This window comes from Rickettsia endosymbiont of Urophora cardui (assembly GCF_964030725.1).
Classification (GTDB): domain Bacteria; phylum Pseudomonadota; class Alphaproteobacteria; order Rickettsiales; family Rickettsiaceae; genus Rickettsia.
The window spans coordinates 637,501-695,171 of record NZ_CAXIPY010000006.1 but is presented as its reverse complement, the minus strand read 5'-3'; the positions used below and the strand labels follow the sequence as shown (position 1 = coordinate 695,171).

Here is a 57,671-nt window from a genome sequence, read left to right as displayed (position 1 = left end):
AAATTAGGTTGATTTATCAGCTATAAGCCGGATACATGACTGCATTTGTTTGTTTTTATTATTGATGTTATTTTTTTCTTGCATTCTACAGGAGGTCCATACATGAAAAATCAAGACAAAAAAATGAGTAGAGTCTTTTGCAATGATTGTGTAAATTTTTGTTGAGCCTATATTAGAAGTAATTAAAAATATAGGTAACAGAAATGCAAATAGAGAAGAATAAAAAAATAAATGAAGCAATAGATTTGCTGATAGAAGGTGGAGTAGATTTAAAAACAGTACTAAGTCAGAATGGATTAATTAAGGAATTAACCAAGGGTATTTTAGAGCGAGCACTGCATGCTGAGATGTCAGAACATTTAGGTTATAGCAAGTATGATAGAGCTGAAACTGAGAATGCGAGGAATGGTAGTTTTAGTAAGAATCTGATTAGTGAGAATGGTACTATAGAGCTAAATGTTCCAAGAGACAGACAAGGTAAATTTGAACCTATAATAGTCTCAAAGAAACAAACAAGAATAGATGGCTTAGACCAAAAGATAATATCCTTATATGCGAAGGGTATGAGTGTGTCTGATATTAAAACACAATTGCAAGAATTATATGGAGCTGAGATCAGTGAGAGCCTAATCAGCAGGATTACAGATGAAGTAATAGATGAGGTCAAGATTTGGCAGAGTAGACCTCTTGAATCAGTATACCCTATAGTATATTTTGACTGTTTAGTAGTGAAAGTAAGACAAGATAAACTTATTATTAATAAATCAGTATATGTAGCTTTAGGAATAGATTTATCTGGCAGAAAGGATATTTTAGGCTTATGGATAAGTGAGAATGAAGGGAAGTTCTATAATTAAATGATGCTCCTCGCAGCAGAGCTACGAGGAGCATCATTTAAATATAGATATATCATGGCTCATTTAACGATAGATGAAAGATTTAAAATATACGAAATGAATAAGAGTGGTTATAGCTCGCGATATATAGGGACAAAGATTGGCCGTGATAAAAGCACTATATGTTATGAACTCAAGAGAATGAGGCATAATTATAGACCAGATAGGGCTAACACACTTGCTTGCAGTTTAAGGCAAGGTAAGAGAAAAAGAAAATTAGATATTGATAATAATTTACGAGCAGAAATAATAAAGCAGTTAACACAGGGTATTTCACCAGATATAATTTCAGGTAGACGTAAACTATCACGAGATACTGTCAATATTTCTACAGAGAGTATATACCAGTTTATTTATACATCTCCTATAGCACAAAGGCAAAAATTATATTTATCTTTAGCAAGAAAAAGGAAAAATAGGTTGCATCATGGTACAAGAATCAGAAACAAAAGAATTACAATACCAAATCGAGTTTCCATTACTGAAAGACCAGAGATAAATAGAAAGATAGCAGCAATAGGTCATGTATAAGGTGATTTAACTTTTAACAAAGGTAATCAAAGTCGTAATATAGGCGCTCTTGTGGATATCAGAACACAAAAAGTGTTTCTCACGTTAAACCGTTCAAAAAGAACACAAGATGTGATTGGTAACATGAATAAAAAACTTAAACAATTGTCGCATATAATCAAAAGCATAACGTTAGATAATGGCAAAGAATTTACCAATCATGAACAACTATTGCCAAAATCTGAACGAAAAGTATATTTTTGCAATCCTTATTCTCCATGGCAAAAACCATTGATAGAGAAGATTAACTCAATGGTGCACAGAGTATACTCTAAATCTTTAGATATAAAAAAAATGATGCTCCTCGCAGCAGAGCTACGAGGTATCTATCCAAAAAGCTTTAACTGTTTTTGTTGAAATGCTTTATAAGAAGGTTTGCCTGAACCTTGATTCTGTACATAATTACGTAATTTCTGCTCATCACCATGTTTACCTACTGTGCTCATAAAATATCCTTTACTCCAAAACTCACTTCCCCATAATTTTTCTTTAAGATTTGGATATTTCTCAAACATTTTCTTAGAAGTAATACTTTTTATGATTTGAGTTATTTTTGTTGGGCTATACATTGGTATTGACTGTAATAAAAAATGTACGTGATCTTTATCTACTCCTATTTCTAAAAATCTAATTTCATAACGATCTTCTATGTGCTCACAAATTTTACACAAATAATCATCTAGTTCTTGATTGAATATTACTCTTCTATACTTTGCCGGCGTTACTAAATGATATATTAGTACTGTGACATTATGACTCTTATGTATATAACTGCTTTCTTCCATTCAAGTAGTATATCACGAAGCAGAGCTTCGGGGAATTAAACCCTGAGAGATTAAACCCTGCGAGATTAAAAAAGTGGCGAGTGTATCAATCTATAATTTGTATTATATATCAAATAATTTACTTTAAATTGTAGAAATATCGCTTTTAAGCTGATAAAAGCACTAAATATTTAACTTTAAATATAAATTTTTACTTTAGTCAGAAAAATTAGAATTTTTGTCAAAACTTCAGGTACGTACAATTACTTTGTAATTTCCTTAGCTCAGACGGAAAAACCAAGCCACGCGGGCAATACCGCCACTGGATGACAGTATCACTTTTTATATCACAAATCCAAATTGTTCTTTCAGCTCGTTTACAGTTTCAGATGCTCTAATTCTTGCTTTCTCTGCACCTTGGTGAAGTATTTTGAGTAAATATTCCTGATCATTCATTAACTCTAAATATTTATCACGCATCGGTTGCAAATTTGTAATAATAATTTCTGCTAAATCTTCTTTAAATTTTGCAAAGCCTTGATTCTTATAATTCTGAATTATATTCTCAAGTTTTTCTTCTGATAAGGTCGTATAAATATCTAGTAAATTACTAATCTCTGGTCTTGCTTCTTTATCATAACTGACAAAACTTAAATGATCTGTTTTGGCTTTTTTAATTTTTTGATGAATAAGATCATTATCATCTCTTAAATTAATACGAGAAAAATCTGAAGGATCGGATTTGCTCATTTTTTTACTGCCATCTCTAAGACTCATAATTCTTGTTCCTGAGCCACCAATTAAAACATCCGGTACTTTTAAAATTTCCTTATTAAACTTCCTATTAATTACGCCGGCGATATCTCTAGTTAGCTCCAAATGTTGTTTTTGATCCTCACCAACAGGCACTATATCAGCTCTATATATCAGTATATCAGCAGCCATAAGTACCGGATAGGAAAAAAGCCCAAGGCATGCCTTTTCTTGATCCTTTCCAGCCTTATCCTTAAACTGCGTCATGCGTTTTAACCAGCCGAGCGGTGTCACACAATTGAGTAACCAAGCGAGTTCAGCATGCTCTTTTACCATACTCTGAGCAAAAATCGTGACTTTATTAGTATCAAGCCCAGCTGCTAAATAAATCGCTAAAGTTTCGATAACCAATCTTTTAAGTTCACTAGGTGCTATATCAACAGTGATAGAATGCAGATCAGCCAAAAAGAAAAAACAATTATATTCTTCCTGCATTTTAACCCAGTTTCGAATCGAGCCTAAATAGTTACCAAGATGCAAAGAACCGGTGGCTTGCACACCTGACAGAACAGTTTTTTTCATTTTATACCTTTATTATTGTATTCATTAACAAATATATGTTATATATATACCGTGAATACTTCAAAAGTTGGTAAGTCAAATAAGCGGTGAGTCTGCGGAACGTAGATAAACTACGTGAGCAAAGACGAGTCCCGAATTTTGACTTATACGAAGATCAACTTCAAAAAGAGCTATGAGTTCATAAGACGAGGAGCGGCAGCAGTTACTTAATACGTGGCTACCTGCGTACTTATAGAACATTGTCACCAATTTTTGAAGTTCTATCTGAGTATTTACCAAATCTTGAAGTATTAAAGGTATACCAAATTAATATTTAATTTTTACTATATGCTTTGGCGTTTAAGAATTTTATCATTTTACGGATTATTATCGTTATTTACTTTTATCTTTTTTCTTATATGTTACATACCCGTAACGTTTTTCAATGTCAACTATCAAATAAGATATAGGATCGCTGTTATCTTTTCTGATGCTTTTGTGTGGCTTGCAAAAATTTGTTGTGGTTTGAAATATGAGGTAGAGGGGCTTGAGAAATTGCCTAAAACCATGTCAATAGTTGTATCTAACCATCAATCCTTTTGGGATCAGATGTTTATGCAGCTTATTATCCCTAAACATTCGTGGGTATTAAAACGTGAGCTATTTAATATACCGCTACTTGGTTGGGGACTTCGTATGGTTAAGCCGATTGCAGTAAATCGCGGCACTAATAGTTCAGTTGCTCAAATTTTAAGAGAGGGTGAGGAAAAAATCAAGGAAGGTTTATGGTTAATAATATTTCCTGAATCAACAAAAGTTCCGCCTGATAGAACAGTAAAATTTAAGCCAAGTGCTGTAAAGCTTGCTTCTATTACTAAAGTGCCGATAGTAATGATGGCACATAATGCCGGCTTATTTTGGCCTAGAGGTTTTTGGTTTAAACAGCCTGGAACTATAAAGGTAAAAATTATTGGAGTAATAGAAAGGGAAGAAGTAGAACAGACCGAAGTACGTATTCTTAACGATAAGATTGAAGAGATAATTAATAGCGAAAAGCAAAAATTATTAAATTAGTCTTGGATTAAGAAATAATTAGTATTATCATACAATTACCAACTATTCTTATGGAGGTATAGCTTATTTCACTAAGGTCCTTACATGGTGGTAATGTTTAATATGTCATATAATAAGGCATCCCACAAATTTAGTGTCAGTATCTTAATGGATTAAGCTATATTATGAGTAATACAACAGCATTAACATTAATTGCAGTTATCGATAGCAAGCAAATGATGCTTTACGATGCTCAAGGAGTTAAAATTACTAATAATAAGCCTTTAAAGTTACCTTTAGATTTAGAAGAGCATCACCACCATAGAGAAAAAAGACAGAGTTTATACCAAAATAAATCTACACCTGCTTCATTGTTCGAGCCTCATACTTCTTTAAAAGATATAGAGCATAAAGAAGCAGCAAAAAGCGTTATAAAACATTTAGAAAAAGCAGTAGGTCATGACCAAGCTAAATATAAAGAGTTAATTATAGTCGCTGAACCACAAATGCTCGGTTGTGTTCGTCACGAGCTTAAAAATGGTCTAAAAAAGATGATTACTAAAGAAATAGCGAAAAATTTAGTGCAGCATAATGCTGAGGCAGTTGAGAGGGCAGTGTTCTCTTGATGAGTCGTTATTGCGAGGAAGTATTGCCTATGTGAATAAAAGAATGTTGTCATCCCGTGGCTTGACCACGGGATGACAGGGTGATAAAGTTTCCGTTCGTAATGACGCAAAGTTTATTAACAAAAACAAATTAAATATTACAAATAATTATGTCGCGAATTTATTTTAACGGTCCTGAGGGGCGAATCGAAGGAATATATGTAAAAGCAGAAGCATATAATGCTCCTGTGGCATTGGTTCTTCATCCCCATCCTTTGCATGGCGGTGATATGAATAATACAGTAGTGTATAACGCCTATAAAGTTTTATCTGAGCATGGCTATACGGTTTTACGTATCAACTTCAGAGGAGTAGGGCATTCAGAGGGTAACTTTAATAATGGGGTGGGTGAGGTTATAGATGCCGGAACAGCACTTGATTGGTTACAGCAGAATAATCCAAACGCTCAGTCTAATTTAGTATTAGGGTTTTCATTCGGTGCATGGATAGCTATGCAGCTTGTGATGAGACGCCCTGAAATAAATAACTTTATTGCTATTTCGCCTCCGGTAAATAAATATGATTTTTTATTCCTTTCGCCTTGTCCTATTCCAGGATTTGTATTACAAGGTGATAGTGATAGTATAGTCTCAGCTGAAGCGGTGAAAGATTTAGCAAGTAAATTATCTAAACAACAAGCTCATATTAAGGTTGGATGTAAAATTATTAGCGGTGCTGACCATTTCTTTCGTTATAAAATGGAAGAATTCTCTAAAGCAATAGGGGATTATTTAAGAACATTAGATCATGGTTATCCGCAAAATAATAATAATGTAAACGAAGAATCGAAGAGTCAGAAAAAGTTGTTTTTGTATTAAATGGATGTCATTGCGAGCCACTGAAAGTGGCGTGGCAATCTCATGAAGTAAAACTCCTAAGATTGCTTTGTATTACATAACCTCCTCGCAATGACAGAAAAATCAAGCCATGCAACAGCAAGAGAACCTAATCAACTGAAGTTTTGACAAAAATTCTAATTTTTCTGACTAAAGTAAAAATTTATATTTAAAGTTAAATATTTAGTGCTTTGATCAGCTTAAAAGCGATATTTCTACAATTGAAAGTAAATTATTTGATATATAATACAAATTATAGATTGATACACTCGCCACTTTTTTTAATCTCTCAGGGTTTAATTCCCCGAAGCTCTGCTTCGTGATATACTACTTGAATGGAAGAAAGCAGTTATATACATAAGAGTCATAATGTCACAGTACTAATATATCATTTAGTAACGCCGTCAAAGTATAGAAGAGTAATATTCAATCAAGAACTAGATGATTATTTGTGTAAAATTTGTGAGCACATAGAAGATCGTTATGACTGAAGTTTTGACAAAAAATTTTTAATGATGCTCCTCGCAGCAGAGCTACGAGGTATCTAAAAAAGTTTTAGTTGTTTCTTATGATATCACGAAGCAGAGCTTCGGGGAATTAAACCCTGAGAGATTAATTCTTTGGTGCCCTTATTATATGTAATAGTTGAGATTATATCTTACATTTAGTAAAATAAATTAATTATTAAATGGAGATAAAGAATGAACTTAAATCAAAAAATAATAAAACCAAAATTAGGTTTACTTGAATTAGCTAAGAGCCTTGGTAGTATATCATCAGCATGTAAAGCGATGGGATATAGTAGAGATAGTTATTACAGATTTAAAGAACTGTATGAAACTGGTGGCGAAGAAGCGTTGTATGAAATTAGTCGAAGAAAGCCAATAATAGCGAATAGAGTTGATCCTGCTGTAGAGAAAGCAGTACTAGATATGGCAATAGAATATCCAGCATATGGTCAGCTAAGAGTATCAAATGAGCTTAAAAAGACAGGTGTACTTGTATCACCTGGGGGAGTAAGATCAATTTGGTTACGTAATGATTTAAACAACATCAGTAAAAGACTTAAAGCATTAGAAGCAAAAATGGCTCAAGATGGTATTGTGCTTACTGAGGCACAATTACAAGTGCTAGAGAAGCGTCGTAATGAAAAAGAAGCTCATGGAGAAATTGAGACACAGCATCCAGGGTATCTAGGATGCCAAGATACATATTATGTAGGCAACTTTAAGGGTATAGGTAAGGTTTATTCTCAGGTATTTATTGATAGCTACAGCAGAGTAGCTGATGTTAAACTATATACTGATAAAACAGCTTTAACTGCTGCTGATATGCTTAATGACCGAGTGTTACCATGGTATGAGACTCAAGGGATACCAATACTTCGTATTCTGACAGATCGTGGGTCAGAATATAAGGGGAATATAGAGCATCATGCTTTTGAATTATTTCTAAGTATCGAAGGTATAGAGCATACTACTACTAAAGCATATTCTCCTCAAACAAACGGTATGTGTGAGCGTTTTAATAAAACCATGAAACAAGAATTCTTTGATACAGCTATGCGGAAAAAGATTTATACAGCTCTTGATGACCTACAATTAGATCTTGATATCTGGCTAGAGTATTTCAATAATGAAAGACCTCATTCTGGTAAATATTGTTATGGAAAAACTCCTATGCAAACTTTTAAGGATAGTAAGAAATTAGCTGTTGAAAAGAATAATGAAATCTTGTATCTTGAATATGTATCTGACAGTCAAAATTTAACTGACAATCAGGGGCAAAATTTATAGTGTCTGTAAGATCAAATATTAACTTCTACATATTATAACCAGCAACTATATTTACTCGCTCAGTAGCAAAACCTGCTTGCTCTGAGTAAGCTCTTGTTCCTCTTTCTGACCATCCGTACAACATGGTTATATTATTACTTACCCCCAATTTCGTCACAATACAGAAGTTTATCAGATGCTATTTGATCAATATATTCCACAAATTGTTTTCTAGCTTCTTCATCCCTGCCTTTGTATTTTGGCTCTTTTTTTATATGTAATTTTCATTCTATGCAGCGTGTCATAAAATGTGCTCATTGGCAGCTCGGGCGCTACTGCATCTCTTATATCTATAGCTCGGCTATCAGGATTATTTGCTAAAAATTCAATTATATTCTCCTTATTAACCTGAATTATGGATTAGCTAATTTTGAGATATAGCAGGTTTGTTAGGTTTCATACAGTATGCAATTAGGGCGGATAAGATATGTACAAAGGCATTCCAAATTGATCTATGTCTTGTATGTTCGATCTCGAAAGCACCCTTCAGCACACTAAATAGTCCGTCCGCCAAAACTCTACAAGCCTTATAGATAATATGGTTTTAAGACAAGAAGTAATACAACAATCCGTAAGAAAATGATAAAATATGGTCATAAACCTTATGGATTTCAGTCAATGCCAATAGACAACATTATCAAATCGCAAGAACAAGGGAAACTGTTTGGTTATAAATTAAAAGAGGAATTAAACCCAAATAATAAGCTATATAAATTAAGAGAATTAATAAATTGGTCTAGGCTCGAAGAGTGGTTATCAAAAAATGTTTGTATTAAGAAATTTGGTAGAAATAGAAAATGTCATAGAGTGATGCTTGGCATAACGATGCTACAAGCAATGTATAATTTTTCAGATTCATTATCAGAGGAAGAGCTAAAAGAGAATATGTATTGGCAGTATTTCTGCGGGTGGGAATATATAGAAAAAGACATAGCTATCTCGGAAACTAGTATACGACGGTTTCGTAGTGTATTAGGTGAAGCTGGATATAATGAGATATTATCGGAGTTGATCAGGGTTGGGATAAAAACTAACACAATTAAAAAAAAAGATTTGGAATTAATCATCGCTGATACGACTGTACAAATTAAGAATATCAAACACCCACACGATGTTTATTTAATGGATAAAGCTAGGCTTAGCATAGTAAAGCTTTGCAACAGTTTGGGTATACATTTGAATGAAACATACGCTAGAACCTATAAACGCGATATAGTAAAGCTATGGAAATATAAAGAACATAGTAAAGCCAAGAAGCGTTGGAAAATAATGAAGCATTTAAAAATATTACTGGGTCGTTTGATTAGAGTATGTGAGCGTGAGATCAAAAATAAGCAATTAAACTTGTCTCTCAAAAATCAAGAAGTATTGCAAAAAATAAAACAAATACATAACCAATCTGTTTTAAAAAGAGAAGCTAAAAAGCAATATAAAGAAGATAACAAAGTATTATATAGTTTTCATGCCCCTGAAGTAGAGTGTATAGGAAAGGGAAAACGCAACAAGCCATATGAGTTTGGCAATAAAGTAGCGGTAGTAGTAAGTGGTCGTAGAAATTTTGTTTTATCCGCAAAATCGTTTCATAATAATCCTTATGATGGTCATACATTGCATCAGAGCTTTGAAGCAGTAGAGAGTGTCACTGGAATCAAGATAAAGAAATCATTTGTTGATCTTGGGTATAGTGGTAGCAATGTAAAGGAGAAGAGTAAGGTATATACCCCAAAAACGCGGAAGAAGTTGTTACAAGAGGACAAGTCTATGATCAAGAGACGCAGTGCCATAGAACCAATAATAGGTCACTTAAAGCAATATGGTCGGATGGGTAGAAACTTCTTGAAAGGTATGATAGGAGATATTATCAATCCAATAATCTCTGCTATTGGTTTGAATTTACGATGCATTGCAAATCATTTACAAATCGTGTCTAACTCCACATAAATCAAAAATATCATCATGCAAAAACTAGATGAACGATAAAAAATCGTTAACAATAGCTCCATATCAAAATTAGACCAACACAGAAATGTATCAGTAAAAATTAACATAACTTATTAATTTTTATTGAAAATCTTAGCAATTTGTTGTCAAAACTCTATCCCATTACAAATGATCAGGATTTGAAGTGTTTTTGGCGGATAGACTAAATACTGTTTCGATAATTGAGCGTTTGCGTAATAATATTTTTTCAAATAATGGCATAAGTTTATTCTTCATTTTCTTCTTTATGCCAGTTACTAACTTGATTCCTTTGCTGTATAGATCATCAAAGAGCTCCTGTTTGATATAACCCTTATCGCCAAACAATAAATCCCGTGATATGTTTGGTGATTATCGAAACCGGCGCTCTATCATCTACATTACCAGGCGTTAGTTTTAGACCTTGAATCTCACCTTTTTCGTTAATCCCTGTTGGGTTAAATTCCCCGTGGCTTGCCACGATTATTTTCTTGGTGCATATTCTAGCTTGTGTTACTTCTTATGCTATCACTAAATCTCGTATAAAACTTGATGCTTTAGCTCCAGAACAACTTCTCTTATCCTAAATTGGCGTTTTGCCGGCGTTACTAAATGATATATTAACCTGAATTCTGGATTAATCTAGGTTTGGAAGTAAGTATTTACAAGGGATAGAAGATACTCTATATAATTTTTAGCAAAAAAACAAGAGTATCCCCATGAAGAAAGATATTACTGCATTATTTTGTTTTGTCGATGATTTTTGTAAAATTAGCGAGCAGTGGATTAATAAATCATTTCTACCATTAATTAATAAAAACCCTACAAGAAAGCCTGAAATAAGCTATTCTGAGCTGTTAACAATAGTGCTTTTATACCATCAATCACCTTGTAAAAACTTTAAATATTTTTATATGTCCTATCTACAATTATATAAATCAGACTTTGTAACTCTTCCATCATATACTCGTTTTATAGCTCTAAAACCAAGAGTTCTGAGTTATTTAGTTTTATTACTTGAATGGTATATGCAGGCAGCTCAATCTACGGGAGTTTCTTATATTGACGCCACATCTTTAGAGGTTTGTCATCGAAAAAGAATCTCTCGTAATAAAGTCTTTGCCGGTATTGCTGCTTTGGGTAAAACAACAAAAAGTTGTTTTTTTGGTCTAAAATTACATTTGGTTATTAACGAAAAAGGTGAGATTCAAGGTCTAAAACTAACGCCTGGTAATGTAGATGATAGAGCGCCGGTTTCGATAATCACCAAACATATCACGGGATTATTGTTTGGCGATAAGGGTTATATCAAACAGGAGCTCTTTGATGATCTATACAGCAAAGGAATCAAGTTAGTAACTGGCATAAAGAAGAAAATGAAGAATAAACTTATGCCATTATTTGAAAAAATATTATTACGCAAACGCTCAATTATCGAAACAGTATTTAGTGTGCTGAAGGGTGCTTTCGAGATCGAACATACAAGACATAGATCAATTTGGAATGCCTTTGTACATATCTTATCCGCCCTAATTGCATACTGTATGAAACCTAACAAACCTGCTATATCTCAAAATTAGCTAATCCAGAATTCAGGTTATTAGTACTGTGACATTATGACTCTTATGTATATAACTGCTTTCTTCCATTCAAGTCGTATATCACGAAGCAGAGCTTCGGGGAATTAAACCCTGAGAGATTAAACGAGCATAGTAAAGATTTTTTACGATTTTTCTTGAATTATGCTGTATTTTTTGCTATGAATCTTCTTGGATAGGTGGCCGAGCGGTTTAAGGCACTAGTCTTGAAAACTGGCGTACGGGCAACCGTACCGTGGGTTCAAATCCCACCCTATCCGCCAGCTCTAAAAAAGGCTCTGTCTCATCAATTGTGTAAATTTCGTGAACCATTAAATTCTACCATCAAATTTGATCATAAAATGAGCCATAGCTTCATTCCAATTGGGGATAGGCATAGACCATTTTTTGGTAATATAATCAATTGTCAGATATAAAACCTTAAATACTGCGTCATCATTTGGAAAGATGCGTTTATTCTTAGTAACTTTTCTCAATTGGCTATTCAGCGATTCTATCGCATTTGTAGTGTAAATAATCTTACGAATCTCCTTTGGATATTGCAAGAAAATTATCAAATTATCCCAATTATTATACCAAGATTTAGCTATATGCGGATATTGCTTACTCCATTTTTGATCAAATGACTCAAGAGCTAATTCTGCTTCTTTTTCAGTAGCAGAAGTATAGATTAGTTTCAAATCCGCTGCTAATTGCTTTCTATCTTTATATGATACATATTTGAGGCTATTCCTGATCTGATGGACAATACAAATTTGATGTTCAGTTTTCGGATATACTGATGCAATAGCATCAGACATACCAGTTAGATTATCACTACAAGCAATTAAGATATCTTTTACTCCTCGATTCTTCATTTCAGTAAAATTACCAAGCCAAAATTTAGCTCCTTCATTCTCACTTATCCATAAGCCTAAAATATCCTTTCTGCCAGATAAATCTATTCCTAAAGCTACATATACTGATTTATTAATAATAAGTTTATCTTGTCTTACTTTCACTACTAAACAGTCAAAATATACTATAGGGTATACTGATTCAAGAGGTCTACTCTGCCAAATCTTGACCTCATCTATTACTTCATCTGTAATCCTGCTGATTAGGCTCTCACTGATCTCAGCTCCATATAATTCTTGCAATTGTGTTTTAATATCAGACACACTCATACCCTTCGCATATAAGGATATTATCTTTTGGTCTAAGCCATCTATTCTTGTTTGTTTCTTTGAGACTATTATAGGTTCAAATTTACCTTGTCTGTCTCTTGGAACATTTAGCTCTATAGTACCATTCTCACTAATCAGATTCTTACTAAAACTACCATTCCTCGCATTCTCAGTTCAGCTCTATCATACTTGCTATAACCTAAATGTTCTGACATCTCAGCATGCAGTGCTCGCTCTAAAATACCCTTGGTTAATTCCTTAATTAATCCATTCTGACTTAGTACTGTTTTTAAATCTACTTCGCCTTCTATCAGCAAATCTATTGCTTCATTTATTTTTTTATTCTTCTCTATTTGCATTTCTGTTACCTATATTTTTAATTACTTCTAATATAGGCTCAACAAAAATTTACACAATCATTGCAAAAGACTCCTAAAAAAACCCTTTATTCCTCATAGTTTACCTGTTGAAAAAGCAAAAATATCATCAAATATTTTTCAAAAAATTCCCTACTTATAAAATAATATTTATATTTTTTGGTAAATATTTAGAATATCTTTCTAAAGAATTTTTTATTGCTTCAAAGGATATTGTAAAAAAATAATCTTTGTCTGTTTCGTCTACTTTAATTGCTCCAAATCTTTCATGAAATCTCCAAACAGATTCATTTTCTTTTCTTACATCAAAGTGAGCTTTAATAAAACCTAGGCTAAGTGCATAACTATATATGATTAAAGCTGACTCAATAGAGTAGCCACTTGGTGTATTAGCCTTTAAAATCCATGATCCCCAACAAAACGAATCTTCTTGAGCATCATAAAGTCGTACTGTTCCAACTTGCTCTAAATTTTGATCTTGGATTAAAAAATATAATTGGGAATTATCTTGCTTATATTTTTTAATCCATTCAATTTGTTGTAATAAATCGTTAGAGGTTGAAGAGAGATATTTAGATTTAGTAGTATCAGTTCTTAGATTTAAAATAAACGAACTATCTTCTACCTCTACATCGCGTAATATTAGGTGATTGCCAATAATTTGTTTGGGTTTTATAAAGCTTATTTGGGGCATAGGGATTTGCAAAAATAATTATTTTAATCTCTCAGGGTTTAATTCCCCGAAGCTCTGCTTCGTGATATCATAAGAAACAACTAAAACTTTTTTAGATACCTCGTAGCTCTGCTGCGAGGAGCATCATTTTCAAATAAAAATATTTTGATATTTACAATTATGCAAGAAAATAATATAATAAACGCTTTATTAGGAACTAATTAGTTGATATATATTTTGAACATGTAATTTGGTTGCTAAGCTAATTAGTTATAGGTATTACTCCTCTTGCCTAATCTCAAATTCATTTTGACTGTATACTCATTATTAATTTAAAGAATTAGTTCTACAAAACTTCAAGGAATTCATATTTTAGTTCCTTGCTTTACTTTGAACTCTCTAAGTGATTTGATATATACAAATTATTACTTTAAATCTTGTAATTTATGATTATCTTAAAAAAGATTCTAGCCAATTTAGACACAACAAAATATAAGCTAGCTAATATTTTAAATGGGTTAGGCATAAAAAGTGCTTCCTTAACTGTTAAAATTGAACCTAGAATATTATCTGCTGTTAATAAAATTTTATATTTGTTACGCTACGCTATATTTTGTGCTTCAAAATGTTTAATTTCAATTGCAATTTGGTTAAATCCTAAAAAACAAATATTTAGAGAAAATTTAGCTTCTTTGAGAACCATCCTTAAAATTAAATATGCAGGTCTAAGTATTCAAAAATCTCATGATTTAAATACAAACACTCAAGAAACTCAGGATGTAATTTTTAAAAGCCCTTTAAAAGACATTTTGAATTATTATTCTGTCTCTGAAGGATGTAAATTATTATCTCACAAAATAAAATTTTTTGATACTAACAAAACATTAAAATTAACTAAACCTAAAGTAATAAATAATGATTTTCATGTATCAGAAAAATATAATTGCACAATAAAATTACCAGATACTTATCTTGCAGAAATAAATAATGCAATTGTAATCGGGGGTACAGATCTAATATTAAGTAATAATACAGCTTTATATGATGGTCTTGATAATAATGATCAGTATATTATTTATGGCGAAGAAAGCGACTTCTATCTTAAAAAATATGTTTACCATATTAAATCTATAGATATTGTAAATAAGATTAATGAAAAAAACTTGTCATTTGAAATAATAAAAAATCCCCAAATCATTGATAGCGGTATTCATCTTATTAAAGATCATTCCAAAAACTACTATCATTGGATTGTAGAATGTTTACCAAGGCTTAGTTTAATTCAAGGATTAGACAAAAAAATACCATTATTAATTGACGAAGATCATTACCCCCAATCATTAGAACTCCTAAAAATGTTCAATTTGGATAATAGAGATTTAATAAAGCTTGAAAGAAAAAACGGATATTTAGTAAAAAATTTATATTACCCCTCCCCATTATCCTTAATTAAAGACAATGTTAATACCCCTAATTATTCAAATGCAGTAGTGATTGCTCCCAAAGCGATACAGTTTGTAAAAAAGGTAATATCTAAACAATTTAATAACCCTAAAAAGGCATTTCGTAAACTTTATATATCAAGAAAAAGAGCTACATATAGAAAATTACTCAATAGTGAAGAAATTGAAAATTTCTTGATTACTCAAGGATTTGAAATTGTTTACCCAGATTTTTTATCAGCCCAGGCACAAATTGAATTATTCTCAATGGCACAAGTTATTATCGGTCCTACGGGTGCGGGTATGGTTAATTTAATTTTCACTCCTAAAGATTGTAAAATATTAATTTTAAGTAGTAACGTACAAGAAGCGAATTTCCGAGTATTTCATTCTTTAGCTATGAGCCTAGAAATGGATTTAAAATTTTTGATAGGAGCTCATACCAATACTCAAATCACATCACCTATGCATTCAGATTATAGTATTGATATAGATTTATTAAGCAAATATGTAAATTCTCTACAAAACTAAGGCTTGTAGTTAGTACATGATTTAATGTATAAGATATAATAATTTTATCCACAACAACTTATTAAATAGTTTATGAAAGGTATAATTTTAGCAGGCGGTTCTGCTACTAGGCTTTACCCTGCTACAAAATCTTTATCAAAGCAGCTCTTAACGGTTTATGATAAACCGATGATTTATTATCCTATTTCAGTATTAATGCTTTCTGGAATCAAGGAAATCCTAATTATTACTAACAGTGTATTTCTTTCTTTATATCAAGATCTATTAAATGATGGTAGTCATTTAGGCATTAATATTCAGTATGCTATACAAGATACTCCTAAGGGTCTTGCGGATGCTTTGATAATAGGTGAAGATTTTATAGGAGATTCTAATGTGTGCTTAATTCTTGGGGATAACATTTTTTATGGTCAAGGACTAGTATCAATATTACAAAATGCTAGCTCTTTACAAGAAGGAGCGAAAATTTTTGGTTATTATGTTAAAGATCCAGAAAGATATGGGATTGCTGAGATTTCTTTTCCTAGCTGTAAAGTATCAAGTATTGAAGAAAAACCTCAAAACCCTAAATCAAATTATGCTATAACTGGTTTATACTTTTTTGATAATTCAGTAGTTAAAAAAGCAAAAGCAGTTAAACCTTCAAAGCGTGGGGAATTAGAAATTACATCAGTTCTTCAAGCTTATTTAGAGGAAAATAACTTAAACATAGAAGTATTTGGACGTGGCGTAGCTTGGTTAGATACAGGTACATATGACAGTTTACTCGAGGCATCGAATTTTATTGCTACCATCGAGAAAAGACAAGGATTAAAAATTGCCTGTTTAGAAGAGGTAGCATATAATTGTAAATATATAGATGCAGAAATGTTACTAAAACTAGCTGAACTTAGCCCTAATTCCGATTATTGTAAATATTTAAAAAATATTTATTCTCACCCTAGGTGTTCTATTTTAAATACACAAAGATAAAATTTTAAAAATGCAGAGAAACTAAAAATGGATAAAGTTATTTTAATTACAGGAGGTGCCGGATTTATTGGTAGCCATTTAGTAGAATATTTTTTAAATAAATATAATAATTACTATATTATTAATCTAGATGCCTTAACTTATGCTGCTGATATCAAACGCCTTAATCATATTAGCAATAAACAAAATTATAAATTTATTCATGGCAATATTTGCCAAATCGACTTAATAGAAAATTTATTTAAAGAATATAATATATCCGATGTAATTCATTTAGCAGCAGAATCGCATGTAGATAATTCACTAGCTAATCCAAGAATTTTTATAGAAACTAATATACAAGGTACTTTCAACTTACTAGAATCTGCAAGAAATCACTGGTCATCACAAGATAATATAAACTCCAAATTTTTACATATTTCTACTGATGAAGTATATGGTAGCTTAGGTGATACAGGTTATTTCTCTGAAAATTCTCCTTATGCTCCAAATTCCCCTTATAGTGCTTCTAAAGCTTCCAGTGACTTTTTAGTTAGAAGTTACTTTCACTCATATAATTTACCGACAATAATTAGCAATTGTTCAAACAATTATGGACCAAGGCAACATAATGAAAAATTAATTCCTACTATTATTAGAAAAGCCTTAAATGGTGAGCCAATCCCAATTTATGGTAATGGAAAAAATATTAGAGATTGGTTGTATGTAGAGGATCATTGCTCTGCTTTAGACCTTATTTTCCATAAAGGCGTGGTAGGTGAAAACTACAATATAGGTACACGTAACGAACAAACTAATTTAGAACTTGCTAATAAAATTTGTAATATTTTGGATGAATTAAGACCTCACACTGATTCTACACCTTATGCCAAACAAGTAACATACGTAACAGATAGAGCGGGTCACGATTTCAGGTATGCTATCGATAATACAAAACTATGCTCAGAATTAAATTGGTCTTCTAAATTTTCTTTTATGGATTCATTAAGATTAACTGTAGAATGGTATATTAATCTCTCAGGGTTTAATTCCCCGAAGCTCTGCTTCGTGATATCATAAGAAACAACTAAAACTTTTTTAGATACCTCGTAGCTCTGCTGCGAGGAGCATCATTTATTATGAATCACAGTTATAAATTAATTGAAATTCCACGTTTTGATGACGATAGGGGAAGCTTATCCTTTGTTGAGCTAGGACAAATTTTAGATTTTCCTATACATCGTGTTTACTGGCTTTATAATTTAAAAAAAGATCGCGGCGGACATGCACATAAAAATTTAAAACAATTTATTTTTTGTACTCATGGCTCGGTAGATTTCGTTTTAGATGATGGTGAACATAACACAACCATTACTCTTGATGCACCGAATAAAGGTTTATACATTATAAAACCTTTATGGCGGGAAGTAACAAATATAAAAAATAATCCTCAAGTAATTATCTGTGCTTCAGAAAACTACCAAGAAAGCGATTATATTAGATCATACGAAGAATTTAAATTATGGAAATCAAATTTTTAGACTTAAAAAGTGCTTACACTGAAATTAAACAAGAAGCAGATAAATTATGGCAAGATGTAAATAATGATGCTTCATATCTTTTGGGAAATCGTTTAGAAAAATTCGAACAAGAATTTGCAAGTTACTTAGGAGTAAAGCATGTAATTGGCGTAGCAAACGGTCTTGATGCATTAGTTCTAAGCCTTAAGGCCCTAGGCATAGGTGCTAGCGATGAGGTAATAGTGCCTGCCCATACTTTTATAGCTTCATGGCTTGCTGTTTCCGAAATTGGAGCAGTACCTGTTCCAGTTGAAGTTTGCAAAGATACTTATTTATTAGACCCTTCAAAAATTGAGCATGCTATAACAAGTAAAACACGTGCAATTATGCCGGTTCATTTATATGGGCGTGTATGTGATATGCAACTAATTTTAGCTATAGCAAAAAAATATAATCTGAAAATTATAGAAGATGCTGCTCAAGCACATGGAGCTATAGATTTAGTTAGCGGAAAAAAAGCTGGATCATTCGGAGATTGCAATGGTTTTAGTTTTTATCCAGGTAAAAATCTAGGTTGTTTTGGTGATGGTGGATGTATATCAACAAATGATGATAAAATTGCTGATACGCTAAAACTACTACGTAATTACGGAAGTAAAGTACGTTATAGTCATGAAATCATAGGGAAAAACAGTAGATTAGATGATTTGCAAGCAGGAATACTGTCTATTAAATTAAGATATCTTAATGAATGGAATAAAAAAAGACAAAGAATTGCTAAAATTTATTTACAAGAATTAAACATTAATGATATAGTTTTACCTCAATATGATGACGGTAATGTATGGCATATATTTCCTATAATGACTAAAAAACGAGATCAATTAAAAGATTATCTTGTTAGTCAGGGGGTACAAGTTATAATTCACTACCCTACCCCAATATACTTACAACCTGCTTATCAAAATGTGAATTTAAAAGTTGGTTCTTTTGAGTTAACTGAAAAAATTAGCTCAGAAATTCTTAGTTTACCAATAGGACCTCATTTGACTGAAGAAGAGGCTATATTATGTACAAAAAAAATTAAAGAGTTTTTTAATAGGATTAGTTAAAGTTTATTAATTAAATATAAATGGATATAAAATGAAGAAGTTAGCAATAATATTATTACTGACCATAGGATTTGGTATGGAGTCTTTCGGAGCAAAAAATACAATTTAAATTGCTAAGGTTGTGGCTCTGTTTCATCAATTGTGTAAATTTCGTGAGCCATTAAAGGCTCTGTCTCATCAATTGTGTAAATTTCGTGAACCATTAAATTCTACCATCAAATTTGATCATAAAATGAGCCATAGCTTCATTCCAATTGGGGATAGGCATAGACCATTTTTTGGTAATATAATCAATTGTCAGATATAAAACCTTAAATACTGCGTCATCATTTGGAAAGATGCGTTTATTCTTAGTAACTTTTCTCAATTGGCTATTCAGCGATTCTATCGCATTTGTAGTGTAAATAATCTTACGAATCTCCTTTGGATATTGCAAGAAAATTATCTGTAATAGTTGAGATTATATCTTACATTTAGTAAAATAAATTAATTATTAAATGGAGATAAAGAATGAACTTAAATCAAAAAATAATAAAACCAAAATTAGGTTTACTTGAATTAGCTAAGAGCCTTGGTAGTATATCATCAGCATGTAAAGCGATGGAATATAGTAGAGATAGTTATTACAGATTTAAAGAACTGTATGAAACTGGTGGCGAAGAAGCGTTGTATGAAATTAGTCGAAGAAAGCCAATAATAGCGAATAGAGTTGATCCTGCTGTAGAGAAAGCAGTACTAGATATGGCACAATAGAATATCCAGCATATGGTCAGCTAAGAGTATCAAATGAGCTTAAAAAGACAGGTGTACTTGTATCACCTGGGGGAGTAAGATCAATTTGGTTACGTAATGATTTAAACAACATCAGTAAAAGACTTAAAGCATTAGAAGCAAAAATGGCTCAAGATGGTATTGTGCTTACTGAGGCACAATTACAAGTGCTAGAGAAGCGTCGTAATGAAAAAGAAGCTCATGGAGAAATTGAGACACAGCATCCAGGGTATCTAGGATGCCAAGATACATATTATGTAGGCAACTTTAAGGGTATAGGTAAGGTTTATTCTCAGGTATTTATTGATAGCTACAGCAGAGTAGCTGATGTTAAACTATATACTGATAAAACAGCTTTAACTGCTGCTGATATGCTTAATGACCGAGTGTTACCATGGTATGAGACTCAAGGGATACCAATACTTCGTATTCTGACAGATCGTGGGTCAGAATATAAGGGGAATATAGAGCATCATGCTTTTGAATTATTTCTAAGTATCGAAGGTATAGAGCATACTACTACTAAAGCATATTCTCCTCAAACAAACGGTATGTGTGAGCGTTTTAATAAAACCATGAAACAAGAATTCTTTGATACAGCTATGCGGAAAAAGATTGATACAGATCTTGATGACCTACAATTAGATCTTGATATCTGGCTAGAGTATTTCAATAATGAAAGACCTCATTCTGGTAAATATTGTTATGGAAAAACTCCTATGCAAACTTTTAAGGATAGTAAGAAATTAGCTGTTGAAAAGAATAATGAAATCTTGTATCTTGAATATGTATCTGACAGTCAAAATTTAACTGACAATCAGGGGCAAAATTTATAGTGTCTGTAAGATCAAATCTTCACTTCTACATCCCAATTATTATACCAAGATTTAGCTATATGCGGATATTGCTTACTCCATTTTTGATCAAATGACTCAAGAGCTAATTCTGCTTCTTTTTCAGTAGCAGAAGGGAAAGTTCTATAATTAATTAAGCCAGATATAATCAATTTTTAATCTCTCAGGGTTTAATTCCCCGAAGCTCTGCTTCGTGATATCATAAGAAACAACTAAAACTTTTTTAGATACCTCGTAGCTCTGCTGCGAGGAGCATCATTTAAATATAGATATATCATGGCTCATTTAACGATAGATGAAAGATTTAAAATATACGAAATGAATAAGAGTGGTTATAGCTCGCGATATATAGGGACAAAGATTGGCCGTGATAAAAGCACTATATGTTATGAACTCAAGAGAATGAGGCATAATTATAGACCAGATAGGGCTAACACACTTGCTTGCAGTTTAAGGCAAGGTAAGAGAAAAAGAAAATTAGATATTGATAATAATTTACGAGCAGAAATAATAAAGCAGTTAACACAGGGTATTTCACCAGATATAATTTCAGGTAGACGTAAACTATCACGAGATACTGTCAATATTTCTACAGAGAGTATATACCAGTTTATTTATACATCTCCTATAGCACAAAGGCAAAAATTATATTTATCTTTAGCAAGAAAAAGGAAAAATAGGTTGCATCATGGTACAAGAATCAGAAACAAAAGAATTACAATACCAAATCGAGTTTCCATTACTGAAAGACCAGAGATAAATAGAAAGATAGCAGCAATAGGTCATTTAGAAGGTGATTTAACTTTTAACAAAGGTAATCAAAGTCGTAATATAGGCGCTCTTGTGGATATCAGAACACAAAAAGTGTTTCTCACTTTAAACCGTTCAAAAAGAACACAAGATGTGATTGGTAACATGAATAAAAAACTTAAACAATTGTCGCATATAATCAAAAGCATAACGTTAGATAGTCCGTCCGCCAAAACTCTACAAGCCTTATAGATAATATGGTTTTAAGACAAGAAGTAATACAACAATCCGTAAGAAAATGATAAAATATGGTCATAAACCTTATGGATTTCAGTCAATGCCAATAGACAACATTATCAAATCGCAAGAACAAGGGAAACTGTTTGGTTATAAATTAAAAGAAGAATTAAACCCAAATAATAAGCTATATAAATTAAGAGAATTAATAAATTGGTCTAGGCTCGAAGAGTGGTTATCAAAAAATGTTTGTATTAAGAAATTTGGTAGAAATAGAAAATGTCATAGAGTGATGCTTGGCATAACGATGCTACAAGCAATGTATAATTTTTCAGATTCATTATCAGAGGAAGAGCTAAAAGAGAATATGTATTGGCAGTATTTCTGCGGGTGGGAATATATAGAAAAAGACATAGCTATCTCGGAAACTAGTATACGACGGTTTCGTAGTGTATTAGGTGAAGCTGGATATAATGAGATATTATCGGAGTTGATCAGGGTTGGGATAAAAACTAACACAATTAAAAAAAAAGATTTGGAATTAATCATCGCTGATACGACTGTACAAATTAAGAATATCAAACACCCACACGATGTTTATTTAATGGATAAAGCTAGGCTTAGCATAGTAAAGCTTTGCAACAGTTTGGGTATACATTTGAATGAAACATACGCTAGAACCTATAAACGCGATATAGTAAAGCTATGGAAATATAAAGAACATAGTAAAGCCAAGAAGCGTTGGAAAATAATGAAGCATTTAAAAATATTACTGGGTCGTTTGATTAGAGTATGTGAGCGTGAGATCAAAAATAAGCAATTAAACTTGTCTCTCAAAAATCAAGAAGTATTGCAAAAAATAAAACAAATACATAACCAATCTGTTTTAAAAAGAGAAGCTAAAAAGCAATATAAAGAAGATAACAAAGTATTATATACAGGAGTTTCGCACTCAGCAAATAATATGCTAATCTAGAGAAAAATAGTTTTAGATAAAAATGACAAGATCAAAATGTAGCAAAGATTTATATAAATCATTCTTACAAGCAAGTAGTGTAAGATATACTAGCAAAGCATTATCTGAAGTAAGTCCATTAGATCTATCGCACGATAGTGCAAGTCGATGGTTAAAGAGTAAGGATTTTCGCCCTAGCGAAATCTATAGCAAAGTGTCAAAATATATTGATCTGGAAGATCCTTGTTTATTAGTGGGAGATGACACCTTATTGTCAAAGCAATACAGTAAGAGGATCGAGCTTGTAAATTATCAATATTCTGGGGCTGTACATGATGTTATACCTGGTATAGGAATGGTAAACTTACTGCATTACAATACTCAAATTGATCAATCTACTCCTGTAGATTATAGAATATATGATAAAGAAACTGATGGTAAAACAAAGAACGAGCATTTTTGTGATATGCTTACTTTAGCTAAAGAAAGAGGTATCAAGCCTGATGCTATAGTTATGGATGCTTGGTATAGTGGTTTGGATAATTTAAAACATATACGTAATTTAGGTTGGATATGGGTTACCAACCTAAGAAAAAATAGAAAAGTTAATCGTAATGTTAGCTTGGAAACTTTAGAGATTCCCGATGAAGGGCTAAAAATTCACCTACGTGGATACGGTTGGGTTACGGTATTTAAGTTTGTGGCAAAAAATGGTCGCATTGATTACATAACAACTAATTTAGAGAATCCTACACGTGAGCAAATAGAGAAAATTGTTAAGGCGCGTTGGTCTATAGAAGTTTATCATCGAGAATTGAAACAAACTTGTGGTATTGAATGCTGTCAGGCACGCACGGGTCGAGCTCAAAGAAATCATATTTGCCTTGCTGTATTGGCCTGGCTTGATATGAACAAAAGGAGGATAAATGAAAACATTACTTTATATCAACAAACTTGGGAAGTTATAAAAACATCAATTCAGAACAACATTAAATGGCTTCTATAGCTAACACGGAAATGTTTCTACCACAGATTAGGAAAAACTTAGGCATTGATCAATAATTTTATGTAAACAGTTTTTAAAGTTAGTCCAGCAATGTTTAATAGGATTTAGATCTGGTGAATATGTGAGTAAATACAAAAACTATGGTAAAAACCTTTTCGCGTTAGCTATAACTAATACACAATTTTGCTAAGTGCGAAACTCCTGATATAGTTTTCATGCCCCTGAAGTAGAGTGTATAGGAAAGGGAAAACGCAACAAGCCATATGAGTTTGGCAATAAAGTAGCGGTAGTAGTAAGTGGTCGTAGAAATTTTGTTTTATCCGCAAAATCGTTTCATAATAATCCTTATGATGGTCATACATTGCATCAGAGCTTTGAAGCAGTAGAGAGTGTCACTGGAATCAAGATAAAGAAATCATTTGTTGATCTTGGGTATAGTGGTAGCAATGTAAAGGAGAAGAGTAAGGTATATACCCCAAAAACGCGGAAGAAGTTGTTACAAGAGGACAAGTCTATGATCAAGAGACGCAGTGCCATAGAACCAATAATAGGTCACTTAAAGCAATATGGTCGGATGGGTAGAAACTTCTTGAAAGGTATGATAGGAGATATTATCAATCCAATAATCTCTGCTATTGGTTTGAATTTACGATGCATTGCAAATCATTTACAAATCGTGTCTAACTCCACATAAATCAAAAATATCATCATGCAAAAACTAGATGAACGTGACTAACGAATATTAGAATTACCCTCAACGAACATTAAAATTATCTATAAAAAAGAAGTAACTATGGACAGTAAAATCGAATAAAAATTTATTTTTAAATATTTAAATATTATTCGAGAATTACTGATGACATGTACAAATAACCAAGTAGGTATTTTAATGCAAAAGATCAAAAAATATAATCAGATAATTTCTGCTGCAAAAGCAGGTATGAGTGTAAAAACGGCACGTAAGTATTTACGTATTAATAAGTATCCAAGCGAATTACGCACAATACGTAAATATAGGACACGTAAGGATCCATTTGTGAAGCACTGGGATGAAATAGAATCAATGCTAGAATCAGCACCGGAGTTGCAAGCAACTACCATATTAGCATATTTGACAGAAAAGTATCATGGGAATTATAATGGGAAGCAATTACGCTGTTTGCAGAAAAGGTTGAAACAATGGAGAGCTGCACATGGTAAGGATAAGACAGTAATCTTTTTACAAAATATTCTTCCTGGCAAACAGAGTCAGTCTGATTGGACCAATATGAATCAATTGGGTATTTGTATTGGTGGGCAACCATATCCTCACTTACTATTTCATTTTATGTTGCCTTATTCATGTTGGGAAACTTTTAGCATATGCCATAGTGAAAGTTTTGATACATTAGCATCAGGGTTTGAAAAAGCTGTATGGGAGTTAGGTGGAGTTTTACCAGAGCATCGTACAGATAATTTAAGTGCAGCTACCAAGCAATGTGGTAATAGTAGACAATTTACAGAAAGATGGCAAGAATTGCTTGGTTATTACAATGTTGCACCATCGCGAAATAATCCAGGCGTCAGTCATGAAAATGGTTCTGTTGAAAAAAGTCATGATACATTTAAGCAAGCAGTGAATCAACATCTGCTATTACGTGGATCACGTAATTTTGTTGATTTAAAAGCTTATGAATTATTCGATAGTGGACTGAAAAATCAAGACAAAAAAATGAGTAGTATGTTTTCCTAATTTTTCGATTATCAGGCAGCAATTTGCTGATAATTTTGCATATAATTCAGATATACATTCATAGGCTTTTTATAACCAATACTTGAATGAAATCTGTGATAATTATATTTATTCAGATAATGATCAATCCCCTCTTTTAACTCTTTAACATTGTTAAAATCATTAATAAAGATACAATTATATTTTAAAGTTCTAAAAAACCTTTCTATTACTATATTATCAATACTTCTACCTTGGCCATTCATTGAAATTTGGATATCATGCTCCTTGAGAATATTTATGTGGTCATAACTGGTATATTGGCTACCTTGATCACTATTAAATATCTGTGGAGCGTTATACTTACTGAGAGCTTGTTTCAAGACATCAGTTACAAGAGATGCATCCATAGAATTTGACAGTTTATAGCTCAATATGGCCTTGCTATGCCAATCTATAATAGCTGCCATATACATAAAGCCACCATTAGTTCTAATGTAAGTAATGTCACCACTCCAAACCTCATTCACATTAGGCACATACACTTGCTTTGTTGAGCCAGATTTAGTCCAATATTGATCAAGTAAGTAGCTATAGATCTTATGCTCACTATCGTTTCGAGAAGTAGATTTTTTCTTATGTGGGTAAATAGCTTCTATACCCATCATCCTCATATATTTCAGTACTCGATCTTTACCGACAATAAAACCATCTTCTAGTAACTGTTGATGAATATAGCGATAACCAAATTCAGGATTATCTGTATATATTTCATCTATTCTATTTAAAATACTTAATTTATTTATACTCATCTCCTTGGATTTATAGTAGGCTGTAGATCGACTAATCTTTAATAGTTCACACTGTCTTGATTTTGAGAGTTGATTTAGCTTGGAGTGTACAAGACTCTTTTTATTTGATAAATCCAAGCTTTTGAGCTTTCCCACGGCCCAGTCCCTCTCAACTGTGATTCTACCAAGAGCTTTAGCAAGCTCATCATTTTGCTCTTGTAAATGATTTATTTGTTCTTGATATTCACTCAAAACTTTAGCTGGTTCAAAAGCTAATGCCGCATTACCTAAAAACTGTTTTTTCCAATTTTGAATTGTTTTAACACTTATTGCATATTTTGAAGCTAACTGACCAAGTGTCGACTCCTCTTTTATTAATTCTAATACTATCCCCGTTTTTTCTGAAGCACTGAAAATTTTTACTTTATTTTTCTTCATCTTTCCTCTTAAGTTTATTGCTATTTATTCTAACTTATTGCGGAAACACACTCCTTCATTTTTTTGTCCAATTTTTTTAGTCCATTATATTCCTTACACAAATTAAAGAAAAGCGAAATAGCTGTAGAAAAGAAAAATTAGCTGAAGAATTAGTTCATTTACAAGAGTTACCAATCAGGAAATGGAATGCACCTACAATATTATCAGTACGTGTTAATCCAAGCAGTACAGTTAGTATTTTATCTGTAGCTTATTCTGTGCCTAGTCGCTTAATAGGTTATACTTTAAAAGCTTATATTTATTCTGAAGAAATAGAGCTTTACTATGGTAACAAATGTTTACAAAAAATGTCTAGAATCAGCAATGGCTATGTTATTGATTATAGACATATTATTGATAGTTTAGTACGTAAACCTGGAGCATTTGTTCAATATCAATATTATGAAGCTTTATTCCCACGTGCTATATTTCGTCAGGTATATGACCAGCTTATCTCTATATATCCATATAAAGGGCATAAAATATATCTTAAAATATTACAATTAGCAAAAATGTATGGAGAATTGAATGTAGTTACTGCATTAGAAGTGCTATTAGAAAAGAAAATTGAGCCAATAATTGATCATATTACAGATTTACTAAATAGCCAGACTCAAACTGTTTGTTCAGTAAAAATTAATCAACCAATACTGTCTGAATATGATCAATTACATTGCTTTAAAACAATGGAGGTTGCATGAGTAAACAGATAATAACTCCGCAACCGCTAAATAATTTACTCAAGAACCTTTGCTTACCTACTTTTGCATCGTGCTATAAATCAGTTGCAGAAAGCTTTGAGCAAGAAAAGAAAACATATATAGATTATCTACAGGAGTTAGCCATACGTGAGTTAGAACATAGACAACAACAACGTATTGCCAGATTGCTGAAGCAAGCAAAACTCTCTCGAGATAAGTTATTAAGCAACTTTGATATTAAGCGTATCCCAGGATTATCGCCAACTAAGATCCAATATCTTGCACAAGGAGAATTTATGGATCGCTATGAAAATATACTTATTTTTGGTAATCCTGGCACTGGCAAAAGTCATCTTAGTATAGGTTTAGCACGTGAGTGGTGTCTTGCTGGTAGACGTGTATTATATACAACAGCAGCTAATTTGGTTCAACAATTACTAGAAGCAAAGCTTAGTTTAAAACTTAAGCAAATTATTAAAAAATTCGATTATTTTGAAATATTGATAATTGATGATATATCATATGTACCATATAATCGTGAAGAAACTGATGTTTTATTTACCTTATTAGCTGAACGTTATGAAATGCGTAGTGTATTAATTACTAGCAATTTAGTTTTTGCAAAATGGAATACTATTTTTAAAGATGAAATGACTACGTCAGCAGTTATTGACAGATTGGTTCACCATTCTTCAATTCTTGAACTCAATACTGAAAGTTATAGAATCGCTACAGCTAAAGGCAAAAAATTAACTATAAAATCGGAGGATAATAATGTAACACTTTAGACAATATTTTTTACTCAAAAATGGGTAATTTTAATATTCGTCATGGGTAATTCTAATGTTCGTTCATCACGATAAAAAATCGTTAACAATAGCTCCATATCAAAATTAGACCAACACAGAAATGTATCAGTAAAAATTAACATAACTTATTAATTTTTATTGAAAATCTTAGCAATTTGTTGTCAAAACTCTATCCCATTACAAATGATCAGGATTTGAAGTGTTTTTGGCGGATAGACTATTTAGTCCGTCCGCCAAAACTCTACAAGCCTTATAGATAATATGGTTTTAAGACAAGAAGTAATACAACAATCCGTAAGAAAATGATAAAATATGGTCATAAACCTTATGGATTTCAGTCAATGCCAATAGACAACATTATCAAATCGCAAGAACAAGGGAAACTGTTTGGTTATAAATTAAAAGAAGAATTAAACCCAAATAATAAGCTATATAAATTAAGAGAATTAATCTCTCAGGGTTTAATTCCCCGAAGCTCTGCTTCGTGATATCATAAGAAACAACTAAAACTTTTTTAGATACCTCGTAGCTCTGCTGCGAGGAGCATCATTAAATTGGTTTAGGCTCGAAGAGTGGTTATCAAAAAATGTTTGTATTAAGAAATTTGGTAGAAATAGAAAATGTCATAGAGTGATGCTTGGCATAACGATGCTACAAGCAATGTATAATTTTTCAGATTCATTATCAGAGGAAGAGCTAAAAGAGAATATGTATTGGCAGTATTTCTGCGGGTGGGAATATATAGAAAAAGACATAGCTATCTCGGAAACTAGTATACGACGGTTTCGTAGTGTATTAGGTGAAGCTGGATATAATGAGATATTATCGGAGTTGATCAGGGTTGGGATAAAAACTAACACAATTAAAAAAAAAGATTTGGAATTAATCATCGCTGATACGACTGTACAAATTAAGAATATCAAACACCCACACGATGTTTATTTAATGGATAAAGCTAGGCTTAGCATAGTAAAGCTTTGCAACAGTTTGGGTATACATTTGAATGAAACATACGCTAGAACCTATAAACGCGATATAGTAAAGCTATGGAAATATAAAGAACATAGTAAAGCCAAGAAGCGTTGGAAAATAATGAAGCATTTAAAAATATTACTGGGTCGTTTGATTAGAGTATGTGAGCGTGAGATCAAAAATAAGCAATTAAACTTGTCTCTCAAAAATCAAGAAGTATTGCAAAAAATAAAACAAATACATAACCAATCTGTTTTAAAAAGAGAAGCTAAAAAGCAATATAAAGAAGATAACAAAGTATTATATAGTTTTCATGCCCCTGAAGTAGAGTGTATAGGAAAGGGAAAACGCAACAAGCCATATGAGTTTGGCAATAAAGTAGCGGTAGTAGTAAGTGGTCGTAGAAATTTTGTTTTATCCGCAAAATCGTTTCATAATAATCCTTATGATGGTCATACATTGCATCAGAGCTTTGAAGCAGTAGAGAGTGTCACTGGAATCAAGATAAAGAAATCATTTGTTGATCTTGGGTATAGTGGTAGCAATGTAAAGGAGAAGAGTAAGGTATATACCCCAAAAACGCGGAAGAAGTTGTTACAAGAGGACAAGTCTATGATCAAGAGACGCAGTGCCATAGAACCAATAATAGGTCACTTAAAGCAATATGGTCGGATGGGTAGAAACTTCTTGAAAGGTATGATAGGAGATATTATCAATCCAATAATCTCTGCTATTGGTTTGAATTTACGATGCATTGCAAATCATTTACAAATCGTGTCTAACTCCACATAAATCAAAAATATCATCATGCAAAAACTAGATGAACGATAAAAAATCGTTAACAATAGCTCCATATCAAAATTAGACCAACACAGAAATGTATCAGTAAAAATTAACATAACTTATTAATTTTTATTGAAAATCTTAGCAATTTGTTGTCAAAACTCTATCCCATTACAAATGATCAGGATTTGAAGTGTTTTTGGCGGATAGACTATTTAGTCCGTCCGCCAAAACTCTACAAGCCTTATAGATAATATGGTTTTAAGACAAGAAGTAATACAACAATCCGTAAGAAAATGATAAAATATGGTCATAAACCTTATGGATTTCAGTCAATGCCAATAGACAACATTATCAAATCGCAAGAACAAGGGAAACTGTTTGGTTATAAATTAAAAGAAGAATTAAACCCAAATAATAAGCTATATAAATTAAGAGAATTAATAAATTGGTCTAGGCTCGAAGAGTGGTTATCAAAAAATGTTTGTATTAAGAAATTTGGTAGAAATAGAAAATGTCATAGAGTGATGCTTGGCATAACGATGCTACAAGCAATGTATAATTTTTCAGATTCATTATCAGAGGAAGAGCTAAAAGAGAATATGTATTGGCAGTATTTCTGCGGGTGGGAATATATAGAAAAAGACATAGCTATCTCGGAAACTAGTATACGACGGTTTCGTAGTGTATTAGGTGAAGCTGGATATAATGAGATATTATCGGAGTTGATCAGGGTTGGGATAAAAACTAACACAATTAAAAAAAAAGATTTGGAATTAATCATCGCTGATACGACTGTACAAATTAAGAATATCAAACACCCACACGATGTTTATTTAATGGATAAAGCTAGGCTTAGCATAGTAAAGCTTTGCAACAGTTTGGGTATACATTTGAATGAAACATACGCTAGAACCTATAAACGCGATATAGTAAAGCTATAGAAATATAAAGAACATAGTAAAGCCAAGAAGCGTTGGAAAATAATGAAGCATTTAAAAATATTACTGGGTCGTTTGATTAGAGTATGTGAGCGTGAGATCAAAAATAAGCAATTAAACTTGTCTCTCAAAAATCAAGAAGTATTGCAAAAAATAAAACAAATACATAACCAATCTGTTTTAAAAAGAGAAGCTAAAAAGCAATATAAAGAAGATAACAAAGTATTATATAGTTTTCATGCCCCTGAAGTAGAGTGTATAGGAAAGGGAAAACGCAACAAGCCATATGAGTTTGGCAATAAAGTAGCGGTAGTAGTAAGTGGTCGTAGAAATTTTCAGGAGTTTCGCACTTAGCAAATAATATGCTAATCTAGAGAAAAATAGTTTTAGATAAAAATGACAAGATCAAAATGTAGCAAAGATTTATATAAATCATTCTTACAAGCAAGTAGTGTAAGATATACTAGCAAAGCATTATCTGAAGTAAGTCCATTAGATCTATCGCACGATAGTGCAAGTCGATGGTTAAAGAGTAAGGATTTTCGCCCTAGCGAAATCTATAGCAAAGTGTCAAAATATATTGATCTGGAAGATCCTTGTTTATTAGTGGGAGATGACACCTTATTGTCAAAGCAATACAGTAAGAGGATCGAGCTTGTAAATTATCAATATTCTGGGGCTGTACATGATGTTATACCTGGTATAGGAATGGTAAACTTACTGCATTACAATACTCAAATTGATCAATCTACTCCTGTAGATTATAGAATATATGATAAAGAAACTGATGGTAAAACAAAGAACGAGCATTTTTGTGATATGCTTACTTTAGCTAAAGAAAGAGGTATCAAGCCTGATGCTATAGTTATGGATGCTTGGTATAGTGGTTTGGATAATTTAAAACATATACGTAATTTAGGTTGGATATGGGTTACCAACCTAAGAAAAAATAGAAAAGTTAATCGTAATGTTAGCTTGGAAACTTTAGAGATTCCCGATGAAGGGCTAAAAATTCACCTACGTGGATACGGTTGGGTTACGGTATTTAAGTTTGTGGCAAAAAATGGTCGCATTGATTACATAACAACTAATTTAGAGAATCCTACACGTGAGCAAATAGAGAAAATTGTTAAGGCGCGTTGGTCTATAGAAGTTTATCATCGAGAATTGAAACAAACTTGTGGTATTGAATGCTGTCAGGCACGCACGGGTCGAGCTCAAAGAAATCATATTTGCCTTGCTGTATTGGCCTGGCTTGATATGAACAAAAGGAGGATAAATGAAAACATTACTTTATATCAACAAACTTGGGAAGTTATAAAAACATCAATTCAGAACAACATTAAATGGCTTCTAACTAATACACAATTTTGCTAAGTGCGAAACTCCTGATTTTGTTTTATCCGCAAAATCGTTTCATAATAATCCTTATGATGGTCATACATTGCATCAGAGCTTTGAAGCAGTAGAGAGTGTCACTGGAATCAAGATAAAGAAATCATTTGTTGATCTTGGGTATAGTGGTAGCAATGTAAAGGAGAAGAGTAAGGTATATACCCCAAAAACGCGGAAGAAGTTGTTACAAGAGGACAAGTCTATGATCAAGAGACGCAGTGCCATAGAACCAATAATAGGTCACTTAAAGCAATATGGTCGGATGGGTAGAAACTTCTTGAAAGGTATGATAGGAGATATTATCAATCCAATAATCTCTGCTATTGGTTTGAATTTACGATGCATTGCAAATCATTTACAAATCGTGTCTAACTCCACATAAATCAAAAATATCATCATGCAAAAACTAGATGAACGATAAAAAATCGTTAACAATAGCTCCATATCAAAATTAGACCAACACAGAAATGTATCAGTAAAAATTAACATAACTTATTAATTTTTATTGAAAATCTTAGCAATTTGTTGTCAAAACTCTATCCCATTACAAATGATCAGGATTTGAAGTGTTTTTGGCGGATAGACTATTTAAGGTTTTATATCTGACAATTGATTATATTACCAAAAAATGGTCTATGCCTATCCCCAATTGGAATGAAGCTATGGCTCATTTTATGATCAAATTTGATGGTAGAATTTAATGGTTCACGAAATTTACACAATTGATGAGACAGAGCCATTTGCTGATAATTTTGCATATAATTCAGATATACATTCATAGGCTTTTTATAACCAATACTTGAATGAAATCTGTGATAATTATATTTATTCAGATAATGATCAATCCCCTCTTTTAACTCTTTAACATTGTTAAAATCATTAATAAAGATACAATTATATTTTAAAGTTCTAAAAAACCTTTCTATTACTATATTATCAATACTTCTACCTTTGCCATTCATTGAAATTTGGATATCATGCTCCTTGAGAATATTTATGTGGTCATAACTGGTATATTGGCTACCTTGATCACTATTAAATATCTGTGGAGCATTATACTTACTGAGAGCTTGTTTCAAGACATCAGTTACAAGAGATGCATCCATAGAATTTGACAGTTTATAGCTCAATATGGCCTTGCTATGCCAATCTATAATAGCTGCCATATACATAAAGCCACCATTAGTTCTAATGTAAGTAATGTCACCACTCCAAACCTCATTCACATTAGGCACATACACTTGCTTTGTTGAGCCAGATTTAGTCCAATATTGATCAAGTAAGTAGCTATAGATCTTATGCTCACTATCGTTTCGAGAAGTAGATTTTTTCTTATGTGGGTAAATAGCTTCTATACCCATCATCCTCATATATTTCAGTACTCGATCTTTACCGACAATAAAACCATCTTCTAGTAACTGTTGATGAATATAGCGATAACCAAATTCAGGATTATCTGTATATATTTCATCTATTCTATTTAAAATACTTAATTTATTTATACTCATCTCCTTGGATTTATAGTAGGCTGTAGATCGACTAATCTTTAATAGTTCACACTGTCTTGATTTTGAGAGTTGATTTAGCTTGGAGTGTACAAGACTCTTTTTATTTGATAAATCCAAGCTTTTGAGCTTTCCCACGGCCCAGTCCCTCTCAACTGTGATTCTACCAAGAGCTTTAGCAAGTTCATCATTTTGCTCTTGTAAATGATTTATTTGTTCTTGATATTCACTCAAAACTTTAGCTGGTTCAAAAGCTAATGCCGCATTACCTAAAAACTGTTTTTTCCAATTTTGAATTGTTTTAACACTTATTGCATATTTTGAAGCTAACTGACCAAGTGTCGACTCCTCTTTTAATGATGCTCCTCGCAGCAGAGCTACGAGGTATCTAAAAAAGTTTTAGTTGTTTCTTATGATATCACGAAGCAGAGCTTCGGGGAATTAAACCCTGAGAGATTAATTCTAATACTATCCCCGTTTTTTCTGAAGCACTGAAAATTTTTACTTTATTTTTCTTCATCTTTCCTCTTAAGTTTATTGCTATTTATTCTAACTTATTGCGGAAACACACTCCTTCATTTTTTTGTCCAATTTTTTCATGTATGGACCTCCTGTAGAATGCAAGAAAAAAATAACATCAATAATAAAAACAAACAAATGCAGTCATGTATCCGGCTTATAGCTGATAAATCAACCTAATTTATTCTACAGCCCTGATGGAATTCGCTGGCTTACAAACTATATACTTATCAGTCCATCGGCTTCTAAAAGAGCCACTGAAAAACGCAGTTTTTTTGTAAGCTAAGGTTTGTCTTATTTACCATCAATATTAATTATCTCAAGCATATTTCGGGTTGGAATCTCTTACATATTGTTTTGCTTTTACCTATTCATTATATAAATCACCATTTATTTTACTTATAAGTGCTATGCTACACACTCTTTAGCTACAAACTTTACTCTCTACATAATCATCTCCTGATCTTAGTACAGCAAACACCACTCTTGCCAACTTATTAGCTATGGCAACTGTCGTTTTATTATGGCTACTTCGCTCAGATAAATTAAACATCCATTTCGTAAATTGGCTAAAATCTTTTTTAGATTTCTGTTCTTCCGATGTAAATCTTATCTTGGCATTTAGTACAGCTCTAGCCCCTTGAATTAATAAAGTGCGTAAGTATACATCACCTCGCTTGCTAATTCCCAGCAGCTTATCCTTCCCACCACTTGAATGTTGTCTTGGCACTAATCCTAGCCATGCCGATAATTGCCTGCCATTCTCAAAACTTGTAGCATTACCTATTGATGCTATTAAAGCAGTAGCAGTAATTAAACCAAGACCAGGTATAGCTCTTAATCGTTGATATTGAGTTAGGTTACTTGCTATCATTGTTAATCGTTTTTCTATCTCTTTTATTTTTCTGTTATTATCTAAGAATTCTTCTTTTAGTTCACTAAATGTTTGATAACTTAACTGGCTTAATTTCCCTGCATCTAAAATCTTGTATCTTAGTATTGTCTTTAGTAAACAACTATAAGATACTTAAGGGCACTTAAGTAAGAAGACTAATATGCCGTATTAAATCTTAGGGCTATGTAACCCTGTAGTTGAGATCAAACAATTAGTCTTCACATACTCATTAAAGATCGGACGGTATTCTTAGGTCTTGAAATTAATCAATGAACCTGTATTTACAAGGTTGATCTTTGGGTATTCTACTTATTATTAACATAGAAGGTCAAATATGAGTAGCATTATTTTGGGTATAGATATTTCTAAAGCAACATTTGACGTAGCTTTATTAAATGATAATAAAATCAAAACCAAAAAGTTTAATAATACTGCAAAAGGCTTTGCTGCACTAAAACAATGGTTAGAAAAAAAGGGAATAGATACTGCTCACGCTTGTATGGAATCAACAGGTGGTTACGAAGTTAGGTTAGCTCAATATCTTTATGATAATACATTTAAAGTTAGTGTCGTAAATCCAGCTCGCATCAAGGGCTTTGCAATGAGCAAGCTTTCAAGAGTTAAAACTGACAAATCTGATTGTGAATTGATAGCTTCTTTTTGCAAGGCTATGCAACCTGATCTTTGGCAACCAACCCCTATACATATTAAAGAATTACAACAATGGGTAAGACGCTTGGATAGTTTGATTGCTAATAAAAATCAAGAAAATAATAGATTGAGCGGAGCAAGTAAAGCAGTTGCCATTAACATTATGATTCATATTGAATTTCTGGATAAGCAAATTAAGGAAGTAGAAGAACTTATCTCTAATCATATTAAAGGACACAAAGACTTACATGATAAAAGTAAACTTCTTGATTCAATCCCTGGTATAGGAGAAAAAACAATAGGAGTGATACTTGCTTTTCTTGTTGTAGAAAATTTTAATTCTGCAAAACAACTAGCTGCGTTTGTTGGTCTTAACCCAAAGCCAAAACAATCAGGCACTTCTGTCCATGGAATAGGAAAAATATCAAAAACAGGAGATGCTAATTTACGTAAAGCTTTTTATATGCCTGCCATAGTTGCTATAAAACATAATCCGATTATTAAGGATTTTAGTCAACGTTTGAGCAATGTTGGAAAATCTAAAATGGTTATAGTGATTGCTGCTATGCGTAAGTTGCTTCACATAATTTATGGTGTTCTTAATAACAAAACATCTTTTAGTGCAAATATAAAAACCCTGTAAAATAAAATTGAGGTAAAATAATGAAAAAGTTGTTGACACTCAAGACGGTATCTCAATTAATTTTGTGATAACCTTATTAATGCCTTGAGGAACAATAAAACCAAACTCATGTAGTAGCCCCCTAATTTCATTAGCAAGTGCTGTACGATTTTTTACCAATCTCTCTCTTACCCTATGTATTGATAAAATTTCTTGTTGCTCTATAGTTTTAATTGCAACAAATCTCATATTAGGTCTTGTCACGGCTTCACATATCGCTTCAGCATCTGCTTGATCATTTTTATTAGTTTTAACATATGGTTTGACAAATTGCGGTGCCATTAGTTTTACTTCATGCCCTAATTTAGTTATTTCTCTTGCCCAATAACTAGAACCACCACAAGCTTCCATCCCTACTAAACATTGTGGTAAATTAGCCATAAATGTCAAAACCTGATCTCTCATCAATTTTTTCTTTAATACTGTCTTGCCATTTTTATCTACACCATGAATTTGAAAAATTCTTTTTGCAATATCTATACCAATTGTAGTAACCTCCATATGGACCTCCTTAATTGGGTAAATTCCAGTATTAATTAAGCCAGATTTATATTTTCTTCCCATACCTCATTGGGTGTTTTATAACCGAGCACTTTTCTTGGTAAATTATTTAAAAAATCCTCAATTTCTTGTAATTGCTTTATTGTTAATTTTTTTATATCTAAAGATTTAGAGTATACTCTGTGCACCATTGAGTTAATCTTCTCTATCAATGGTTTTTGCCATGGAGAATAAGGATTGCAAAAATATACTTTTCGTTCAGATTTTGGCAATAGTTGTTCATGATTGGTAAATTCTTTGCCATTATCTAACGTTATGCTTTTGATTATATGCGACAATTGTTTAAGTTTTTTATTCATGTTACCAATCACATCTTGTGTTCTTTTTGAACGGTTTAAAGTGAGAAACACTTTTTGTGTTCTGATATCCACAAGAGCGCCTATATTACGACTTTGATTACCTTTGTTAAAAGTTAAATCACCTTCTAAATGACCTATTGCTGCTATCTTTCTATTTATCTCTGGTCTTTCAGTAATGGAAACTCGATTTGGTATTGTAATTCTTTTGTTTCTGATTCTTGTACCATGATGCAACCTATTTTTCCTTTTTCTTGCTAAAGATAAATATAATTTTTGCCTTTGTGCTATAGGAGATGTATAAATAAACTGGTATATACTCTCTGTAGAAATATTGACAGTATCTCGTGATAGTTTACGTCTACCTGAAATTATATCTGGTGAAATACCCTGTGTTAACTGCTTTATTATTTCTGCTCGTAAATTATTATCAATATCTAATTTTCTTTTTCTCTTACCTTGCCTTAAACTGCAAGCAAGTGTGTTAGCCCTATCTGGTCTATAATTATGCCTCATTCTCTTGAGTTCATAACATATAGTGCTTTTATCACGGCCAATCTTTGTCCCTATATATCGCGAGCTATAACCACTCTTATTCATTTCGTATATTTTAAATCTTTCATCTATCGTTAAATGAGCCATGATATATCTATATTTAATTAAAAATTGATTATATCTGGCTTAATTAATTATAGAACTTTCCATTGTTGTTTTAATATGTTAAATATTAACCCTAGAAGATTAGCAACTGCTTTTCATTCTCTATATCAGGAGGTCCATACCATTAGTCCATTATATTTTTTGGTAATATAATCAATTGTCAGATATAAAACCTTAAATACTGCGTCATCATTTGGAAAGATGCGTTTATTCTTAGTATAGCTAACACGGAAATGTTTCTACCACAGATTAGGAAAAACTTAGGCATTGATCAATAATTTTACGTAAACAGTTTTTAAAGTTAGTCCAGCAATGTTTAATAGGATTGAGATCTGGTGAATATGTGAGTAAATACAAAAACTATGGTAAAAACCTTTCCGCGTTAGCTATAACTTTTCTCAATTGGCTATTCAGCGATTCTATCGCATTTGTAGTGTAAATAATCTTACGAATCTCCTTTGGATATTGCAAGAAAATTATCAAATTATCCCAATTATTATACCAAGATTTAGCTATATGCGGATATTGCTTACTCCATTTTTGATCAAATGACTCAAGAGCTAATTCTGCTTCTTTTTCAGTAGCAGAAGTATAGATTAGTTTCAAATCCGCTGCTAATTGCTTTCTATCTTTATATGATACATATTTGAGGCTATTCCTGATCTGATGGACAATACAAATTTGATGTTCAGTTTTCGGATATACTGATGCAATAGCATCAGACATACCAGTTAGATTATCACTACAAGCAATTAAGATATCTTTTACTCCTCGATTCTTCATTTCAGTAAAATTACCAAGCCAAAATTTAGCTCCTTCATTCTCACTTATCCATAAGCCTAAAATATCCTTTCTGCCAGATAAATCTATTCCTAAAGCTACATATACTGATTTATTAATAATAAGTTTATCTTGTCTTACTTTCACTACTAAACAGTCAAAATATACTATAGGGTATACTGATTCAAGAGGTCTACTCTGCCAAATCTTGACCTCATCTATTACTTCATCTGTAATCCTGCTGATTAGGCTCTCACTGATCTCAGCTCCATATAATTCTTGCAATTGTGTTTTAATATCAGACACACTCATACCCTTCGCATATAAGGATATAGCTAACGCGAAAAGGTTTTTACCATAGTTTTTGTATTTACTCACATATTCACCAGATCTAAATCCTATTAAACATTGCTGGACTAACTTTAAAAACTGTTTACATAAAATTATTGATCAATGCCTAAGTTTTTCCTAATCTATGGTAGAAACATTTCCGTGTTAGCTATATTATCTTTTGGTCTAAGCCATCTATTCTTGTTTGTTTCTTTGAGACTATTATAGGTTCAAATTTACCTTGTCTGTCTCTTGGAACATTTAGCTCTATAGTACCATTCTCACTAATCAGATTCTTACTAAAACTACCATTCCTCGCATTCTCAGTTTCAGCTCTATCATACTTGCTATAACCTAAATGTTCTGACATCTCAGCATGCAGTGCTCGCTCTAAAATACCCTTGGTTAATTCCTTCAGGAGTTTCGCACTTAGCAAATAATATGCTAATCTAGAGAAAAATAGTTTTAGATAAAAATGACAAGATCAAAATGTAGCAAAGATTTATATAAATCATTCTTACAAGCAAGTAGTGTAAGATATACTAGCAAAGCATTATCTGAAGTAAGTCCATTAGATCTATCGCACGATAGTGCAAGTCGATGGTTAAAGAGTAAGGATTTTCGCCCTAGCGAAATCTATAGCAAAGTGTCAAAATATATTGATCTGGAAGATCCTTGTTTATTAGTGGGAGATGACACCTTATTGTCAAAGCAATACAGTAAGAGGATCGAGCTTGTAAATTATCAATATTCTGGGGCTGTACATGATGTTATACCTGGTATAGGAATGGTAAACTTACTGCATTACAATACTCAAATTGATCAATCTACTCCTGTAGATTATAGAATATATGATAAAGAAACTGATGGTAAAACAAAGAACGAGCATTTTTGTGATATGCTTACTTTAGCTAAAGAAAGAGGTATCAAGCCTGATGCTATAGTTATGGATGCTTGGTATAGTGGTTTGGATAATTTAAAACATATACGTAATTTAGGTTGGATATGGGTTACCAACCTAAGAAAAAATAGAAAAGTTAATCGTAATGTTAGCTTGGAAACTTTAGAGATTCCCGATGAAGGGCTAAAAATTCACCTACGTGGATACGGTTGGGTTACGGTATTTAAGTTTGTGGCAAAAAATGGTCGCATTGATTACATAACAACTAATTTAGAGAATCCTACACGTGAGCAAATAGAGAAAATTGTTAAGGCGCGTTGGTCTATAGAAGTTTATCATCGAGAATTGAAACAAACTTGTGGTATTGAATGCTGTCAGGCACGCACGGGTCGAGCTCAAAGAAATCATATTTGCCTTGCTGTATTGGCCTGGCTTGATATGAACAAAAGGAGGATAAATGAAAACATTACTTTATATCAACAAACTTGGGAAGTTATAAAAACATCAATTCAGAACAACATTAAATGGCTTCTAACTAATACACAATTTTGCTAAGTGCGAAACTCCTGTCCTTAATTAATCCATTCTGACTTAGTACTGTTTTTAAATCTACTCCACCTTCTATCAGCAAATCTATTGCTGCATTTATTTTTTTATTCTTCTCTATTTGCATTTCTGTTACCTATATTTTTAATCTCTCAGGGTTTAATTCCCCGAAGCTCTGCTTCGTGATATACTACTTGAATGGAAGAAAGCAGTTATATACATAAGAGTCATAATGTCACAGTACTAATATATCATTTAGTTAACGCCGGCAAAGTATAGAAGAGTAATATTCAATCAAGAACTAGATGATTATTTGTGTAAAATTTGTGAGCACATAGAAGATCGTTATGAAATTAGATTTTTAGAAATAGGAGTAGATAAAGATCACGTACATTTTTTATTACAGTCAATACCAATGTATAGCCCAACAAAAATAACTCAAATCATAAAAAGTATTACTTCTAAGAAAATGTTTGAGAAATATCCAAATCTTAAAGAAAAATTATGGGGAAGTGAGTTTTGGAGTAAAGGATATTTTATGAGCACAGTAGGTAAACATGGTGATGAGCAGAAATTACGTAATTATGTACAGCATCGAGGTTCAGGCAAACCTTCTTATAAAGCATTTCAACAAAAACAGTTAAAGCTTTTTGGATAGATACCTCGTAGCTCTGCTGCGAGGAGCATCATTTAAATATAGATATATCATGGCTCATTTAACGATAGATGAAAGATTTAAAATATACGAAATGAATAAGAGTGGTTATAGCTCGCGATATATAGGGACAAAGATTGGCCGTGATAAAAGCACTATATGTTATGAACTCAAGAGAATGAGGCATAATTATAGACCAGATAGGGCTAACACACTTGCTTGCAGTTTAAGGCAAGGTAAGAGAAAAAGAAAATTAGATATTGATAATAATTTACGAGCAGAAATAATAAAGCAGTTAACACAGGGTATTTCACCAGATATAATTTCAGGTAGACGTAAACTATCACGAGATACTGTCAATATTTCTACAGAGAGTATATACCAGTTTATTTATACATCTCCTATAGCACAAAGGCAAAAATTATATTTATCTTTAGCAAGAAAAAGGAAAAATAGGTTGCATCATGGTACAAGAATCAGAAACAAAAGAATTACAATACCAAATCGAGTTTCCATTACTGAAAGACCAGAGATAAATAGAAAGATAGCAGCAATAGGTCATTTAGAAGGTGATTTAACTTTTAACAAAGGTAATCAAAGTCGTAATATAGGCGCTCTTGTGGATATCAGAACACAAAAAGTGTTTCTCACTTTAAACCGTTCAAAAAGAACACAAGATGTGATTGGTAACATGAATAAAAAACTTAAACAATTGTCGCATATAATCAAAAGCATAACGTTAGATAATGGCAAAGAATTTACCAATCATGAACAACTATTGCCAAAATCTGAACGAAAAGTATATTTTTGCAATCCTTATTCTCCATGGCAAAAACCATTGATAGAGAAGATTAACTCAATGGTGCACAGAGTATACTCTAAATCTTTAGATATAAAAAAATTAACAATAAAGCAATTACAAGAAATTGAGGATTTTTTAAATAATTTACCAAGAAAAGTGCTCGGTTATAAAACACCCAATGAGGTATGGGAAGAAAATATAAATCTGGCTTAATTAATACTGGAATTTACCATGCATTGCAAATCATTTACAAATCGTGTCTAACTCCACATAAATCAAAAATATCATCATGCAAAAACTAGATGAACGATAAAAAATCGTTAACAATAGCTCCATATCAAAATTAGACCAACACAGAAATGTATCAGTAAAAATTAACATAACTTATTAATTTTTATTGAAAATCTTAGCAATTTGTTGTCAAAACTCTATCCCATTACAAATGATCAGGATTTGAAGTGTTTTTGGCGGATAGACGAGTTACCAATCAGGAAATGGAATGCACCTACAATATTATCAGTACGTGTTAATCCAAGCAGTACAGTTAGTATTTTATCTGTAGCTTATTCTGTGCCTAGTCGCTTAATAGGTTATACTTTAAAAGCTTATATTTATTCTGAAGAAATAGAGCTTTACTATGGTAACAAATGTTTACAAAAAATGTCTAGAATCAGCAATGGCTATGTTATTGATTATAGACATATTATTGATAGTTTAGTACGTAAACCTGGAGCATTTGTTCAATATCAATATTATGAAGCGGCTCTGTTTCATCAATTGTGTAAATTTCGTGAACCATTAAATTCTACCATCAAATTTGATCATAAAATGAGCCATAGCTTCATTCCAATTGGGGATAGGCATAGACCATTTTTGGCTCTGTCTCATCAATTGTGTAAATTTCGTGAACCATTAAATTCTACCATCAAATTTGATCATAAAATGAGCCATAGCTTCATTCCAATTGGGGATAGGCATAGACCATTTTTTGGTAATATAATCAATTGTCAGATATAAAACTTTAAATACTGCGTCATCATTTGGAAAGATGCGTTTATTCTTAGTAACTTTTCTCAATTGGCTATTCAGCGATTCTATCGCATTTGTAGTGTAAATAATCTTACGAATCTCCTTTGGATATTGCAAGAAAATTATCAAATTATCCCAATTATTATACCAAGATTTAGCTATATGCGGATATTGCTTACTCCATTTTTGATCAAATGACTCAAGAGCTAATTCTGCTTCTTTTTCAGTAGCAGAAGTATAGATTAGTTTCAAATCCGCTGCTAATTGCTTTCTATCTTTATATGATACATATTTGAGGCTATTCCTGATCTGATGGACAATACAAATTTGATGTTCAGTTTTCGGATATACTGATGCAATAGCATCAGACATACCAGTTAGATTATCACTACAAGCAATTAAGATATCTTTTACTCCTCGATTCTTCATTTCAGTAAAATTACCAAGCCAAAATTTAGCTCCTTCATTCTCACTTATCCATAAGCCTAAAATATCCTTTCTGCCAGATAAATCTATTCCTAAAGCTACATATACTGATTTATTAATAATAAGTTTATCTTGTCTTACTTTCACTACTAAACAGTCAAAATATACTATAGGGTATACTGATTCAAGAGGTCTACTCTGCCAAATCTTGACCTCATCTATTACTTCATCTGTAATCCTGCTGATTAGGCTCTCACTGATCTCAGCTCCATATAATTCTTGCAATTGTGTTTTAATATCAGACACACTCATACCCTTCGCATATAAGGATATTATCTTTTGGTCTAAGCCATCTATTCTTGTTTGTTTCTTTGAGACTATTATAGGTTCAAATTTACCTTGTCTGTCTCTTGGAACATTTAGCTCTATAGTACCATTCTCACTAATCAGATTCTTACTAAAACTACCATTCCTCGCATTCTCAGTTTCAGCTCTATCATACTTGCTATAACCTAAATGTTCTGACATCTCAGCATGCAGTGCTCGCTCTAAAATACCCTTGGTTAATTCCTTAATTAATCCATTCTGACTTAGTACTGTTTTTAAATCTACTCCGCCTTCTATCAGCAAATCTATTGCTTCATTTATTTTTTTATTCTTCTCTATTTGCATTTCTGTTACCTATATTTTTAATTACTTCTAATATAGGCTCAACAAAAATTTACACAATCATTGCAAAAGACTCGAAGCAAAGCTTAGTTTAAAACTTAAGCAAATTATTAAAAAATTCGATTATTTTGAAATATTGATAATTGATGATATATCATATGTACCATATAATCGTGAAGAAACTGATGTTTTATTTACCTTATTAGCTGAACGTTATGAAATGCGTAGTGTATTAATTACTAGCAATTTAGTTTTTGCAAAATGGAATACTATTTTTAAAGATGAAATGACTACGTCAGCAGTTATTGACAGATTGGTTCACCATTCTTCAATTCTTGAACTCAATACTGAAAGTTATAGAATCGCTACAGCTAAAGGCAAAAAATTAACTATAAAATCGGAGGATAATAATGTAACACTTTAGACAATATTTTTTACTCAAAAATGGGTAATTTTAATATTCGTCATGGGTAATTCTAATGTTCGTTCATCACTTAGTACTGTTTTTAACCGCATAGCGAAAATCTAGGGAGCTTGCTCCCTAGATGGATAGCGTTATAATATAAGCGTTGGCATATTATAATTTAGTAGAATGGAATTGAGGCGTAATAGTCATCATGTTTTTAGAATAATGTATCACTTTGTGTGGATACCAAAATCAACTAAACGCAATGGATAAAATTGAAAAAGAAACAAAGCAGTTTAACCTGTTTTGAAACTCGGTCGCTTGCGGCCGAGTTCTTCATATCTACTCCGCCTTTTATCAGCAAATCTATTGCTTCATTTATTTTTTTATTCTTCTCTATTTGCATTTCTGTTACCTATATTTTTAATTACTTCTAATATAGGCTCAACAAAAATTTACACAATCATTGCAAAAGACTCAAAAGTTACTAAGAATAAACGCATCTTTCCAAATGATGACGCAGTATTTAAGGTTTTATATCTGACAATTGATTATATTACCAAAAAATGGTCTATGCCTATCCCCAATTGGAATGACGCTATGGCTCATTTTATGATCAAATTTGATGGTAGAATTTAATGGTTCACGAAATTTACACAATTGATGAGACAGAGCCTTGATCCACGCAGGCAAGCCTTTAAGCGGGAATGACATAAGAGTCATGCAACAACCTATTTACAGTCACAGAAACACATCACTCACTTATTCAAAAATTTCTCTGCTTCAAGGGCAGCCATACAGCCAGTACCTGCTGCGGTTATAGCTTGTCTATAGATTTTATCTTGAACATCACCAGCAGCAAAAACACCCTCTATATTAGTTTTAGTGCTTCCAGGGGTAGTAATAATATAATTATCGCTGTCCATTGTAACTTGCCCTGCAAATAAAGCAGTATTTGGTTTATGCCCAATAGCTACAAATACGCCGTTACAATTTACTAAGCTCGTTTCTTTAGTATGAACATTTTGAATTTTAACACCAGTAACAGATTTTGGCTTATCATTTCCAACAAATTCCTCTACTACATGATCCCAAATCACAGATATTTTAGGATTTTTAAATAGCCGCTCTTGTAATATTTTCTCAGCTCTAAAATTATCTCTTCTATGTACTATAGTAACTTTGCTTGCGTGATTGGTCAGATATAAAGCCTCTTCAACAGCACTATTACCGCCACCAACTACCACTACTTCCTGATTCTTGAAAAAGAAACCATCGCAAGTAGCACAAGCTGACACCCCAAATCCCATAAATTCTTGCTCTGTAGGGATGCCGAGCCATCTTGCTTCCGCACCAGTACAAATAATTATACTTTCAGCTTCGTACTCTGTCCTAGATCCTATAAACACTTTAAAAGGTCTTTGTGACAAATCCACTTTCTCAACATAATCGTTAACAATTTTAGTGCCGACATTTTCAGCTTGCATACGCATCTGTTCCATTAGCCAAGGTCCTTGTACGCTTTCTGCAAATCCTGGATAATTCTCAACATCGGTAGTAATGGTAAGCTGACCGCCAGGCTGAATACCATTAATTAATATTGGATTTAAAGAAGCCCTTGCTGCATAAATAGCAGCACTTAAACCGGCAGGACCTGAGCCGATTATCAGTACTTTAGTAGTAATTTTCATAATTGAATTTATCTTTTTTTTATAATTTTTCTAACCAAGATTTTATATGTTCAATTTCATTAGAATTTGTTAAGGAGGGAGTATGACCTGCATATTTAATGTCGTAAAGATCAAAATCTTTTGTTTTTTGCATTTTTTCAACAGTAGATTTTGTTAGAACTTGAGATTTAATGCCGTGAATCAGTAATATTTTACATTTTATCTTATTCCATACAGACCATAAATCTACATCTTTTTGGCTTTTGACATTTCTTATGCCTTTTGTTATAGCAGGATTATAATTCATTTTATATTTCCCACCAAATGTAGAAATGACACTATACTTTGTTAAATAATCCCAATCTTCTTCATTTTTAATCCCTGATTGTCCATAAATAAGCTTTAAATGCTCTTTTGCACTCTCTAAATCTTCTAATATGACAGTTTTTTTAGCATAAGCTGCAATTTTGACTAAAGGAGCGGCATCGATAAACGCCCCTATATCATTTAATATTAAACCTTTAAAAATATTTTTAAATTTACTGGCAAGAACCATACCTATAATTCCGCCCATTGCAGTACCTAGCCAAATAGGTTTTTTTATCTTTAACTTATTTAAAAACAGCAACGTCTCTTTAATATAAGTAGTATAGTTATAATGACTGGTTTTTTTAAAATTTTCACTATCCCCGCGTCCGGGATAGCTTAAAGAGATTACTCTATAATCTTTACTTAATTCTTTAGCTATTTTATCAAAATCATGAGCATTTCTTGTTAAACCATGAGCACATATTATTACATTTTTATTTTGAGGATCACCAAATTCTACATAAGAAATTTTATGTTCTGGTATATATTGAAGAGGAAGAAAGTTAATATATGGACCAACTTTAATTGAGTTAATTTTCATATAAACCTACTAATTTAAATCACTTAAAAATATACTGACCATTGTCGGCATATATACTACTACAAAAAGTAGCGATAAAAACACGGTGGCAGCGACCTTTTCAGGATAAAATTTTTGTAAATTGGCTATAACTATGGTATTTGCAGCTAAGGGTGCTGTAGAAAGTAGCTTTAACGCATTATAATAATCATTATTATACCATTTTGTTACAAAATGATCAAACATGATAAATAGCCCTACCCCTAAAGGATAAAATAAGAATTTAGCAGCAAAAGTAGCTAGAGTAAATTTTATATCCACTTCGAATTTTTGAAGTGATGAAAGAGCAAGTCCTACCATAACCATACCTAATATAGAAAAAGAACCTTTCATATTATATATAAAATCATCTAAGAAATCAGGTAAAGTAAAACCGCAAAAACTAAATAAACAACCTAGGAAAAATGCATTTAAAATTGGCAATTTTACTACTTTCAATATACTATCAGTAGTGTTTGCAAAGCTTCGCATACAAATATAAAAGCCTACCGAACACTCATAAATATTAACGCCTATCACTGCCATCATGTAAATACTTAGCGTATAATCATCAAAAAGTGCAGCAGCTATAGGCAGCATGAAATATCCACCATTTGCCGTACCTGCAGACAAAGCTATAATATTACGTGTATGATCCTGCCAAAATTTACCGAAAAAATAGTAAGAAAATAATGACAACAATGTCGCAATTACAAAGGTTACAACCGTAACACTTAATGCTGAAAATGTCAAAGTTGTGCTAGCAGGAATAGTAAAGAATACTATAGGCGATATAAAATAGAATAATAAAGATGAGATGCTATCTCTTTCAACATTTGAGTATTTACCCGCTAAAAACCCGATTACTACACTTAATAACACTGAAACGGTTTTAAAAAAAACTATACTAAAAATTACCATGTAATGAGCTAAAGATATAATTATCTATAATATATTAGATTTTATCTTTTTTCACTAAATTTTGTAAAGATTTTTAATATTAACCTGAATTCTGGATTAATCTAGGTTTGGAAGTAAGTATTTACAAAGGATAGAACTGAAGTTTTGACAAAAATTCTAATTTTTCTGACTAAAGTAAAAATTTATATTTAAAGTTAAAGATTTAGTGCTTTTATCAGCTTAAAAGCGATATTTCTACAATTTAAAGTAAATTATTTGATATATAATACAAATTATAGATTGATACACTCGCCACTTTTTTTAATCTCTCAGGGTTTAATTCCCCGAAGCTCTGCTTCGTGATATACTACTTGAATGGAAGAAAGCAGTTATATACATAAGAGTCATAATGTCACAGTACTAATATATCATTTAGTAACGCCGGCAAAGTATAGAAGAGTAATATTCAATCAAGAACTAGATGATTATTTGTGTAAAATTTGTGAGCACATAGAAGATCGTTATGAAATTAGATTTTTAGAAATAGGAGTAGATAAAGATCACGTACATTTTTTATTACAGTCAATACCAATGTATAGCCCAACAAAAATAACTCAAATCATAAAAAGTATTACTTCTAAGAAAATGTTTGAGAAATATCCAAATCTTAAAGAAAAATTATGGGGAAGTGAGTTTTGGAGTAAAGGATATTTTATGAGCACAGTAGGTAAACATGGTGATGAGCAGAAATTACGTAATTATGTACAGAATCAAGGTTCAGGCAAACCTTCTTATAAAGCATTTCAACAAAAACAGTTAAAGCTTTTTGGATAGATACCTCGTAGCTCTGCTGCGAGGAGCATCATTTAAAAACCCTACAAGAAAGCCTGAAATAAGCTATTCTGAGCTGTTAACAATAGTGCTTTTATACCATCAATCACCTTGTAAAAACTTTAAATATTTTTATATGTCCTATCTACAATTATATAAATCAGACTTTGTAACTCTTCTCATATACTCGTTTTATAGCTCTAAAACCAAGAGTTCTGAGTTATTTAGTTTTATTACTTGAATGGTATATGCAGGCAGCTCAATCTACGGGAGTTTCTTATATTGACGCCACATCTTTAGAGGTTTGTCATCGAAAAAGAATCTCTCGTAATAAAGTCTTTGCCGGTATTGCTGCTTTGGGTAAAACAACAAAAAGTTGGTTTTTTGGTCTAAAATTACATTTGGTTATTAACGAAAAAGGTGAGATTCAAGGTCTAAAACTAACGCCTGGTAATGTAGATGATAGAGCGCCGGTTTCGATAATCACCAAACATATCACGGGATTATTGTTTGGCGATAAGGGTTATATCAAACAGGAGCTCTTTGATGATCTATACAGCAAAGGAATGAAGTTAGTAACTGGCATAAAGAAGAAAATGAAGAATAAACTTATGCCATTATTTGAAAAAATATTATTAACCTGAATTCTGGAATGATGCTCCTCGCAGCAGAGCTACGAGGTATCTAAAAAAGTTTTAGTTGTTTCTTATGATATCACGAAGCAGAGCTTCGGGGAATTAAACCCTGAGAGATTAAAAAAAGTGGCGAGTGTATCAATCTATAATTTGTATTATATATCAAATAATTTACTTTAAATTGTAGAAATATCGCTTTTAAGCTGATAAAAGCACTAAATCTTTAACTTTAAATATAAATTTTTATTTTAGTCAGAAAAATTAGAATTTTTGTCAAAACTTCAGGTATAAAACTTGATGCTTTAGCTCCAGAACAACTTCTCTTATCCTAAATTGGCGTTTATAGCTATTTATATTGTATTTGCAATGATATTAATATAATTTTTTCTACTTTTGGTTTACAGTTGAATAGAATATCAAAAATTATAAATTATCTTATAAATAGTGAGATAAAACAGGAAACTAAAAAAGACTTACAAATAAAGAATTTAGGGGGAAGTTTACAAGTTAAAAGTGGAGATCTTCTATGTACTTATAACATGTGGTACCCACGGCCGGACTTGAACCGGCAAGAGCTTACGCTCCACGGATTTTAAGTCCGTTATGTCTACCATTCCATCACGCGGGCAATTAAAAATACAATACTGTATTTTGCTAAGTGGACAGATTAGTAAAAAAAAGAAAAAAAAGCAAGAACTTTTATTTATTAACTTACATAATAATAAAGGTCTAATGTAGGCAAATCAAATTTTGCCTATAATATATTAACTACAACAGTGACAAAATAGTAATAATATGATATAATTAGACCCAGAAAGTAATACTTTCTTTTGCATGTTATTGACAAATGCCGCAAGGTAAGATAGTTTTGCATAGTGAGTTTTTTATTAATCTTAATATTAAATGTAAGTCTGATCTTTAATTTTTTATTAAGCATAATTTAAATTCCAATAAGCAATTTCTATCTAAAAAGGTTTTTATGACTACAAATATAGTAGGTAAAGTTAAATGGTTTAATCCGACGAAAAATTTTGGATTTATTGAACAGGAAAATGGCGGCAAAGATGTGTTTGTACACAGATCTGCCGTGGATGCAGCAGGTCTTGCAGGTCTTAACGAAGGACAAGATGTAATTTTTGATCTTGAAGACAAGAATGGTAAAATTTCTGCAGTTAACCTCAGGATTAAATAAATATATTTGTACCAAAAACAGCTATCCAAAGTTTTCAAATTTTGGATAGCCTCGTCACCTTTTACAACAAAATATTAGATATTTTGTTTTGTCTTATAATAACCTTATATATGTCTTAAGCATTGGAATGGTTTAATGCTTAAAAGTAAAAAAATATCATAATTATGGTATTATTAACAAATAATTTTAAAGCTAATTAAAATCTTTATTTGCTGTAAATTATAAGATTTTTTTGAAATGGGTTCGCTATTACTTCGAATCAATTAAAGCTATTTTGTTAATATCTGAAGTTTTGACAAAAATTCTAATTTTTCTGACTAAAGTAAAAATTTATATTTAAAGTTAAATATTTAGTGCTTTTATCAGCTTAAAAGCGATATTTTTACAATTTAAAGTAAATTATTTGATATATAATACAAAATTATAGATTGATACACTCGCCACTTTTTTTAATAAAAATTTTTTGTCAAAACTTCAGTAATATGCTATAGATAATTTAATGGCTGCTATTAGTGTATTCTTGTAATACAAAAATAGTAAAGTCATTAATTTTTTGCTATGAGTTATTTTTATACAATCAATAATGTGCATATTTTAACTTAAACTTTATTGGATTATATAATGAAAAATTTTAATTTACCTGAAGAATTAACTACTACGCTTGAAGCGATGAAGATAATAGAGCCAACCGAAATACAAAAACAATCGATTCCGGTTGCTATCGCAGGTTCTGATATACTGGCTTCTAGCCAAACTGGTTCAGGCAAGACTTTAGCTTACTTGTTACCAGTAATTAATGCATTTATTAAAGATAAAACTACTACTTTAATATTAGTGCCGACAAGAGAACTTGCAACACAAATCTGTTCTACCTTAAACAAAGTAACTACGTCTTGCAAAATAAATAATGCAGTTTTGATAGGTGGTGAACCTATGCCTAAGCAATTTACGCAATTAAAGAAAAATCCTAAAGTAATTATAGGAACTCCAGGGCGTATTATTGATCATTTAAATCGTGGAAGCCTAAAAATTGATCGTATAGGTATAACTGTGCTTGACGAAATGGATAGAATGCTAGACATGGGCATGAAAGAGCAGTTAGAAGAAATCAATAAATTCTTGCCGGAAAAAAGACAAGTTTTAATGTTTTCTGCTACTATGCCAAAACATATTATTTCTCTTTCACAAAAATATTTAAATAATCCTGTACGTATTACAGTAGGTGCTACTAATAAAGCAGCAGCAGAAATAAAACAAGAGTCAGTACATATTACAGATAAAGAAAAATTTACTGAATTAAATAAGCAGCTTGGTGATAGAGAAGGATCAGTAATTATTTTCGTAAAAACAAAACGTTCTGCTGATCAATTAGCTAAAATGCTAAGATATGAAAATCATAAAGCAGAAGCTATACATGGTGATTTAAGTCAGCGTCAACGTGATAGAGTAATTTTATCATTCCGCAAGTCAAACCATAGAATAATGGTGGCCACTGATGTGGCTGCTCGTGGGCTTGATATTCCGCATACTCAGCACGTAATTAATTATGATTTACCGATGTGTCCGGAAGATTATCTGCACCGAATAGGTAGAACAGGTAGAGCTGGTGCTAAAGGTAACGCATTATCATTTATTTCGCCTGATGATGTTGTTAGATGGCGTGCTATTGATCGTTTAATAAATCAAGGCGAGTCCACTGCTAGAGAGAGCTTTAGAAGTAACAAAAATAATCGTAAAAGATCATTTGGTAATAATAGAAGAGGCGATAATTCTAATAAAAGATTCGGTTCTGGCAATAAGAGAAGTTCTGAGAGTAATAGTAATAATTACGGTCAAAGAAGAAGTAAAGTATCTTAAGAGGAAAGTCTGTCATCCCGCAACTTGTTTGCGGGATCTTAGGATGCAGACCGTGAGATGCCGTGATCAAGGAATGAGCATGACGTTTCCAATCAACGCAATGGCACATAATTATAGGAGGATAAATTCATAATTTCTAATTTTTCACGATTACAAAATATATATAGTATTTTATTTATATTATTTATTTCGCTCCCTGGTGGTTTAATTTATCTACTTACCGGTTCGACGCTTTCTTTTTGGCTTCGAGAATCCGGTTTTGATAAAATTACCATCGGTCTTTTTAGTCTGGTTAACTTCATTCATATATTTAAATTTCTATGGGGACCGCTACTTGAAAAAATAAGCTTTATACCCTCAAATAGTCGTGGATATAAATATTGTTTAATCTTTTCACTGCTTAGCTGCATTTGTTGCGTATATATTTTAACTGGCTTTAATCCCACTACTAATTTTATATCATTCTCTTTGTGCTTGATAATTCTGGCATTTTTTTCCTCTATTTATGACATGCTTTTGCAATCTTCTCAAATGCTACTTATTAATAATAAAAATTGGGGAATAAGTGAGGCAGCTTGCACTAGTGGGTTTAGAATCGGCATACTCATATCAGGTTCTGGTGCATTATATTTATCAACTATAATATCTTGGCAAGAAGTTTATCGTGTAATGGCGATTTTATGTGTACCATCATTATTGTTAATTATTTTCTATCCGCTAAAATTTAAGGAAAAAATAGCCGTTAATGATTTTGATAGATTTTGGCACGCTTTTTATGATTTTATCAAAAAATCTAAATGGCTAATAATTGTTGGCTTTATGCTTCTATATCGCTTACAGGATAACTTTCTTTCGGTTATGCCAAATATGTTTTATCTTGATATCGGCTATACGAAAAAAGATTTAGCTCTTGGATATAAGGCTTTTGGCATGTGTGCTACTATAGCTGGAGGATTCATAGGCGGTTTTCTATGCCGAAAATATGAATATGCTTATATCTTTAGAAGAGTATTAGTTTATCATGCTTTATCTAGTATAACTTTTTTATTGCTCTATTCTTATAGTCAAACTATTACAACTCTTTATATAGCAGTGTTTCTTCAGGAATTTACCAAAGGGTTAACTATGTCGCCGTTTTTTTCTTACCAATTAAGATGTTGTAGCTCTAAATATTGCATAACGCAGATCGCCTTGATTACGTCTATTGCTTATATTAGTACTGTATTGTTTGGAAGCATTTCCGGTTACGCCGCTACATATTTAGGCTGGGGTTATTTTTTTGCTATTGCAGGTTTTTGTTTTATACCAGCATATATTCTAATCAGATATTTACCTAGAGTATAACTTTTGATACTTCAAGATTTGGTAAGCCAAATTTCGGGATTCGCCTTTGCTCAGACACTATTTATACGCCTAGCTTAGCTCACCGCTTATTGACTTACCAACTTTTCAACTGAAGTTTTGACAAAAAATTTTTATTAAAAAAAGTGGCGAGTGTATCAATCTATAATTTGTATTATATAGCAAATAATTTACTTTAAATTGTAGAAATATCGCTTTTAAGCTGATCAAAGCGCTAAATATTTAACTTTAAATATAAATTTTTACTTTAGTCAGAAAAATTAGAATTTTTGTCAAAACTTCAGTTTCAAGTATCTTCAGTATATAGACAGGAGTTTCGCACTTAGCAAAAAGTATGTTAATCTAGAGAAAAATAGTTTTAGATAAAAATGACAAGAACAAAATGTAGCAAGGACTTATATAAATCATTTTTACAAGCAAGTAGTGTCAGATATACTAGCAAGGCATTATCTGAAGTGAGTCCAGTAGATCTATCTCACGATAGTGCAAGTCGATGGTTAAAGAGTAAGGATTTTCGTCCTAGCGAAATCTATAAGGAAGTGTCAAAATATATAGATTGGGAAGCACCGTGTTTATTAGTGGGGGATGACACCTTATTATCAAAGCAATACAGTCAGAAGATTGAGCTTGTACGTTATCAATATTCTGGAGCTGTACATGATGTTATACCTGGTATAGGAATGGTAAACTTACTACATTACAATACTAAAATTGCTCAATCTACTCCCGTAGATTATAGAATATATGATAAAGACACTGATGGTAAAACAAAGAATGAGCATTTTTGTGATATGCTTACTTTAGCTAAAGAAAGAGGTCTCAATCCTGATGCCATAGTCATGGATGCTTGGTATAGCGGGTTGGAGAATTTAAAACATATACGTAATTTAGGCTGGCTATGGGTTACCACCCTAAGGAAAAATAGAAAAGTTAATCATAATGTTAGCTTGGAAAGTTTAGAGATACCCGATGAGGGGCTAAAAATTCACCTACGTGGATACGGTTGGGTTACGGTATTTAAGTTTGTGGCAAAGAATGGTCGCATTGATTACATAACAACGAACTTGGAAAATCCCACACGTGAGCAAATAGAGAAAATTGTTAAGGCACGTTGGTCTATAGAGGTTTATCATCGAGAATTAAAACAAACTTGTGGTATTGAACGCTGTCAGGCACGCACGGGCCGAGCTCAAAGAAATCATATTTGCCTTGCAGTATTTGCCTGGCTTGATATGAATAAAAGGAGGATAAATGAAAACATTACTTTATATCAACAAACTTGGGAAGTTATAAAAACATCAATTCAAAACAATATCAGATGGCTTTTAACTGATTCGCAACTTTGCTAAGTGCGAAACTCCTGTATAGATTTTTTTTATCAATATGTGCTTTTGCGGCTTTTTGAAGTAATGTAATCAGGGCTGGATCATCAATATCTTGTTCGTAAGAATCTAATTTAATCTCTCAGGGTTTAATTCCCCGAAGCTCTGCTTCGTGATATCATAAGAAACAACTAAAACTTTTTTAGATACCTCGTAGCTCTGCTGCGAGGAGCATCATTTTTGCTCACATATTATATTGTAAAAATAGCCCTAGTAAGTTATAATAACAAGCAAATTTATTAAAGTAATTTTACTATGTTTATTCAAACTGAAGATACCCCAAATCCTGATGCAATAAAGTTTTTTCCTGGACAGGAAATAAGTACTCAGCCTATATTTTTTAGTGAGCGTGCTGAAGTAAAAGGAAAAAGCAAACTTGCAGAATCGCTATTTAATATTAATAATGTTAAATCAATATTTTTTGGTAGTGATTTTATAACTGTTACTAAAAAAGCTGAAAGTGATTGGCAAGCGATAAAGCCGGAAGTTTTAATGGTTATTATGGATCATTTCGTTGCGGGCTTTTCAGTATTTGAAGAAAGTGCTAAAGTAGATGATGTAAACCTTGAGGGGTTTTCAGACATAGAGAAGCAAATTATCGAGATTATTGAGACAAGAGTTCGTCCCTCTGTTGCACAAGATGGGGGTGATATAATTTATAAAGGTTTTGAAAAGGGTGTAGTAAAGTTAGCATTACGTGGTGCATGTCTTGGCTGCCCAAGCTCTACTATTACCTTAAAAAACGGTATTGAATCGATGCTGAAACATTTCGTACCGGAAGTTATAGAAGTTGAAGCTGTTGAAGAGGATTTTAATCAATAATAATTTGGTTTAACCGCATAGCGAAAATCTAGGGAGCTTGCTCCCTAGATGGATAGCGTTATAATATAAGCGTTGGCATATTATAATTTAGTAGAATGGAATTGAGGCGTAATAGTCATCATGTTTTTAGAATAGGAAAGTTCTATAATTAATTAAGCCAGATATAATCAATTTTTAATCTCTCAGGGTTTAATTCCCCGAAGCTCTGCTTCGTGATATCATAAGAAACAACTAAAACTTTTTTAGATACCTCGTAGCTCTGCTGCGAGGAGCATCATTACTGGAATTTACCCTGTCTTATCCTTACCATGTGCAGCTCTCCATTGTTTCAACCTTTTCTGCAAACAGCGTAATTGCTTCCCATTATAATTCCCATGATACTTTTCTGTCAAATATGCTAATATGGTAGTTGCTTGCAACTCCGGTGCTGATTCTCGCATTGATTCTATTTCATCCCAGTGCTTCACAAATGGATCCTTACGTGTCCTATATTTACGTATTCAGGAGTTTCGCACTTAGCAAAATTGTGTATTAGTTAGAAGCCATTTAATGTTGTTCTGAATTGATGTTTTTATAACTTCCCAAGTTTGTTGATATAAAGTAATGTTTTCATTTATCCTCCTTTTGTTCATATCAAGCCAGGCCAATACAGCAAGGCAAATATGATTTCTTTGAGCTCGACCCGTGCGTGCCTGACAGCATTCAATACCACAAGTTTGTTTCAATTCTCGATGATAAACTTCTATAGACCAACGCGCCTTAACAATTTTCTCTATTTGCTCACGTGTAGGATTCTCTAAATTAGTTGTTATGTAATCAATGCGACCATTTTTTGCCACAAACTTAAATACCGTAACCCAACCGTATCCACGTAGGTGAATTTTTAGCCCTTCATCGGGAATCTCTAAAGTTTCCAAGCTAACATTACGATTAACTTTTCTATTTTTTCTTAGGTTGGTAACCCATATCCAACCTAAATTACGTATATGTTTTAAATTATCCAAACCACTATACCAAGCATCCATAACTATAGCATCAGGCTTGATACCTCTTTCTTTAGCTAAAGTAAGCATATCACAAAAATGCTCGTTCTTTGTTTTACCATCAGTTTCTTTATCATATATTCTATAATCTACAGGAGTAGATTGATCAATTTGAGTATTGTAATGCAGTAAGTTTACCATTCCTATACCAGGTATAACATCATGTACAGCCCCAGAATATTGATAATTTACAAGCTCGATCCTCTTACTGTATTGCTTTGACAATAAGGTGTCATCTCCCACTAATAAACAAGGATCTTCCAGATCAATATATTTTGACACTTTGCTATAGATTTCGCTAGGGCGAAAATCCTTACTCTT

47 protein-coding genes, 2 tRNA genes and 19 pseudogenes (1 of these 68 running past the window's edge) are annotated in these 57,671 nt (G+C 32.2%); 44 read left to right on the top strand and 24 right to left on the bottom strand.

All coding sequences use genetic code 11. The annotated features are described in order from the left end of the window. Positions 1–203 precede the first annotated feature (203 nt). A pseudogene (locus AAHI98_RS11705) lies at positions 204–851 on the top strand (IS256 family transposase); the annotation flags it as partial. A gap of 60 nt (positions 852–911) precedes the next feature. Next, positions 912–1,769, top strand: a pseudogene (locus AAHI98_RS18710) (IS30 family transposase); the annotation flags it as partial. 23 nt (positions 1,770–1,792) lie between these two features. On the opposite strand, the gene tnpA (AAHI98_RS11690) reads toward AAHI98_RS18710, so the two are convergent. After that, positions 1,793–2,251: an IS200/IS605 family transposase gene (tnpA, locus tag AAHI98_RS11690; RefSeq protein ID WP_342224823.1), complete on the bottom strand. Its 459-nt coding sequence runs from the start codon at positions 2,249–2,251 to the stop codon at positions 1,793–1,795. A gap of 321 nt (positions 2,252–2,572) precedes the next feature. Further along, positions 2,573–3,565, bottom strand: coding sequence for a tryptophan--tRNA ligase (gene trpS, locus AAHI98_RS11685; protein ID WP_342225937.1), 993 nt, complete (start codon positions 3,563–3,565; stop codon positions 2,573–2,575). Positions 3,566–3,892: 327 nt separating this feature from the next. Here trpS and AAHI98_RS11680 point away from each other — a divergent pair, with 327 nt between their 5' ends. From AAHI98_RS11680 to AAHI98_RS11660, 5 genes and pseudogenes are all read left to right on the top strand, one after another. Further along, entirely contained in the window at positions 3,893–4,618 is a 726-nt protein-coding gene (locus tag AAHI98_RS11680) for a lysophospholipid acyltransferase family protein (protein ID WP_342225936.1), read from the top strand. 164 nt (positions 4,619–4,782) lie between these two features. Further along, a complete protein-coding gene (locus AAHI98_RS11675) occupies positions 4,783–5,223 on the top strand; it encodes a host attachment protein (RefSeq protein ID WP_342225935.1) in 441 nt (146 codons plus the stop codon). Between the two features lie 149 nt (positions 5,224–5,372). Beyond that, positions 5,373–6,080: an alpha/beta hydrolase gene (locus tag AAHI98_RS11670; protein ID WP_342225934.1), complete on the top strand. Its 708-nt coding sequence runs from the start codon at positions 5,373–5,375 to the stop codon at positions 6,078–6,080. A 353-nt stretch (positions 6,081–6,433) separates the two neighbouring features. Further along, positions 6,434–6,536, top strand: a pseudogene (locus AAHI98_RS11665) (IS200/IS605 family transposase); the annotation flags it as partial. 263 nt (positions 6,537–6,799) lie between these two features. Beyond that, the gene (locus tag AAHI98_RS11660) at positions 6,800–7,894 is read left to right on the top strand and encodes an IS481 family transposase (RefSeq protein ID WP_342224693.1); all 1,095 of its coding nucleotides are present in this window, start codon (positions 6,800–6,802) and stop codon (positions 7,892–7,894) included. Positions 7,895–8,297: 403 nt separating this feature from the next. Here the strand turns inward: AAHI98_RS11660 and AAHI98_RS11655 are convergent. Beyond that, positions 8,298–8,432 (bottom strand): annotated as a pseudogene (locus AAHI98_RS11655) (IS982 family transposase); the annotation flags it as partial. 80 nt (positions 8,433–8,512) lie between these two features. Here AAHI98_RS11655 and AAHI98_RS11650 point away from each other — a divergent pair. Beyond that, positions 8,513–9,874 (top strand): IS5 family transposase, encoded by a 1,362-nt coding sequence (locus AAHI98_RS11650; protein ID WP_342224717.1) that lies wholly within the window; start codon positions 8,513–8,515, stop codon positions 9,872–9,874. 198 nt (positions 9,875–10,072) lie between these two features. Here the strand turns inward: AAHI98_RS11650 and AAHI98_RS11645 are convergent. Next, a pseudogene (locus AAHI98_RS11645) lies at positions 10,073–10,340 on the bottom strand (transposase); the annotation flags it as partial. Between the two features lie 271 nt (positions 10,341–10,611). Here AAHI98_RS11645 and AAHI98_RS11640 point away from each other — a divergent pair. Beyond that, the gene (locus AAHI98_RS11640; protein WP_342225933.1) at positions 10,612–11,472 is read left to right on the top strand and encodes an IS982 family transposase; all 861 of its coding nucleotides are present in this window, start codon (positions 10,612–10,614) and stop codon (positions 11,470–11,472) included. Between the two features lie 191 nt (positions 11,473–11,663). Beyond that, positions 11,664–11,753, top strand: a tRNA-Ser gene (locus tag AAHI98_RS11635). Positions 11,754–11,801: 48 nt separating this feature from the next. Here AAHI98_RS11635 and AAHI98_RS11630 read toward each other — a convergent pair. Continuing rightward, positions 11,802–13,015 (bottom strand): annotated as a pseudogene (locus AAHI98_RS11630) (IS256 family transposase). 154 nt (positions 13,016–13,169) lie between these two features. Then, positions 13,170–13,739 carry a GNAT family N-acetyltransferase gene (locus AAHI98_RS11625; protein ID WP_342225932.1) on the bottom strand — a complete coding sequence of 190 codons (570 nt, stop codon included), beginning with the start codon at positions 13,737–13,739 and terminating at the stop codon, positions 13,170–13,172. A 413-nt stretch (positions 13,740–14,152) separates the two neighbouring features. Between AAHI98_RS11625 and AAHI98_RS11620 the strand changes: the two genes are divergently transcribed. The 5 genes from AAHI98_RS11620 to AAHI98_RS11600 all read left to right on the top strand — a co-directional run bounded on the left by AAHI98_RS11620 (position 14,153) and on the right by AAHI98_RS11600 (position 19,262). Next, positions 14,153–15,679 (top strand): glycosyltransferase family 61 protein, encoded by a 1,527-nt coding sequence (locus AAHI98_RS11620; protein WP_342225931.1) that lies wholly within the window; start codon positions 14,153–14,155, stop codon positions 15,677–15,679. A 72-nt stretch (positions 15,680–15,751) separates the two neighbouring features. Further along, a complete protein-coding gene (gene rfbA, locus AAHI98_RS11615; RefSeq protein WP_342225930.1) occupies positions 15,752–16,651 on the top strand; it encodes a glucose-1-phosphate thymidylyltransferase RfbA in 900 nt (299 codons plus the stop codon). Positions 16,652–16,678: 27 nt separating this feature from the next. Next, positions 16,679–17,710 carry a dTDP-glucose 4,6-dehydratase gene (rfbB, locus tag AAHI98_RS11610; RefSeq protein WP_342225929.1) on the top strand — a complete coding sequence of 344 codons (1,032 nt, stop codon included), beginning with the start codon at positions 16,679–16,681 and terminating at the stop codon, positions 17,708–17,710. A gap of 59 nt (positions 17,711–17,769) precedes the next feature. Further along, positions 17,770–18,171 (top strand): sugar 3,4-ketoisomerase, encoded by a 402-nt coding sequence (locus tag AAHI98_RS11605; protein WP_342225928.1) that lies wholly within the window; start codon positions 17,770–17,772, stop codon positions 18,169–18,171. Beyond that, a complete protein-coding gene (locus AAHI98_RS11600) occupies positions 18,153–19,262 on the top strand; it encodes a DegT/DnrJ/EryC1/StrS family aminotransferase (protein ID WP_342225927.1) in 1,110 nt (369 codons plus the stop codon). Before AAHI98_RS11605 ends, AAHI98_RS11600 begins: the two co-directional genes overlap by 19 nt. A gap of 202 nt (positions 19,263–19,464) precedes the next feature. Here AAHI98_RS11600 and AAHI98_RS11595 read toward each other — a convergent pair. Next, positions 19,465–19,701, bottom strand: a pseudogene (locus AAHI98_RS11595) (transposase); the annotation flags it as partial. Between the two features lie 71 nt (positions 19,702–19,772). Here AAHI98_RS11595 and AAHI98_RS11590 point away from each other — a divergent pair. Then, positions 19,773–20,869, top strand: a pseudogene (locus tag AAHI98_RS11590) (IS481 family transposase). Between the two features lie 11 nt (positions 20,870–20,880). Here the strand turns inward: AAHI98_RS11590 and AAHI98_RS11585 are convergent. Then, positions 20,881–21,039 carry a hypothetical protein gene (locus tag AAHI98_RS11585; RefSeq protein WP_342225926.1) on the bottom strand — a complete coding sequence of 53 codons (159 nt, stop codon included), beginning with the start codon at positions 21,037–21,039 and terminating at the stop codon, positions 20,881–20,883. A gap of 124 nt (positions 21,040–21,163) precedes the next feature. Between AAHI98_RS11585 and AAHI98_RS11580 the strand changes: the two are divergent. The 5 genes and pseudogenes from AAHI98_RS11580 to istA form a co-directional block, all read left to right on the top strand. Next, a pseudogene (locus AAHI98_RS11580) lies at positions 21,164–21,859 on the top strand (IS30 family transposase); the annotation flags it as partial. Between the two features lie 76 nt (positions 21,860–21,935). After that, positions 21,936–22,850 carry a transposase gene (locus tag AAHI98_RS11575; RefSeq protein ID WP_342225925.1) on the top strand — a complete coding sequence of 305 codons (915 nt, stop codon included), beginning with the start codon at positions 21,936–21,938 and terminating at the stop codon, positions 22,848–22,850. A gap of 22 nt (positions 22,851–22,872) precedes the next feature. After that, the gene (locus AAHI98_RS11570; RefSeq protein ID WP_342225924.1) at positions 22,873–23,835 is read left to right on the top strand and encodes an IS701 family transposase; all 963 of its coding nucleotides are present in this window, start codon (positions 22,873–22,875) and stop codon (positions 23,833–23,835) included. Between the two features lie 235 nt (positions 23,836–24,070). Continuing rightward, positions 24,071–24,529 carry a transposase gene (locus AAHI98_RS11565; protein WP_342224960.1) on the top strand — a complete coding sequence of 153 codons (459 nt, stop codon included), beginning with the start codon at positions 24,071–24,073 and terminating at the stop codon, positions 24,527–24,529. Positions 24,530–24,691: 162 nt separating this feature from the next. After that, positions 24,692–25,567: an IS21 family transposase gene (gene istA / locus AAHI98_RS11560; RefSeq protein WP_342225923.1), complete on the top strand. Its 876-nt coding sequence runs from the start codon at positions 24,692–24,694 to the stop codon at positions 25,565–25,567. A gap of 11 nt (positions 25,568–25,578) precedes the next feature. Here the strand turns inward: istA and AAHI98_RS11555 are convergent, their stop codons facing one another. After that, positions 25,579–26,775, bottom strand: coding sequence for an IS3 family transposase (locus tag AAHI98_RS11555; RefSeq protein ID WP_342224752.1), 1,197 nt, complete (start codon positions 26,773–26,775; stop codon positions 25,579–25,581). Positions 26,776–26,858: 83 nt separating this feature from the next. Here AAHI98_RS11555 and AAHI98_RS18210 point away from each other — a divergent pair, with 83 nt between their 5' ends. From AAHI98_RS18210 to AAHI98_RS11510, 9 genes are all read left to right on the top strand, one after another. Beyond that, entirely contained in the window at positions 26,859–27,515 is a 657-nt protein-coding gene (locus tag AAHI98_RS18210; protein ID WP_410526252.1) for a Mu transposase domain-containing protein, read from the top strand. Next, the gene (gene istB, locus AAHI98_RS11545) at positions 27,512–28,303 is read left to right on the top strand and encodes an IS21-like element helper ATPase IstB (protein ID WP_342225796.1); all 792 of its coding nucleotides are present in this window, start codon (positions 27,512–27,514) and stop codon (positions 28,301–28,303) included. Before AAHI98_RS18210 ends, istB begins: the two co-directional genes overlap by 4 nt. 323 nt (positions 28,304–28,626) lie before the next feature. After that, complete coding sequence (locus AAHI98_RS11540; protein WP_342225922.1) at positions 28,627–28,812, top strand: hypothetical protein; 186 nt, start codon at positions 28,627–28,629, stop codon at positions 28,810–28,812. A 43-nt stretch (positions 28,813–28,855) separates the two neighbouring features. After that, positions 28,856–30,088 carry an IS5 family transposase gene (locus AAHI98_RS11535; RefSeq protein ID WP_342226201.1) on the top strand — a complete coding sequence of 411 codons (1,233 nt, stop codon included), beginning with the start codon at positions 28,856–28,858 and terminating at the stop codon, positions 30,086–30,088. Positions 30,089–30,375: 287 nt separating this feature from the next. Continuing rightward, entirely contained in the window at positions 30,376–31,023 is a 648-nt protein-coding gene (locus AAHI98_RS11530) for a transposase (protein WP_342225921.1), read from the top strand. A gap of 42 nt (positions 31,024–31,065) precedes the next feature. Then, the gene (locus tag AAHI98_RS11525; protein WP_342225920.1) at positions 31,066–31,374 is read left to right on the top strand and encodes a hypothetical protein; all 309 of its coding nucleotides are present in this window, start codon (positions 31,066–31,068) and stop codon (positions 31,372–31,374) included. A gap of 42 nt (positions 31,375–31,416) precedes the next feature. Then, positions 31,417–32,397, top strand: coding sequence for an IS701 family transposase (locus AAHI98_RS11520; RefSeq protein WP_342224656.1), 981 nt, complete (start codon positions 31,417–31,419; stop codon positions 32,395–32,397). Positions 32,398–32,464: 67 nt separating this feature from the next. Continuing rightward, positions 32,465–32,797, top strand: coding sequence for a hypothetical protein (locus AAHI98_RS11515; protein WP_342225919.1), 333 nt, complete (start codon positions 32,465–32,467; stop codon positions 32,795–32,797). A gap of 190 nt (positions 32,798–32,987) precedes the next feature. Further along, positions 32,988–33,116 carry a hypothetical protein gene (locus AAHI98_RS11510; RefSeq protein WP_342225304.1) on the top strand — a complete coding sequence of 43 codons (129 nt, stop codon included), beginning with the start codon at positions 32,988–32,990 and terminating at the stop codon, positions 33,114–33,116. Between the two features lie 81 nt (positions 33,117–33,197). On the opposite strand, the pseudogene AAHI98_RS11505 reads toward AAHI98_RS11510, so the two are convergent. Together AAHI98_RS11505 and AAHI98_RS11500 are read right to left on the bottom strand one after the other, a co-directional pair. Beyond that, a pseudogene (locus AAHI98_RS11505) lies at positions 33,198–34,292 on the bottom strand (IS3 family transposase); the annotation flags it as partial. A gap of 571 nt (positions 34,293–34,863) precedes the next feature. Next, a complete protein-coding gene (locus AAHI98_RS11500) occupies positions 34,864–35,424 on the bottom strand; it encodes an IS110 family RNA-guided transposase (protein WP_410526251.1) in 561 nt (186 codons plus the stop codon). Between the two features lie 244 nt (positions 35,425–35,668). Between AAHI98_RS11500 and AAHI98_RS11495 the strand changes: the two genes are divergently transcribed. After that, a complete protein-coding gene (locus tag AAHI98_RS11495) occupies positions 35,669–36,628 on the top strand; it encodes a transposase (protein ID WP_342224639.1) in 960 nt (319 codons plus the stop codon). Positions 36,629–36,685: 57 nt separating this feature from the next. Here AAHI98_RS11495 and AAHI98_RS11490 read toward each other — a convergent pair. The 4 genes and pseudogenes from AAHI98_RS11490 to AAHI98_RS11475 all read right to left on the bottom strand — a co-directional run. Next, positions 36,686–37,168: pseudogene (locus AAHI98_RS11490) on the bottom strand (IS110 family RNA-guided transposase); the annotation flags it as partial. A gap of 35 nt (positions 37,169–37,203) precedes the next feature. Further along, a complete protein-coding gene (locus AAHI98_RS11485; RefSeq protein ID WP_342224646.1) occupies positions 37,204–38,166 on the bottom strand; it encodes an IS30 family transposase in 963 nt (320 codons plus the stop codon). Positions 38,167–38,553: 387 nt separating this feature from the next. Then, positions 38,554–39,342, bottom strand: a pseudogene (locus AAHI98_RS11480) (IS256 family transposase); the annotation flags it as partial. 127 nt (positions 39,343–39,469) lie between these two features. Continuing rightward, positions 39,470–39,715 (bottom strand): annotated as a pseudogene (locus tag AAHI98_RS11475) (transposase); the annotation flags it as partial. 54 nt (positions 39,716–39,769) lie between these two features. On the opposite strand from AAHI98_RS11475, the gene AAHI98_RS11470 reads away from it, so the two are divergent. Further along, a complete protein-coding gene (locus tag AAHI98_RS11470; RefSeq protein WP_342224656.1) occupies positions 39,770–40,750 on the top strand; it encodes an IS701 family transposase in 981 nt (326 codons plus the stop codon). Here the strand turns inward: AAHI98_RS11470 and AAHI98_RS11465 are convergent. Further along, on the bottom strand, positions 40,731–40,868 hold the full coding sequence (locus AAHI98_RS11465; RefSeq protein WP_342225917.1) for a hypothetical protein: 138 nt from the start codon (positions 40,866–40,868) through the stop codon (positions 40,731–40,733). The two genes, AAHI98_RS11470 and AAHI98_RS11465, sit on opposite strands and share 20 nt — an antisense overlap. 71 nt (positions 40,869–40,939) lie before the next feature. Between AAHI98_RS11465 and tnpA (AAHI98_RS11460) the strand changes: the two are divergent. From tnpA (AAHI98_RS11460) to AAHI98_RS18205, 3 genes and pseudogenes are all read left to right on the top strand, one after another. After that, positions 40,940–41,399: pseudogene (tnpA, locus tag AAHI98_RS11460) on the top strand (IS200/IS605 family transposase). Positions 41,400–41,448: 49 nt separating this feature from the next. After that, positions 41,449–42,411, top strand: a complete 963-nt coding sequence (locus AAHI98_RS11455) for an IS30 family transposase (RefSeq protein ID WP_342224646.1) — start codon at positions 41,449–41,451, stop codon at positions 42,409–42,411. A 201-nt stretch (positions 42,412–42,612) separates the two neighbouring features. After that, a pseudogene (locus AAHI98_RS18205) lies at positions 42,613–42,843 on the top strand (Mu transposase domain-containing protein); the annotation flags it as partial. A gap of 267 nt (positions 42,844–43,110) precedes the next feature. Here AAHI98_RS18205 and AAHI98_RS11450 read toward each other — a convergent pair. Continuing rightward, positions 43,111–44,325, bottom strand: a complete 1,215-nt coding sequence (locus tag AAHI98_RS11450; protein ID WP_342224662.1) for an IS256 family transposase — start codon at positions 44,323–44,325, stop codon at positions 43,111–43,113. A 94-nt stretch (positions 44,326–44,419) separates the two neighbouring features. On the opposite strand from AAHI98_RS11450, the pseudogene AAHI98_RS11445 reads away from it, so the two are divergent. Together AAHI98_RS11445 and AAHI98_RS18705 are read left to right on the top strand one after the other, a co-directional pair. Next, positions 44,420–44,746, top strand: a pseudogene (locus AAHI98_RS11445) (ATP-binding protein); the annotation flags it as partial. A 462-nt stretch (positions 44,747–45,208) separates the two neighbouring features. Then, positions 45,209–45,367, top strand: a pseudogene (locus AAHI98_RS18705) (IS256 family transposase); the annotation flags it as partial. Between the two features lie 119 nt (positions 45,368–45,486). Here the strand turns inward: AAHI98_RS18705 and trxB are convergent. The 3 genes from trxB to AAHI98_RS11425 are packed head-to-tail and all read right to left on the bottom strand — an operon-like array spanning position 45,487 to position 48,247. Continuing rightward, positions 45,487–46,419 (bottom strand): thioredoxin-disulfide reductase, encoded by a 933-nt coding sequence (gene trxB, locus AAHI98_RS11435; RefSeq protein ID WP_342225915.1) that lies wholly within the window; start codon positions 46,417–46,419, stop codon positions 45,487–45,489. Positions 46,420–46,438: 19 nt separating this feature from the next. Further along, positions 46,439–47,308, bottom strand: a complete 870-nt coding sequence (locus tag AAHI98_RS11430) for an alpha/beta fold hydrolase (RefSeq protein WP_342225914.1) — start codon at positions 47,306–47,308, stop codon at positions 46,439–46,441. A gap of 9 nt (positions 47,309–47,317) precedes the next feature. Beyond that, entirely contained in the window at positions 47,318–48,247 is a 930-nt protein-coding gene (locus AAHI98_RS11425) for an AEC family transporter (RefSeq protein ID WP_011477117.1), read from the bottom strand. A 354-nt stretch (positions 48,248–48,601) separates the two neighbouring features. On the opposite strand from AAHI98_RS11425, the gene tnpA (AAHI98_RS11420) reads away from it, so the two are divergent. Together tnpA (AAHI98_RS11420) and AAHI98_RS11415 are read left to right on the top strand one after the other, a co-directional pair. Beyond that, a complete protein-coding gene (gene tnpA / locus AAHI98_RS11420) occupies positions 48,602–49,060 on the top strand; it encodes an IS200/IS605 family transposase (RefSeq protein ID WP_342224823.1) in 459 nt (152 codons plus the stop codon). Further along, positions 49,053–49,695: pseudogene (locus AAHI98_RS11415) on the top strand (IS982 family transposase); the annotation flags it as partial. The gene tnpA (AAHI98_RS11420) and the pseudogene AAHI98_RS11415, both read left to right, overlap by 8 nt. Before the next feature lie 539 nt (positions 49,696–50,234). On the opposite strand, the gene AAHI98_RS11410 reads toward AAHI98_RS11415, so the two are convergent. Further along, positions 50,235–50,320: transfer RNA gene (locus tag AAHI98_RS11410), tRNA-Leu, on the bottom strand. Between the two features lie 351 nt (positions 50,321–50,671). Here AAHI98_RS11410 and AAHI98_RS11405 point away from each other — a divergent pair. From AAHI98_RS11405 to AAHI98_RS11395, 3 genes are all read left to right on the top strand, one after another. After that, positions 50,672–50,884 carry a cold-shock protein gene (locus AAHI98_RS11405; RefSeq protein WP_016948370.1) on the top strand — a complete coding sequence of 71 codons (213 nt, stop codon included), beginning with the start codon at positions 50,672–50,674 and terminating at the stop codon, positions 50,882–50,884. Positions 50,885–51,505: 621 nt separating this feature from the next. Continuing rightward, positions 51,506–52,741 (top strand): DEAD/DEAH box helicase, encoded by a 1,236-nt coding sequence (locus AAHI98_RS11400; protein WP_342225913.1) that lies wholly within the window; start codon positions 51,506–51,508, stop codon positions 52,739–52,741. Positions 52,742–52,870: 129 nt separating this feature from the next. Continuing rightward, complete coding sequence (locus AAHI98_RS11395; protein ID WP_342226200.1) at positions 52,871–54,085, top strand: MFS transporter; 1,215 nt, start codon at positions 52,871–52,873, stop codon at positions 54,083–54,085. Here AAHI98_RS11395 and AAHI98_RS18200 read toward each other — a convergent pair. Then, positions 54,084–54,190, bottom strand: a pseudogene (locus tag AAHI98_RS18200) (palindromic element RPE5 domain-containing protein); the annotation flags it as partial. The gene AAHI98_RS11395 and the pseudogene AAHI98_RS18200 sit on opposite strands and share 2 nt — an antisense overlap. 281 nt (positions 54,191–54,471) lie before the next feature. Between AAHI98_RS18200 and AAHI98_RS11390 the strand changes: the two are divergent. Both AAHI98_RS11390 and AAHI98_RS11385 read left to right on the top strand, forming a co-directional pair. Next, positions 54,472–55,452: an IS701 family transposase gene (locus AAHI98_RS11390; protein WP_342224659.1), complete on the top strand. Its 981-nt coding sequence runs from the start codon at positions 54,472–54,474 to the stop codon at positions 55,450–55,452. 288 nt (positions 55,453–55,740) lie between these two features. Next, entirely contained in the window at positions 55,741–56,307 is a 567-nt protein-coding gene (locus AAHI98_RS11385; RefSeq protein WP_342225912.1) for a NifU family protein, read from the top strand. 287 nt (positions 56,308–56,594) lie between these two features. Here the strand turns inward: AAHI98_RS11385 and AAHI98_RS11380 are convergent, their stop codons facing one another. Together AAHI98_RS11380 and AAHI98_RS11375 are read right to left on the bottom strand one after the other, a co-directional pair. Continuing rightward, positions 56,595–56,747, bottom strand: coding sequence for a hypothetical protein (locus AAHI98_RS11380; RefSeq protein WP_342225911.1), 153 nt, complete (start codon positions 56,745–56,747; stop codon positions 56,595–56,597). A gap of 75 nt (positions 56,748–56,822) precedes the next feature. Beyond that, on the bottom strand, positions 56,823–57,671 hold the 3' portion of the coding sequence (locus AAHI98_RS11375) for an IS701 family transposase (RefSeq protein WP_342224656.1). It continues 132 nt past the right edge of the window; the window shows 849 of its 981 coding nt (coding positions 133–981); its start codon lies beyond the right edge, outside the window — the gene reads right to left on this strand; the stop codon is at positions 56,823–56,825.

Bases quoted from the DNA above. Each gene is read 5' to 3' on its own strand.
- tnpA (WP_342224823.1), bottom strand. From the start codon at position 2,251: ATGGAAGAAAGCAGTTATATACATAAGAGTCATAATGTCACAGTACTA.
- trpS (WP_342225937.1), bottom strand. From the start codon at position 3,565: ATGAAAAAAACTGTTCTGTCAGGTGTGCAAGCCACCGGTTCTTTGCAT.
- AAHI98_RS11680 (WP_342225936.1), top strand. From the start codon at position 3,893: ATGCTTTGGCGTTTAAGAATTTTATCATTTTACGGATTATTATCGTTA.
- AAHI98_RS11675 (WP_342225935.1), top strand. From the start codon at position 4,783: ATGAGTAATACAACAGCATTAACATTAATTGCAGTTATCGATAGCAAG.
- AAHI98_RS11670 (WP_342225934.1), top strand. From the start codon at position 5,373: ATGTCGCGAATTTATTTTAACGGTCCTGAGGGGCGAATCGAAGGAATA.
- AAHI98_RS11660 (WP_342224693.1), top strand. From the start codon at position 6,800: ATGAACTTAAATCAAAAAATAATAAAACCAAAATTAGGTTTACTTGAA.
- AAHI98_RS11650 (WP_342224717.1), top strand. From the start codon at position 8,513: ATGATAAAATATGGTCATAAACCTTATGGATTTCAGTCAATGCCAATA.
- AAHI98_RS11640 (WP_342225933.1), top strand. From the start codon at position 10,612: ATGAAGAAAGATATTACTGCATTATTTTGTTTTGTCGATGATTTTTGT.
- AAHI98_RS11620 (WP_342225931.1), top strand. From the start codon at position 14,153: ATGATTATCTTAAAAAAGATTCTAGCCAATTTAGACACAACAAAATAT.
- rfbA (WP_342225930.1), top strand. From the start codon at position 15,752: ATGAAAGGTATAATTTTAGCAGGCGGTTCTGCTACTAGGCTTTACCCT.
- rfbB (WP_342225929.1), top strand. From the start codon at position 16,679: ATGGATAAAGTTATTTTAATTACAGGAGGTGCCGGATTTATTGGTAGC.
- AAHI98_RS11605 (WP_342225928.1), top strand. From the start codon at position 17,770: ATGAATCACAGTTATAAATTAATTGAAATTCCACGTTTTGATGACGAT.
- AAHI98_RS11600 (WP_342225927.1), top strand. From the start codon at position 18,153: ATGGAAATCAAATTTTTAGACTTAAAAAGTGCTTACACTGAAATTAAA.
- AAHI98_RS11575 (WP_342225925.1), top strand. From the start codon at position 21,936: ATGATAAAATATGGTCATAAACCTTATGGATTTCAGTCAATGCCAATA.
- AAHI98_RS11570 (WP_342225924.1), top strand. From the start codon at position 22,873: ATGACAAGATCAAAATGTAGCAAAGATTTATATAAATCATTCTTACAA.
- istA (WP_342225923.1), top strand. From the start codon at position 24,692: ATGACATGTACAAATAACCAAGTAGGTATTTTAATGCAAAAGATCAAA.
- AAHI98_RS11555 (WP_342224752.1), bottom strand. From the start codon at position 26,775: ATGAAGAAAAATAAAGTAAAAATTTTCAGTGCTTCAGAAAAAACGGGG.
- istB (WP_342225796.1), top strand. From the start codon at position 27,512: ATGAGTAAACAGATAATAACTCCGCAACCGCTAAATAATTTACTCAAG.
- AAHI98_RS11540 (WP_342225922.1), top strand. From the start codon at position 28,627: ATGATAAAATATGGTCATAAACCTTATGGATTTCAGTCAATGCCAATA.
- AAHI98_RS11530 (WP_342225921.1), top strand. From the start codon at position 30,376: ATGATAAAATATGGTCATAAACCTTATGGATTTCAGTCAATGCCAATA.
- AAHI98_RS11525 (WP_342225920.1), top strand. From the start codon at position 31,066: ATGAAGCATTTAAAAATATTACTGGGTCGTTTGATTAGAGTATGTGAG.
- AAHI98_RS11520 (WP_342224656.1), top strand. From the start codon at position 31,417: ATGACAAGATCAAAATGTAGCAAAGATTTATATAAATCATTCTTACAA.
- AAHI98_RS11495 (WP_342224639.1), top strand. From the start codon at position 35,669: ATGAGTAGCATTATTTTGGGTATAGATATTTCTAAAGCAACATTTGAC.
- AAHI98_RS11485 (WP_342224646.1), bottom strand. From the start codon at position 38,166: ATGGCTCATTTAACGATAGATGAAAGATTTAAAATATACGAAATGAAT.
- AAHI98_RS11470 (WP_342224656.1), top strand. From the start codon at position 39,770: ATGACAAGATCAAAATGTAGCAAAGATTTATATAAATCATTCTTACAA.
- AAHI98_RS11465 (WP_342225917.1), bottom strand. From the start codon at position 40,868: ATGCAAATAGAGAAGAATAAAAAAATAAATGCAGCAATAGATTTGCTG.
- AAHI98_RS11455 (WP_342224646.1), top strand. From the start codon at position 41,449: ATGGCTCATTTAACGATAGATGAAAGATTTAAAATATACGAAATGAAT.
- AAHI98_RS11450 (WP_342224662.1), bottom strand. From the start codon at position 44,325: ATGCAAATAGAGAAGAATAAAAAAATAAATGAAGCAATAGATTTGCTG.
- trxB (WP_342225915.1), bottom strand. From the start codon at position 46,419: ATGAAAATTACTACTAAAGTACTGATAATCGGCTCAGGTCCTGCCGGT.
- AAHI98_RS11430 (WP_342225914.1), bottom strand. From the start codon at position 47,308: ATGAAAATTAACTCAATTAAAGTTGGTCCATATATTAACTTTCTTCCT.
- AAHI98_RS11425 (WP_011477117.1), bottom strand. From the start codon at position 48,247: ATGGTAATTTTTAGTATAGTTTTTTTTAAAACCGTTTCAGTGTTATTA.
- tnpA (WP_342224823.1), top strand. From the start codon at position 48,602: ATGGAAGAAAGCAGTTATATACATAAGAGTCATAATGTCACAGTACTA.
- AAHI98_RS11405 (WP_016948370.1), top strand. From the start codon at position 50,672: ATGACTACAAATATAGTAGGTAAAGTTAAATGGTTTAATCCGACGAAA.
- AAHI98_RS11400 (WP_342225913.1), top strand. From the start codon at position 51,506: ATGAAAAATTTTAATTTACCTGAAGAATTAACTACTACGCTTGAAGCG.
- AAHI98_RS11390 (WP_342224659.1), top strand. From the start codon at position 54,472: ATGACAAGAACAAAATGTAGCAAGGACTTATATAAATCATTTTTACAA.
- AAHI98_RS11385 (WP_342225912.1), top strand. From the start codon at position 55,741: ATGTTTATTCAAACTGAAGATACCCCAAATCCTGATGCAATAAAGTTT.
- AAHI98_RS11380 (WP_342225911.1), bottom strand. From the start codon at position 56,747: ATGCGAGAATCAGCACCGGAGTTGCAAGCAACTACCATATTAGCATAT.